Genomic DNA, 46,843 nt, shown 5'->3' with positions numbered 1-46,843 from the left:
ATCCACGATCGCCATGACGGCTCAAGGCCTCCGGCTTTTTCTGATTTGTTTGGCTTAGTGGGCGCCGCCGACCACGCGGGCGAGGGCGCGCGCGCCGAACTCGAGGCCTCGGCGGGGGAGATCGGCGGTGGGAGGCTCCGTCATGGTGAAGCGGACAGTGGCTTCCATGGTGTCATCGGGCAGGACGTCATACCAGAGGTCGAATGCGTCCCCTTCCGGAGTGCGGATCTGTACGTGGGCGCCGCGGTATTCCACCGCAAGGCCGCCGTTGATGCCGGCGTTGTAGGGCATGAGCCGTAGGAAGCGGCTCTGGGCCGTGGGGCCGAGATCGAAGCGGAGGGCGAAGGAGGCCTGGACGGGCTTCTTAAGGGATTGGAGGGTGGCGAAAAGATGGGCGGGAGTGAAGTCCGTCTTGTAAATCTCCACCTGGTCTTCCAGCTCACCTTCGGTCAGGTATTCGACGATGACTTCGCTCTCCTCCGATTCTTCCCGTGAGAGACGGACTTCCGCCCAGCTGTGGAGCTTCTGGTTGTTCTGGGTGTAGTCCTCATGGAAGATGACGCGGTCGTCTTCCTCACCTTCGCGGGAGCCGATGGCGGAGAGCTCGCGGCGCACCTTATCGTTCAGCTCGACGAAGAACTGCAGCTCCAGGCTGGAGCACTGGGTGGTAATAAGGTCGAGCTTAAGGGGGGAGGGCTGCATTGCGCTAGGCCCCGTGGCACTTCTTGAACTTCTTGCCGCTGCCGCAATAGCACGGGTCGTTCCGGCCGAGCTTGCTGGGCGCTGCGCCCAGCTTCTCACGGTTCCCGACGGCTTGGGCCATGGCCTTCTGTTCTTTGCTGGGCTGAAGGATGCGCGTTTGGCGCACTGGAGCCGAGGCGCCACCGGTGGTGCCGGTGCCCTGTGACGGTTCGGGCTGGCGCTGGACGTTGACGTTGAAGATGGTGCGGGCGATATCGTGCTGGATGCGCTGGCTCAGCTCATCGAACATTTCATGACCCTTACGCTTGTAGACCACCAGGGGGTCGCGCTGGCCGATGCCTTCAAGGCCGATGGACTGGCGGGTGTTTTCCATCACCGTGAGGTGTTCAATCCAGTGCTGGTCTATGACGCGGAGCATAACCAGCCGTTCAACGACGCGCATGGTCTCAGGGCCGAGCTCGGCTTCACGCTGGGCGTACAGCTTGTCCACGTAGTCTTCCAGGGCATCCTGGGCCTCTTCACGGCTGAGAGTGCGGAGGGTCTCCTTGTTTAGGCTGTCCGGGAGCGGGAACATCATCTTGAGGGTGGCTAAGAGCTGATCGAGGTTCCAAGACTCCACATCTTCCTTGAGCAGGTTCTCCTTGGCCAACCAATCAATCTCCTTATCCAAGAGGTCTTGGATGTTAGCCTTGAGGTCCGCGCCCTCCAGGATCTTGCGACGCTCGCTGTAGATCACCTCGCGATGCTTGTTCACCACGTCGTCATAGTCAATGAGGTGTTTGCGGATATCGAAGTTGTGGCCTTCCACCTTGGTCTGGGAGTTCTGGATGGCTTTGCTGATAATGCCCATCTGGATGGGCATGTCCTCCGGGACCTTGGCCCACTCCATGATGCGCTTGGCGGCATCCCCGCCGAAGCGGCGCATCAGATCGTCTTCCAAAGAGACGTAGAAGATGGAGGAGCCGGGGTCGCCTTGGCGTCCCGCGCGGCCGCGAAGCTGGTTGTCTATGCGGCGGGCTTCGTGGCGCTCAGTGCCGATGATGGCAAGGCCGCCGAGGGCGATGACCTTATCGTGCTCGTTCTTCCATTCCTGGGGGTCGCGCCCTTCCTTGGAGCCGCCGAGGACTATGTCTGTGCCGCGGCCTGCCATGTTGGTAGCGACGGTGACGGCTCCCTGGCGGCCCGCCTCGGCGACGATGCCGGCTTCGCGCTCATGCTGCTTGGCGTTGAGCACCTGGTGAGGGATGTTCTTCTTATTGAGGAGGGCGCTCAGCCGCTCCGATTTTTCGATGGAGACGGTGCCGATGAGAACAGGCCTACGCGCCTTGTGGTATTCCTCGATCTGCTTCGCGACTGCTTCGAACTTGCCGTTTTCGTTCTTATAAACCAGGTCGTTCTCGTCGGCGCGAATCATGGGCTTGTGGGTGGGGATCGTCGTCACTTCCAGCTTGTAGATCTTGAAGAACTCTTCCGCTTCCGTGGCGGCGGTGCCCGTCATGCCGGCGAGCTTTTTATAGAGGCGGAAGTAGTTCTGGATGGTGATGGTGGCCATGGTCATGGTCTCAGGATTCACCTTCACCCGCTCCTTGGCCTCCACGGCCTGGTGGAGGCCATCCGACCAGCGGCGGCCGGGCATCATGCGCCCGGTGAACTCGTCCACGATGATGACTTCGCCGTCCTTCACCACGTACTCACGGTCGCGCTCATAGAGGACGTGGGCCTTGAGGGCGTTGTCTATGTAGTGCGTGAGGTTGTAGTTGGCCGGGTCGTAAAGGTTCTGGATGCCGAGGCGCTTTTCGATCTTGCTGATGCCCGATTGGGTGAGGGTGACGTTCCGCTCTTTGATGTCTACGGTGTAGTCCTCTTCGACTTTGAGCGTCGGCACGATGTTGGCGAACTGGACATAATACTGCGCCGACTCTGAGGACTGCCCGCTGATGATGAGGGGCGTGCGCGCCTCGTCTATGAGGATGTTGTCCACCTCGTCCACGATGGCGTAGTTCAGGGGACGTTGGACGGCTTGAGTCAGCTCCAGCACCATGTTATCGCGTAGATAGTCGAAGCCGAACTCGCTGTTGGTACCGTAGGTGATATCGGCGGCGTAGGCCTCTTTGCGCGGGACGGGGCGGAGATGCTTCATGGGCTCATCGTCTGAGGGGATGGCGGGATCGTAGACGAAGGCGGTATCGTGCTGGAGGCAGGCGACGGTAAGACCCAGGGCGTGGTAAACGGGGCCCATCCACTGGCAATCGCGCCTGGCCAGGTAATCGTTCACCGTGACTACGTGGACGCCCTTGCCCTCCAGGGCGTTGAGGTAGGCGGGCAGGGTGGCGACGAGAGTTTTACCTTCGCCGGTGCGCATCTCGGCAATCTTGCCATCGTGGAGGACGATGCCGCCGATGAGCTGGACATCGTAGTGGCGCTGGCCCAGGGTGCGCTTGGCGGCTTCGCGAACGGCGGCGAAGGCGTCGATCAGGATATCGTCAAGGCTATCGCCTTCCTTCAGGAGTTCCTTGAACTCGGCGGTTTTGGCCTTGAGCTGGTCGTCGGTAAGGTCCTTGTAATCCTTCTCGGCCTCGTTGGTCTCATCAACCAGGGGTTGGAGTTTTTTTACTTCGCGGGCATTCGCGTCGCCGAAGATTTTGAGCACTGGTGGGTCCTAGCTAAAGGGAGAGTTTGGGATGAGGCGACCATCCACCATTATATAACGGAGGGGGCGGGATTACGGATGAGGGGAGAGGAGGAGCAAGTGTTCTGGAGGGGAAAACAATCCACTGAGAACACTGAACACATTGAACAGAGAGAGAAAGAAGATCTATCCACAGATTACACAGATCAAAAAGATTTGGGGGAGGAAGAGAGGAGAGATAGTCCACGGAGGGAACAAAGAGCACAGAGGTAAGAGAGAGCGAGGGTTAAGGAGAGAGGCGAAGGGCGCGGCGGAGGTTGGCGGTGGTGATGGAGGAGACGTCTGCTACAGAAAGGGATTTGAGTTCGGCGAGCTTTTGGGCGACGAGTTGGACGTGGGCGGGCTCGGTGCGCCGAGCGGGATTTTTCTTGAAGGGTTGGGGGTAGGAGTCGGTCTCGAGGACGATGCGCTCGATGGGGATGGCTTTGACGGCTTCTTGGAGCCCGGGCTCGCGAAGAAGGGGCTTGGCGAGGGAGATGTAGAAGCCAAGGGCGATGGCCTCTTCTGCCTTGTTCGCATCGTAGAGGAAGTAGTGCCAGATGGCGCCGACATCGCCGGCGTGCTCCTGGCGAAGGACGGGGAGGATATCGTGTTCGGCGCCGCGAGCGTGGAAGTCTACGGGCTTTCGAAGCTCCTTGGCGAGGCGGATGTGCTCTCGGAAAGACCGGGTCTGCCAGGAGCGGTCTGGAGAGCCGGGCATGAAATCGAGGCCGGTTTCGCCGATGCAGACGACTTTGGGATGTGAGAGGGCGAGGTCGCGGAGGGTCGCGTAGTCGGTGTCTGTGAAGGGGGATGTGATGTCCGATGGGTGGATGCCGACGCCTGCATAGACGATATCGTTGGCGGCGGCGAGGGCGATGGCCTTGCGGGAGGTCTGGATGGTGGTGCCGACGTTGATGATAATACCGACGCCTGCATCCCGGGCGCGCTGGACCATACCGGCAATTTCATTACCGGTATAGTGATCGAGGTGGGTATGGGAGTCTGAGAGCATGGGAATCATTGTATCGGATGAGGAGGTCGCACCACGCCGTCTGGTTGCGCCAGGAAGAGCACAAATCATAGGCATGGGGACGAGCCATCGGAATGGCAACGAAGAAGGGAAGACAGGGAAGACAGGGAATTCGGAGACCTCTCCCTGGCTCTCTCGTAGCTCGCAGACGAGCACAAGCTATCAGAATGGCTCTCCCGGACGCTTCCCGAGCTGCGGTGGGGAGATGGGAGAGGGTAAGAGCGCAGGGTGCGCCCGTTGGGGAGGGCTGGCCTCTTCGATCTCTTTTTCGGTCTGGGAGCGACGGGCTTCCACGGTGGCCCGGAAGGCTTGGCCGGGAGCATTGGCGTTGCCGCCATCGGGCTGTTGGACTGGGGTGTTGGCAGCACCGCCGCCAGGCTGCCGGCCGGGGGCGAGTGGACGAGCGCCCTGCTGGGGAGTGGCGGTGGGCGGAGCGGTTTGGGCGGCGGCGCGGCCCGCGAGGAGCATGGGAGAGGCGATGAGGGCCGCAGCGGAGAGGGTGAGGGCGGCCCTGTGAGCGGCGGAGCGGAAAGGCATCGGGACCTCCGTTGAGTGGCATAGCCCCCTAGGGAGCAGCCTCACCATCGCATGTCGAGGGAGGGTGTTTGAGAAGTAGCAGTGAGTGAGGGGTGCGATAGGCGTCGACTTGCCTGGAGACGACGCGCGCGATACGCTTGGGGACGCTTTCGCCGACCGCACCAGAATGAGGTGAGCCGTGGAACAGCACCCCATCATCGCTAAGGGACCGCGTGACTTGCGGGCAACGCCGAACATCGCGGATTACGACACGCTGAGGAAATCGTTCTCCTGGGAGCAGATCGAGAAGGAGCTGGACTGGCTGCCCGGAGGCGGATTGAACGTGGCGCACGAGTGCATTGACCGCCACTGCCGGACAGCGAAGAAGGACAAGACGGCGATGATCTGGGTGGGGAAGAACGGGGAGGAGGAGCGGTATACGTTCGCGCAGATGCGCGACCATTCGAACAGGGCGGCGAACGTGTTGATCAGCCTAGGCTTGAAGAAGGGCGACCGGGTCTTTGTCTTTCTGGACCGGCTACCGGAGACGTACTTTGTGCTGTTGGGTGTCCTGAAGGCCGGAGGGATCGTGGGGCCGCTATTCTCCGCATTCGGCCCCGACCCGGTTCGGGACAGGCTGCAGGACAGCGAAGCGACGATTTTGGTGACTTCGCCGGAGCTGCGGAACCGGATCGCGAAGATCCTGCCTGAGTGCACAGCGCTGAAGCACATCGTGATCGTGAACAAGCTGGGGCGCAGCAAGGAGCCGCTGAAGCCGGGCGAACATTCGTACGAGGCGCTGGCGGCGAAGGCGGCTTCGAAGTTCGAGATCGCGCATACGACGCGGGACGACTATTCGATCATGCATTACACCTCGGGAACGACTGGGAAGCCGAAAGGGGCGGCGCACCGGCATAATTCCGTCATCCAGCAATACGCCACCGGCAAATGGTGCCTGGACTTCCATGAGAATGATCTGTACTGGTGCACGGCCGATCCGGGCTGGGTGACGGGGACCTCGTACGGCGTCATCGCGCCGTGGAGCAACGGGGTGACGCAGCTGATCTACGAGGGGGGGTTCAAGGCGACGGCCTGGTACGACCTCATCGAAAAGCACAAGGTGACGGTGTGGTACAGCGCGCCTACGGCCATCCGAATGATGATGAAGATCGGCGAGGAGGCGGCGAAGAGGCGGGACCTTTCCAGCCTGCGGTTCATCTCCAGCGTGGGGGAGCCGCTGAACCCGGAGTGCATCTTCTGGGGGCAGAAGGCGTTCGACCTGCCGTTCCACGATAACTGGTGGCAGACGGAGACGGGAGCCATCATGTGCGCGAACTACGCGAAGTATCCCATCAAGCCAGGCTCCATGGGCCGACCGATCCCCGGGGTGGAGCTTGCGATCATTGACGATGCGGGTAACAGGGTTCCCGCCGGGAGGATCGGCAACCTGGCAGTGAAGCCGGGATGGCCTTCTATGTTTCAGACGTATTGGAAGAACGAGGCGATGTACAAGTCTAAGTTCAAGGACGGCTGGTATATCACGGGCGACCGGGCTAGCATGGACGCCGACGGGTATTACTGGTTCGTTGGGCGGGCGGACGATGTAATCAACACGGCGGGCCACCTGGTGGGGCCGTTCGAGGTGGAGAGCGCGCTGGTAGAGCATCCGGCGGTGGCGGAGGCTGGGGTGATCGGGAAGCCGGACCCGATCGCGATGGAGGTGGTGAAGGCGTTCGTGGCGCTACGAGAGGGATATCAGCCATCGGACAAGCTGCGGAATGAGATTATGAACTTCGCCCGGCAGAAGCTTTCGGCGGGGGTGGCGCCCCGGGAGATCGAGTTCGTGCCGGGTCTGCCAAAGACACGGAGCGGGAAGATCATGCGGCGGCTGCTGAAGGCGCGGGAGCTGGGCCTGCCTGAGGGGGATACGAGCACGCTGGAAGAGGATTAGAGGAGAAGAAGAAAGTTGATCCACAGATGACACAAAGGGCATAGAGGTGGGAGGGGAGGATGGTCCGCAGATATCGCAGAGAACGCAGATGTGAAGAGGAGAGCAGTGGGGAATATCTCCTGAGGATGGAGAGGGCACGGACATGAGGAGAAGGATTGCAGGAACTGAGGAAAGGGGAGTACCCATAAAGGGCGCTCTGGCGCAACATACGATCTGAGGGATTAAGACCCGCATGAACGAGAGGTGTTGGGATGGCAGAGGGTGTGAAGTGGGCAGGAAGAGCATTTATCCAAGGGAAGGGCCAGCAAGGCTCAATCGAACGTTAGTGTGAGAGTTAAGGGGAGAGGCAGACGGACATAGCGCGTTGACTTGATGGCGTCGCGATGCTAGGTTCACCGCAGCAAACCCAGGCACTAAAGAGGGGTATATGACGACGTACCAGCTTATTTCTTCAGACGATCACCTGACGGAGCCGCCCGACGCATGGCAGAGCCGCCTGCCGGCGAAGCTGAAGGAGCGGGGGCCGAGGGTGGTGCGCACGAAGGAGGGGGACGGCTGGGTGTGGGAGGGCAGGCCGTGGACGAGCCTGGGCCTGGGCGTGCAGGCGGGCCGGGAGTTCAAGGACTACCGGCTGAGCGGCGCGACATTTGAGGACATCCGCAAGGGGACGTGGGACCCGGGCGAGCGACTGAAGGATATGGACAAGGACAGCACCTGGGCGACGGTGTTGTACCCGAATACGGGGCTTTCCCTCCCGCTTATCCAGGACCAGGAGCTGCATGAGGCGTGCGTCCGCGCCTATAACGATTTCTGCTCGGACTTCTGCAAAAAGAATCCCTCCCGGCTGATCGGCCTTGGGGTGATGCCGCGAGGCGGGGTGGAGAAGGCGCTGGCGGAGCTGAGGCGCATCGGGAAGCTAGGGATGCGGGGTGCGGTGCTGCAATCGCTGCCGAGTAGCGGCACGTGGCCGACGAAGGAGGATGAACGGTTCTGGGCCGAGGCGCAGGAGATGGGCATTTTGCTGCATGTGCACCTGAAGCTGCAAGGGGTGACGCCGAACTTTTCACCCCAGGACAGCGCGAAGCTGATGAATCCGAACCTGCAGATCGTCCTGCGGGGTTATGCGCTGATCGCGCAGGGATGCCAAGACGCGTTCGCGGGGCTGATCTTCTCCGGGGTGATGGAGCGCTACCCGAAGCTGAAGTGGGTGGCCGTGGAGGGCGGGATCGGCTGGATCCCGTACTACCTGGAGCGGTGGGACGGGGTGTGGGAGCGGCAACGACACTGGGCGAAGCTGCAGCTGCCGATGAAGCCGAGCGCATACTGGCGGCGGCAGGTCTTTGCGACGTTCGAAGAGGACAAGATCGGGATAGAGCTTGCGGTGCGCCATCCCGAGTATGTAGGCGTGGATAACCTGATGTGGGCGTGCGATTACCCGCACGGGGACACGACGTGGCCGAATTCGGTGAAGTCGGTACGGAGTCAGTTCAAGGATGTGCCGAAGGCGGCGCTGCGGAAGATGACGTGGGAGAATGTGTCGAAAGTGTACGACATCGCTGCGCCGAAGGGCTAGCCTACGCCGTTGTACCAGCGATAGACGGGGTGCCCGAGGCCGGGCTGGGCGAGATCCGCGCCGATGGTTTCGCGGAAGTGGAGCTTGAGGTCGTTGAAGGACCAGCCCTGGGGCTGGAAGGCGAAGCGGTACTGGGGCTGCTGCATGAGGGCAAGGGTGTCCCCCGCGAGGAAGATGACCTGTCCTGTCACCCATCTGCTCTCGTCACTCAGGAGATAGGTGACGATGGGCACATTCGATTCGGCAGTCGGCATGTCGAAGACCGGGGGTGACGTGTCCTTGGCATCGAAAGTGTAGCGCCACCTGACGTGCATGGTGGGCTTGTTGTGTGACGGGCGGAGCTGGAAGACTGGGCTGACAGCGTTCACTCGCACGCCGAACTCGGCCAGCTCCAAGGCCCAGGAGCAGGTGGCCGAGACGACGGCCCCCTTCACCGCGGCGTAGGTGGAGCGCCCCGGAATGCCGTGGAGGGCTACGGACGTGACGGTGAGGATGCTGCCGCTTCGCTGCTTGATCATGTGCCGGGCGGCGTGATGGGCTGTGGCGAAGTGGCCGTTGACGTGGGCCTGAGAGGTGACGTCTATAGCGTCTTGGTCCATCTCCCAGAGGGCGCCATGCTTGTAGCGGTGGGCGCAGTTGAGGAGGCCGTCTATGCGGCCATAGGCGGCGACGCAGGCGTCTATGGCTCGGCCTGCGCCTTGCCAAGAGAAGACATCGTCGGTGTTGGCGACGGCGTGGCCGCCAGCGGCGCGGAGCTCGGCGAGGAGGCGATCCAGGGAAGGCTTATCCACATCGTTGATGAGGAGCTTGGCGCCTTCTTGGGCGAGGCCGAGGGCGGAGGCCCTGCCGAGCTTGCCGGCGCCGCCGGTTATGGCGACGACTTTGCCATCGAGAGCGCCCATGAGGAGCCTCCTGGAGTAGAATGGCGCTACCATAGGCCTACCGCTACATGGTGTAAAGAGGGGGTTGTGCAGGGAATCTGTGGGCGACGCGATTTTCCGGCCTTAACTCTCTGCTTCAGGGCGTTTTCCTTCGTGTTTGTTTGAGACTTGATAATACCTATTCCTGGGAGTACTCTCCCACGCACACCTATGGGTTTCAGGGTTTGTTTTGCAATTGTATAGGAGGAGGATTCGATGAAGCTTTCGTTGCATCTCTTCGCCTTAGTGGGTCTCATTGTTTCCGCGATGCTGGTGGTTACGGCATGCGGCGGCGAGGAAGCTGCTGTCGGACGCCGGGTTCCCGAACGGGCTGAATTTCACGTTTAACACGAGCGTGGGCGCCAGCGCGGCGGCGACGTACGAGCGCGAGACGACGGTGATCCTGGAGCAGCTGAAGAAGATCGGCATCAGCGGCACGATCCAAACGCCAGACTACCCGACGTACCTGCAGAACGAGGCGAAGGGACTCTTCCAGCTCCTGCCCCGGTACTTCTGCTCGACGGCGTCCGGCTCGGGCGATCCTGAGTACTCGCTGCTGTACTACGTGAAGGGCGGAACGTGCAACGTGATGGGCTGGTTCGATCAACGGGTAGAGGACCTCTACCAGAGGCAGTTGGGGACGGCGGACATCGCCGCCCGATTGCAGACGGTGCAGGCGATCAACCGGCTGGTGGTGAACGACCTGGCCTGGGTCTTCCCGATCTACACGGAGCTCTTCTTCGGCGGCTTCCGCCCTGAGGTGAAGGGCTACCCCGGCGAGCCTGCGACGATGGCGACGGATGCGCGAAACATCTTCCGCTACGAGCGGGTGTGGCTGGATACAAAGTAAGCTTACGGCAGATGGTTGACTTAGCGAGGCCTCCCGGCGCGCCGGGAGGCCTCGCTTTTTGTGCGGAAGGTGACGAGCTATACCCTTGTCATAACCTACTGGCGTCGTGCACAATGGGACGGTGAAGCACATCCAAATGCTGTCCTGGGCGGCTGTTGCCGTCCTGGTCTTTTCAGCGTGCGCCACCGAAGGGTCGCAACCCGCGGCTGGAGAGCGGTCACCGGAGCCGCCCACGGCCGCCGCGCCTCTGCCAGACGCAACGCTCGCGGCACCATCTCCAACAACAGTCCCTCCAATGGCGACAGTCCCCCCTACTGTTCCACCAACGCCGAGCCCGCAACCCTCGGCTACGCCAGCGCCAACGCCGATACCCGCAACGCCTACAGCGACACTGAGGCCAACGGCGACGCCCTTACCAACGCCGACGCGCTTCCAAGGGCCGCCAACGCCTACGGCCAATCCGTGCTCGGCGACTCCGCTCACGAACGCGCCGGTGCGGCTGGAGCACATCGCCTCTATGAGTCCGATCGCCGATCTTACGCCGCCGGACCATGTCTTCCCGGCGCCGCACATGTATTTCTACACAAAGAACGACGCCACGCCGAACGACATCGAAGCGCCGGTCTATGCACCCGGTAATATCGTCGTCACCTCCATTGCCCTTAGAAACTATGGGGTGCTCAACGACAAGACGAACTATACGGATTACACGCTGTCGTTCGGGGTGTGCGACGGCCTGGAGGGCTATTTCCACCACGTGCGGAGCCTGACGCACCCGGACCTGACACAGGCGCTCCGGGCGCAAGGCTGTACGCCCATGGGTCCAGGCAACGAGAAGTTCTGTAGTTTCCCTGTTCGGGTACCCATCGCCGCGGGGGTGCAGATGGCGACAACGGGAGATCGCGCGGCGGGAGTGAGCGGGTTGGATATGGGCATGCGAGACTACCGGCTGGCGACGGGGCGTTCGGCGTTCGCGAACGCCGAACGCTGGTGCAAGGGCACGGGCCCGCCGGGTATCTTTGAACATTGTTACACGGTCTGTCTGTTCGATTACGTCTCCGCAGTCGAACGGGATCGGTACTTGGGGCTGTTCACGGATTTTTCGCGCTCGATGGTCCGGACCGACCAGCCGCGCTGCGGCGATTTCTACACGGACCGCGCTGGGACGGCCCAGGGTCGCTGGTATTCAGCGGCCAACGCCGAGCAGTTCAGCGAAGCGCCCCACCTGTATATCGGGCCGAGCGCGTTGAGCGGCTCCGTGTATGCCTTCTCCATGGGAACGTCAGTGACGAACGTGCGGGCGCGTCAGTACCTCTTCATTCCACAGGCCTCCGGCCTGGTCAACCGGCGGTTCGATACGATCACCGACGGCCAAGTCTATTGCTATGAGCGCTTTTACGATTATGCGGGCGATGCCCTCGCGAATAGAACCCCCGCTTCGGGCATCACGATCCTGGCGCAGTTGACGAATAATGGGCAGAGGCTGGCGATCTCGGCAGGCCCCGGCGGCGCATGCGGCAGCGGCCCGTGGACGATGGCCAACGCGGCGACGTTCGAGCGGTGATGCCGGCCACGAGAGGCTAGGCAGCTCGGGCCGCTAATCGCTCCCTCTGCTGCGGCTCCCTATGTATAATTGGCCATCTCTTTTCTCACATGTTGGGGCCTGGAGGAACTTTTGGGATGAGCCAATCGCGCCAGGCGGGGAAGCGGATCGAGGCGGGCGACGCGTGGGAGGCCATCGAGCGGTTCTTTGACGAAGGGCTGACGGATGGGCTGCCCATCGTGCCGCCGACAGAGGCTTTGGTCGCGCGTTTCTTGGAGGCAGTCCACCTACCGCCTGACCAGATCGTTGGGCGCATCCCTGAGCGATCCATCGTCCTGACGGCCGAGAAGGTTGCGGCGAATGCGGTGATGGCGGGGTGCAGGCCCGAGTATATGCCGGTCGTCCTCGCCATCGTGGAGGCGATCTGCGAGCCGAAGTTTAACCTGCACGGCTCGTCCGCGAGCACGGGCGGATCGGCGCAGCTGGTTATCGTGAACGGGCCCATCGCTGGAAGGCTGGGCATCAATTCGGGGGTCAACCTCTTCGGCCCCGGCGCGCGGGCGAATGCGACCATCGGCCGGGCGGTGCGGCTGGTCGTGATGAACGTCGTCGGGTCTATTCCAGGCGTTCTGGATAAGAGCACGATGGGCCACCCCGGGAAGTACAGCTACTGCATCGCGGAGGCGGAGGATGTTTCGCCGTGGGCGCCGCTGCACGTGGAGCGAGGTTTGACCAGGGAGGAGAGCGCGGTAACGGTCGTCGCCGCCGAAGGGCCGCACCAGGTTTATGATCACAGCAACAACAGGCCCGAGGGCATCCTCGGCTCGGTGGCTGAGGCGATGGCGGTGTGCAATCGCGGGTATGGGACGTTTGTGGTGGTGCTGTGCCCGGAGCACGCGGGATATATCGCGAAGGCTGGATGGAGCAAGCAGCAGGTGAAGCAGTTCCTGTACGACCAGGCGCAGAGGCCGGTGGCTTTTTATAAGCGCACCGGCAAGACGCCGGGAACGGTGGCGCCGGAGGATGAGGCGAAGCTGACGCATGTGCTGACTTCGCCGGGGGCGGCGATGGTGGTGGTCGGGGGAGGGATGGCGGGCGGGTTCAGCGCGGTGATACCGACGTGGGGGCGCGGCGCAATGAGCGCGGCGCAGACGAAGGCGGTGAAGGGGTAGGGGGAGGAGAGGGGGAGGATTTGATCCACAGATTACACAGATTACACAGATTAAGAAGATTTGGGAGAGGGACAGAGAAGAGAGTTGATCCACTGGGGGCACAGAGAGCACGGATGGTGGAAGAGGTGCAGGGAGCAGGGTTTTTGGGGAGGGAGATTTGTCTGCTCCGGTGCGGCCCCGATGCAACATACGGCCCGAGCGGTCCGGACTCATAGGAATGAGGGTGAGGACACACGCGGTCCGAGAGGCTCGGACTCATAGAAACGAGAGTCATCGGAATGACAGATACTGCAGAGAGCGCAGATGGGGGAGAGGAATCGGGGAGAGGGCATCCACCGGGGGCACAGAGATCGAAGAGGTAGAAGGGGGAGAATAGTCCGCAGATTTTCTGATAGGCGTAGATGAGCGGGATGTGGAGGTTTGGAAGCGTGGAACTTTCTACTAGCGATAATGTTCTGCACATCCGCCTTTCTAGGTGGGAGAAGGTGTGGGCGGTCCACCGGGACCTGCAGGTGCCGGTGGCGAAGATGGAGCGGGCGCATACGGAGAGGCCGGAGACGATATGGCCGGAGATACGGGCGCCGGGGTCGTTCATGCCGGGCGTGATCAAGGCGGGGACGTATCACTTGTGGCAGGAGAGGAAGTGGTCGTTTACAAGGGCGGGGTTGAAGAATGGGCGATACCGGGAGTTCTGGTATGCGACGCGGGGGAACCGGGAACGGTTTTTGGTGGTCGAGCTGACGGAGCACCGGTACCGGAGGATCGTGTTGACGCACCCGGATAATGTGGAGTGGGCGAAGCGGATCAACAGGGCGATCGAAGGAGTGAAGGCGGCATGACGAGACTCATCTTGGTTGACCCGAGGGCTGAACCGTCCGCCCCGCCTGCGGCGCTGGCGAAGCGACCGCTGGCACTGGACGGGAAGCGCATCGGCCTACTGGATAACCATAAGCTGAACGCTGGGGCGCTGTTGGAGGAGATCGCCAGGCTGATGGCGGAGCGGTACGAGGTCACGGAGGTTGTGCGGGCGCAGAAGAGCGACGGCTCGACGCCTGCGCCGCCGCCGCTGTTGGACGATCTGGCGAGGCGGTGTGACCTGGTGATCGCCGCCGTGGGCGACTGAGGGTCGTGTTCGTCGGGCAGTTTGCACGACGGGATAGCGATGGAGCGGCGAGGGATACCGACGGCTGTGGTGTGCACGGAGCCGTTCGTGCCGACGGCGAAGATGATGGCGCGGCTGCAGGGGAAGGCGGACTACCCGTTCGCGGTGATCAAGCACCCCATCGGCAGTCTGACGCCGGGGGAGCTGCGGCAGCGGGCGGAAGAGGCGCTGCCACAGGTGGTGCGGCTCTTGACGCAGGGGCGCTGACAGGCCATCATCGCTGCCATCTCGAGTTATGGGCGGCAACCGCGAGCCAGGGTCGGCTGACCGCCACTCGCCTGACGGCAAAGGAGAGCTTCCATGGGACTTATCACCGGGTTCAATCACGTTGTGCTGGTGACGAACGATATGGACAAGACGGTGCGCTTCTACCGGGACGCCCTTGGGCTGAGGGTGGCGGCGACGGTGACCCGTGCGACGCGCCCGCCTGGGACGCTGACGCGATCGGGAGACGAGTGGAACCGGCTCTATTTCTTTGACGTAGGTAACGGCGATACGCTGGCCTTCGCAGAGTTTCCGGGGAAGGACACAACGGCGGAGAAGTCGTACTTCTTTGGGGCGTGGCCGGGTGAGGGGCGGGCGATCACGCGGCTGCAGAAGATGGAGCATATCGCGCTGAACGTGGAGGGGCTGCGGCAGTTGAAGGCTGTCCAGAAGCGGCTGCGGAGCAAGGGAATCCTCGTTTCTGAGGTCCAGGATCTGAAGGGTTCGCCGTTCGTGAAGTCCATCTATGTGTACGACCCCAACTGGATCCCGCTGGAAGTGGCGACGTTCGATAGGAAGACCCCGGCCTGGCGCAGGCGGAAGAAGAGCGATTGGTTCAATGACCCTTCGCCGGTGCCGGCACTCCGGCCCGCGAAGGCGTCGCGGCGGGTGAACGTAGCGGCGACGGCGGTGAAGGCGAAGACGGCACGGGCGTAAGCTTCCGAATTTTCCAGAGTCGCCGTCCGCCACGTGCTATCCTGGACGGCGATGGACGCGTCACCATCCTCCACGACTGAACTCGAACTGAAGCGCACCGTTGGGCTGTTGGCGGCGGTTGGCTCCGGGACGGGGCTGATCGTCGGCGCGGGCGTCTATGTGCTCATCGGCGAGGTGGCGGGCGTCGCGGGGAATGCGGTGTGGGCCTCGGTGCTTCTGGCCGGGGCGGTGGCGCTCTTCACCGGCCTTTCCTACGCCGAGCTTTCTTCCATGCACCCACGCGCGGCGGCGAGCTTCCTCTACGTACGGGATGCCTTCGGCGGTGGGCCGGCCTATCTCATTGGGACGCTGGCCGTCTTCTCGCAGATCGTTTCCGTCTCGGCGGTAGCCCTGGGCTTCGGCTCTTATATGGACGATGAGTTCGGCTTCTCCATAGTCGGCGGGGCGTTGCTGGTCATCGGCGGATCGGTGCTGATCTCGTATCGGGGCGTTCGAGAGTCCACAGTGCTAGGCAGTCTCCTATCGCTCGTGGAAATCGTGGGGCTCGCCATCGTCATCATCGCGGGGCTAAAGTATCTCGGCGATGAGAACCTGATGCAGCTTTCCGAAGGGACATCGGGGCTGTTCACGGGCGCTTCGCTGATGTTCTTCGCTTTCCTAGGCTTTGAGCAGATCGCAAACTTCGCGCAGGAGATTAAGAACCCAGGGAGGAACGTGCCGAGGGCGATCCTGCTGTCCGGCGGCATCGCGGCCGGGCTCTATGTGCTGGCGGCGATCGCCTCAGTGAGCGTGCTGGGCTGGGAGGCCCTGAGCGCGAGCAAGGGGCCGCTGGCGGAGGTGGCGGAGCGGGCGGCAGGGGGGTGGGCGTCCGATATGCTGGTGGTCATCGCGCTGGTGGCGACGTCCAGCACGGTGCTGATCGCGCTGGCGACGGTGACACGGGCGATCTACGGGATGGCGTCCAGCGGGGCGCTGCCGAAGGCGCTGGCGGCGGTTGGGACGAAGCGGCGCACGCCGTGGGCGGCGACGGCGGCGGTAGCGGCGGTGGCGATGCTGGTGGCCCTAGCGGGGGACATCGGTGTGGTGGCGGAGATGGCGAATTTCACGATCCTGCTGGTGTTTATCGCGGTGAACCTAAGCCTCATCATGCTGAGACGGAAGCAAAAGGCGGCCGAGCGGCCCTTCCGCATCCCGTTCGCGGTGGCGGGGGCGCCGGTCTCGGCGGTCCTGGGGGTCGGCGGCTGTATCTTTCTGATGGCGAACGTCTCGGGGTCGGCGGCACTATACAGTGTCATCGTCATCGCCTGCGGCGGCGCGCTCTATCTTGCGCGTCGGAGAGGGCAAGGGGCGCGGTAGGCTGTGGAGAAGAAAGGCGCGCAAATCGTGGTCTGTACGGGGCTGAACTGCACGTATAACGGCGCTCCCGACCTGCTGAAGGCACTCGAGAAGAAGCTAGGGCTGACGCCGGGCATCCCGCCGCCGGACGGGTGGGCCAGGGTGGAGACGACGCAGTGCACGACGCGCTGCGCCGACGGCCCGAACGTGGATATTGACGGGAGGCCGTACATCTACATGGAGCCGGAGAAGTTGGTGAGCCTGCTGCGCGAGCTGAAGAGGCGCGGGTAGAGCGGCTACGGGCCTGCGGCCCTTCCCTTTTGCGCGCAGTGCTACAATGCGCCCCAAGCGCCGCCTGCAGGGGCGAATCACAAGCGAGGTGCGCTATGACGATGACGAAGGTGAAGTACAACGTTATATCCGCAGACTCCCATATCTATGAGACGCCGGATCTGTGGGAGAAGTACATCGAGCCGGCGTTCAAGCACCGGGCGCCGAAGCTGGTGAAATCGCCTGATGGGACGGAGCGCATCGTGGGCGAGGGATTCGCCGGGTCGCCGGGGATGGCGGCCTCGGCGGGGAAGAAGGCGGAGGATGTGAGGCTGGAGGGGAGCTACGCCACGGCGCGGCAAGGGGCTTTCAACCCGGCGGAGCGGGTGAAGGATATGGCGATGGACGGGGTGGACGCCGAGATCCTCTACCCTACGATCTGCATGACGGCTTTCCGGGCGAAGGACCAGGACTACATGATGGCCTGCCTGCGGGCGTACAACTCGTGGATGGCCGATTTCATGAAGATCGCGCCGGAGAAGCTGATCGGCGTCGGTGTGACGGACCTGGGGAACGTGCAGGCGGCGGTGGAGGAGGTCTACCGCTGTAAGAGGCTGGGCCTGCGGGGGATCATGGTGCCCGCGGCATCGCTGATCAAGGACGGCTTTGGGAACCCGGTCTATGAGCCGTTCTGGAAGGCGGTGGAGGAGACGGACCTGCCGCTGAGCATGCACACCTTCGCGGCGCCGGTGAACTCGGTGGATGTGAACAACTGGATGGTGAGCTATAGCATCTGCACGGTGCAGATCCAGACCTCGATCGCGCAGATGATCTTCTCGGGCGTCTTTGAGCGGCACCCCAACCTGCGGCTGGTCTCCGTTGAGAACGACGTGACGTGGGCACCGAACCTGATGGAGCGGATGGACCACGTCTACAACCGCCACCGCTTCTGGGCGGGGGTGGGCATCAAATCGGGCAAGCTGCCGAGCGCGTTCTTTAAGGAGCATATCTTCATGACGTTCGTGCGGGACACGGCCGTGGCGGCGCTGCGCCACCACATCGGGGTCAAGAACATCTTGTGGTCGTCCGACTACCCGCATGCGGATACGAGCTGGCCGAACTCCAAGAAGTCCATCCAGGACCACTTTGGGGCGATCCCGGCGGACGAGCGCTACCGGATGGTGGCAGGGAACGCCGCGGAGATTTATCGGCTAAGCTAGTCGGATCGCGGTGACGAGAAATACCGCGAATCACATACAGAAGGGGAGTTTGACTGCCTATGGCTTGGGAATACTTGAAGTTTTTCCATATCGTCTTTGTGCTGACGTTCTTTTCCGGGACTATCGTGAGCATGATGACGGGGATAGCGGCGGCAAAGGCGAAGAGCATCGAATCGGTGGCGATCCTCACCGGGATCGCGGCACGAGCGGCGAAGTTCGTGACGATCCCTTCGTTCATCCTGGTGGGCATATTCGGTGTGCTGACGGCGTCAGAGCAGAATCTCGACCTGACGGGCACCGGATGGCTGAACGCGGCCTATGTGGCCAGCATCTTGGGGTTCATCCTGGGCCTAGCGGTGTTGACACGACATGGGGCGAAGGCCGCGAAGCTGGCGGCGAGAGACGCGCAGGCGGGCAAGAAGTCCGAAGGGCTTGAGAAGGAGCTGAACGCGCCGCTGCCGAAGATCGTGGGGCCGCTGCTGCACCTGCTGGTGGCCTACATCATCGTGCTCATGGTGTTCCAGCCGTACGATTAGCCAGAAGCAAGAGCACGTGCCTGATCAGGGCGTCCCGAGCGATCGCGGACGCCTTTTCTTTTAGCCCATGAAGAGCTTGAGCCACTTGGCCTGAAAGGATTTGGCGTTCTTTCCCAGGTAGCCATCAAGGCCCCAGACGCGGCCAGCGGCGAGGACGCCGAGCATGAGGAAGACGAGGATATAGACGATGTAATAATCGAGGAAGAGGTCGTATTCAGGGGGGAACTGGGCGATGTAGAAGAGGAACATCATGGCCGCGCCCATGAGGAGGGCGAAGTGGGTAAAGAGGCCGAGGAGGAGGGCGCCGCCGATGAGGACCTGGCCGTACATGACAAGGGGGTCTATGACGTCCAGCGCCGCCCGGGACTGGCCGAGGCTGACGAACCAGCTCTTCCAAGGTCCGCTGGTGGCGTTGATGAGGAAGCCCTCCGCAGTGAAGCCGTAGCGGAGCTTGTGGTAGCCGGCGTAGAGGAAGACCCAACCCATGGCGAGGCGCAGGGTGAAGGTGAAGAACTGGACGCCCCAAGGGACGCGGAGGGTGACGGCCTCTTTCTTGAGTGGTGGAGCATCTGAGGCCCCATCCTGGCGTTTCGGTGACATACCTGCACCTCAATGGATGAAACAGAGTACTGGGTTCAAGGATACCATCGGCCAAGAGGGGAAAACAAAAAATGGCCTCCCGGACATGTCCGGGAGGCCATTTTGGCGCTATCTGATTGGGACTAGATGGCCTTTTCGCCGCGCTCGCCGGTGCGGACGCGGACGACCTGATCTATGGAGCTGACGAAGATCTTGCCATCGCCGACGGAGCCGGTGCGGGCGTTCTCCAGGACGATGTCAATGATCTTCTCGACATCGGCATCCTTGCAAACGACGCTGAGCTTCACTTTAGGAATCATGTCCACAGTGACGCTGACGCCGCCGCGTCCCTGGTGCACGATGCCCTTCTGCATCCCGCGCCCGGTGACGTTCGTGACGTTCAGTCCAGGGAAACCGGCCTGGGCGAGGGCCTCAGAGACGATAGCCACGCGCTCCGGACGGATGATCGCTTCAATTCTTCTCATTACATTCCTCCAAGATGTTCGAGGCTAGGCGGCATGGTTAGCGGTACGCTTCCTCACCGTGCAGAGCGATGTCCAGACCCTTTTCCTCTTCGTCTTCCTTGACACGCAGGCCCATGGTCTTGTCAAGCACGAAGAGGATAGCAGTCGTGACGCCGAAGCTCCAGGCCCAGGTGACGATGATGCCGACGAGCTGCCAGCCGATCTGGGTTCCCCGATCCATGGTGAGGGTGAAGGCGCCCGCGGTGCCGATGCCGGCAAAGAGGCCCGTGGCGAGAGCGCCCCAGGTGCCGCCGATGGCGTGGACGGAGAAGACGTCCAGGGCGTCATCCACGTTGGTCTTAGAGCGGAACTGGACGGCGAAGTAGCAGAAGGCACCCGCGCCCATGCCGATGAGAATGGCCGGCATGACGCCGACGAAGCCGGCGGCAGGGGTGATGGCGACGAGGCCGGCAACGGCGCCGGAGGCCGCGCCGACGGCGCTGGCCTTTTTGGTGAACCACATGGAGAGGGCGACCCAAGTGACAGTGGCCATGGCGGCCGCAGTGTTGGTGGTGACGAAGGCGAGTGTGGCGCCGCCGCCAGCCGCGAGGGCGCTGCCGGAGTTGAAGCCGAACCAGCCGAACCAGAGGAGACCGGCGCCGAGAACGACGAAGGGGATGTTGTGAGGCTCCATGGGGTCAGCCTTGTGGCGCAGGCGCCGACCGACGAAGAGGGCCGCCGCGAGAGCCGCCAGGCCTGAGTTCATGTGGACGACGGATCCGCCCGCGTAGTCCTTGACGCCCTTATCAAACATCCAGCCGCCGCCCCAGACCCAGTGAGCCATGGGCGTATAGACGATGGTGAGCCAGAGCACCAGGAAGACGATGTAGGTGCTCCACTTGAAGCGCTCAGCGATGGCGCCGGTGATGATGGCGGGGGTGATGATGGCGAACATGGCCTGGAAGATCATGTAGGTCATGTGCGGCATGTTCTGCGGGAAGTAGCCGGCATCGGCGTTGCCGGGCGCGACGGCGGAGACGTCCTGGAGGCCGATGTAGCGGAGATCGCCGATGAAGTTGTTGCCGCCATCGCTGAAGGCGAGGCTGTAGCCCCAGAGGACCCAGACGACGCCGACGACGCCCATCGCGATGAAGCTATGCATCACGGTGCTGAGGACGTTTTTCTTTCGAACCAGACCGCCATAGAAAAAGGCAAGGCCGGGGGTCATCAGCAGCACCAGGGCCGATGAGGCCAGCAGCCAGGCAGTATCGCCAGTGTTGATTTCTGGCATGCACTCCTCCTGTAAAAAGATTCTGCAGACGAGGCTAGTTTCGGCGTGTTACGCGGATGTGTACGAAATGTTACAGGCGTGTTACACGGACTGGAGGCGGACTTTCTCCTGGCGCTCAGGGGTCAGGCAGCGGATGCCGCGACCTTCACGACCAGGGTTGCGTAGGCACCCGGGGGGAGGACGAATTTGGCCTGGATCGAGGTATCTGAAAGGGCCTGAGCGGACATTTCCCTGGGGAAGAGGAGCAGAGGGCGTTCGCCTTTCGCGAGGTAGGCGTTCTGGAGGATGCGGGCCTTCATATCGCCGAGGCAAAAACCTTCTTGGGCAAGGGTCTCTTGGACGATGCGCGCGAGGGTGGGATCGCGGAGACGGGCCTGGTGGTTAGGCAGGGGGGCCAAGAGGCGTCGCAGTGAATCGAGGGGCTCTTTGGGGAGGGTGCGATACAGCGCCAAAGGCTCGCCTGCGATCTCGAGTTTTGCGCCTTCTGGAGGCACGAGGCCCGCTATGCTCTGCAGGTAGCGGGAGGCGATGCGGTTCCAGAGGAAGCTCTGGTAGGCGCTCAAGAGGAGAGGCAGGAGACGCGGCGTGATGAGGTTCACGGCTTTGCGGAAATCGGAGGGGTGGTCTTTGAAGAAGGAGAGGATGCTGCGATGGTTGGAGCGAGGGGCCTGCTCGAACAGGTACTTCCAATCAGGCCAGCGATCCTTGGCGATGCGCTTGAAGGCGCGGAGATCGGGAGGATCGCCGGGGGCAGGCTGGGTGAAGTAGGCGCGAAGGGCGGCTTCGGCATCGCGCTGGAGGATGGCCTTGCCGATGAAGAGCCCGCCGGGGGAGTAGGAGCCGAAGCGCTGCTCATCGAAGTAGTTGGGCAGGCCGTGCTCCGCTATTTCGCGCAGGCGAGCCGCTAGGCGTTCGGCATCGCCCGCCGAGGGCACGCCGATGGTGAGGGTGAAGCGATTGCCGGAGATATCGCGGGGGTTGAGGTGCCGGGACATACGCCCTGCAGCGTGAGCCTCATAGCCCGCGCCGGAGAGGCGCTGCGGCCCGGAGCCGCGCACGGTGCAGAACTGGGTGGCAAGGGCCCCCTTGTCCTTGAGCGTCGGGAAGACGACATCCCGAGGGGAGACGTTGAGCTGTTGGGCGATGCGCTCCTGCACCTCTAAGGTGGTGAGGAGTCGCTTGGTGACGCGATAGACGGCGTATGCGCCTGTTTCTTCGAGCGGACTTGCCAGGAGCTCTTCCACGATGAAGTCTTTAGGCGTTGCCTTGACGGTGTAGCGCATGGTTAGGAATTGTAGCCGAGGCATGTGCGCCGTGATGGAGCGCAGGGAATGGCGATGCATGGCTATAATGCGCGCGCCGTCACCTTCCAGCCAAGGGGTATTTCGTGGAGCCGATGCTCGAAGGCATAAGGGTCGTAGAGCTTGCGCAGTGGGGCTTTGTGCCTTCGTGCGCGGCCATCCTGGCCGATTGGGGCGCGGACGTCATCAAGATCGAGCACCCGCGCACGGGCGACCCGATGCGGAAGATCGGCAGTTTGGGGGTCGGCCTGCCTGAACTTGATGGCTTCAACTACATGTTCGAGCAGTTGAACCGGGGGAAACGCAGCATCGGTCTTGACGTAAGCAGGCCGAGCGGGCGCGAGGTCTTTTTCGACCTGCTCAAGAAGTCGGACGTTCTGGTCACGAGCTTTCTTGAACCGGCTCGCGAGCGGCTAGGGGGCACCTACGACGATGTGGCGAAGGTGAACCCACGGCTTATCTATGCCAGAGGCCACGGCCAAGGCCAGCGCGGGCCGGATGCCGACCAGCCAGGCTTTGACGTGGTCTCCTACTGGTCGCGAGGGGGCATAGGCCACCTGGTTTCCACGAAGGATGGGCGCTTCATCAAGCCGTGGGGTGGCTCCGGCGATCTGCCCGGGGGCATGTTTCTGGCGGGAGGGATCGCCGCGGCGCTCTTCCGCCGAAGCGTAACGGGGAGGGGAGGGCTTGTGGATATGTCGCTCCTTGGGGCGGCCATTTGGTCGTCGGGGGTGGACATCGTGCCTGCGGCGCTGGCGGGGCAGGATATGCCGAAGCACGGCGATGAGCCCCGAGGGAATGCGCTCATTGGCCACTATATGACGAAGGACGGGCGGTATATCTACCTGAACATGATGGAGTCCGACCGCTACTGGCCGAGCTTCTGTAAGGCGATGCGGCGGGAGGAGCTTGCGCAGGATCGGCAGTACGCCACGGCCCAGGCGCGCGGTCGGCACTGCCTGGAGCTGTGGGAGATCATCAAGGCGGAGTTCAAGAAGGCGACGCTGGCCGAGTGGTCGGAGCGCCTACGAGCTAGCGGCTGTGTTTGGGGCCCGGTGCAGACGCCGCTGGAGGCCTCCCGCGATGTGCAGGTAATCAAGAACAGCTACATGGTGGAGCATCCCACCCAGGCGAAGGTGAAGCTGGCCTCCACCCCCGTGCAGTTCAACGATGGCAAGGTGACCTTTCGCAGGGGCGCGCCGTTGCTGGGGGAGCATACCGAGGCTATCCTTGGCGGGCTTGGCTATGACGGGGAGACGATACGGAAGCTGAAGTTCGAAGGCATCGTGGCCTAGGGCGAGGTGAAGGCATGACAATGGTCGGCATAATCGGTTGCGGGCAGATGGGCGGCGGCATGTGGCGCAACTTCAAAGGCAAGGGGCAAACGGCCATCGTCTACGACGTGAGGGAGGAGGCGACGAAGCCGCTGGCGGCCCTGGGCGCGCCGGTGGCGAAGAGCGCGAAGGAGCTGGCCTCCAAGGCGAACGTCATCGTAACCTCGCTGCCTACCTCCCACGATGTGGAGCGGGCGATGTTCGGGAGGGACGGCGTCGTGGAGGGGGCGAAGGCGGGAACGACGGTGATAGACACGACAAGCGGCCATCCGCTGGTGACAAGGAGCATCGCCGAGCGGCTGCGGGAGAAGGGTCTGCGAATGATTGACTGCGGCGTGAGCGGCGGCCCCCAAGGGGCGAACGCCGGGACGCTGCGCATCATGCTGGGGGGCGAGAGCGCGGCCATCGAAGAGCATATGGCCACGATCAAGCTCTTGGGGAGCGAGATCCACCACTGCGGCGCTGTGGGCGCGGGCCACGCGATGAAGACGCTCCTGAACCTGCGGAACCAGGTGGTGAACACGGTAACGGCTGAGGTGCTGCTCATCGGCGCGAAGTTCGGGCTGGACCCGAAGCTGGTGGGCCAGGTGGTGGGCGCGAGCGGCGTCTTCAACAGCTACATCATGAACCCGCAGGGTCGGAAGGCCATCGGCTTCGGCATCGGCCTGGCGAGCAAGGACTACGATGTGGCGATGAGCCTGGCGAACGACCTGGGGGTGACGGCGCTCCTTTCTTCGACGGGCCAGCAGATCTTTCGCGCGGTGAAGCACGACCAGGGGGCCGATGCGGATGTGTTCAGCTTTGTGAACACGCTGGAGGACTGGGCGCATTTCAACCTGCCGGGGCGCAACGAAACGGCGAAGTAATCACGATACAGGAGGCGAAGGATGTCTCAAGAGATGATGATGGAAGAGCGGTATCAAAAGGGCATCGGCGTTGTGCAGACGCTGTGGAAGGGGAGCAAGGGGATGCAGGCATCTCCCGGCGACCCGGCGAATGCCCATGACCTGACGCGCCTGGTGACAGAGCATTGCTTCTCCGATTCGTGGTCGCGGCCGGGGTTGCCGCTGAAGACGAAGAGCCTGCTGACCATCGCCATCCTGACGACGCTGGGGAACCCGGAGGAGCTGAAGGGGCACATCCGCGGCGCGCTGAATATCGGCATTACGAAGGAAGAGATCGTGGAGCTGTTGATCCACACGCTGGCCTACACGGGCGCGCCGAGGACGGTGACGGCCTTCCGCGTGGCGAAGGAAGTCTTTAACGACGTGAAGTAGCCGGGCCACCGGGAGCCGACGGCTGGGAGGAGCGCCATGAAGAGCGGGTTCAAAATCATAGATAGCGATATGCATATCTTTGAGCCGGCCGACCTGTGGCAGAGGTACATCGCGCCGGAGTTCAAGCATGCCGCGCCGGTGGGACTGGCCGAGTTCAGGCGAGATATGCGTGTGCGGGTGAAATCACGGGTGATGCTGCGATCGGGGCGGGTGCGCCCGCAGCCGAAGCCGGAGCGGCGCTACGGGTGGCGGAAGCACCAGGATGAGGCATATGCCTCATCAGAGGCGAGGCACTGGGACCCCACATCACAGAAAGAGGCGATGGACAAGGAGGGCCTGGACCTGGCGATCCTCTTCCCGACGAGGGGGCTCTTTGTGCTTGGCGTGGATACGCCGGAGCACGAGGGGATAGACGGCATCGAGCCGGACTTTGCGGCGGCGATCGCGAGGGCGTACAACGACTGGATGAGGGACTTTGTGCAGGAGTACCCGGAACGCTTCATCGGCGCGGGGCTTCTTGCGCCGCACAATGTGGAGGCCTCCGTGAAGGAGGCGCGGCGGTGCGTGAAGGAGCTGGGGTTCAAATCGCTCTTCCTTGCGCCGGGGACGGTGAACCGGCGGCCGTGGCACCACCCTGGCTACGACCCGCTGTGGGAGGAGATCCAACGGCTCAATGTGCCCATCAGTTTCCACGGCGGCGGGCAGACGTACCTGACGCCGGATTTCTCCCTGGGCATCTTCGATAAGCTGATGCTGTGGCACACCTTTTCCCAGCCGCTGGGCATCATGACGGTGGCGGTGAGCCTGTGCGGCGGGGGCGTGCTGGAACGCTTTCCGAAGCTGCGCGTGGGGTTGCTTGAGGGCAACTGCTCCTGGGCGACATGGCTGCTCTACCGCCTGGACGAGCACTATGAGTGGACGGGCGCCCATGAAGCGCCTGAGCTGAAGATGAAGCCCTCCGAATATTTCCTGCGGAACTGCTACATCTCCGTGGAGGCGGACGAGGCCCCGGCGAAGTATTACATCCAGCAGTTCGGCGACGATAATCTCGTCTTTTCCACGGACTACCCGCATGGCGATTCCAAGTACCCGAAGGCGGTGGAGAGCTTCCTGGGCCTGCCGTTTCCCGAAAAGTCCAAGCGCAAGATTTTGTGGGACAACTGCTGCAAGCTCTACGGCCTGCCGGTGCATGCGCCTGCCCCTGGAGCGAAGCGGGCGAAGGCGAAGAAGTAGCGTAAAGCCATGCGCGGAGAGGACAGGGTCATCTCCGCATGACGCTTGAAGTCTTCATCATCCTGCTGGTGCGCGTTGCCGGGGCGCTACCGGTGCTGCGGTGGCCTGTTGCCGGGGCGATCATCGCCATCGTTGTTGACCTCGGCGACCTGTACCTTCGCCAGGCGCTCGATCTTGGGGGCGTGCCGGACTACCAGGCCCTGGATAAGTACGCCGACCTGGCGTACTTGGGGACGTTCTTCATCATGGCCATGAGGTGGCCTTCCACGCCGAAGCGGGTCGCCGTTGGATTGCTGGCGATCCGGATGGTGGGGTTCATCGCCTATGAAGCGACGGGCGAGCGGGCGATCCTTCTCTTTTTCCCGAACGTCTTTGAGTTCTGGTTCCTCTTTGCGGCAATCATCCTAACGCGGAAGCCATCCTTCCGATTCACGGCCCGCAATGTTGCGCTTGCCCTTGCGCCGCTGGTCGCGCTGAAGGAGTTTCAGGAGTACGCGCTCCACTGGGGTAAGTGGCTGGACGAAGTGACGGCATTCGACGCGGCTCGCAACGTGTGGAAGTGGCTCACGGCGCCCTTCCGGTAGCTTTAGGACCGCTTTTTGGCCAGGCGTTTGCTTGGCACAGCGTATTTCGGCTTGCCGAGGAGGAGCAGGAAGGGTGCCGAGGCGATGATGAGCAGCCCGATGGCGACCATGGCGAAGGTGTAATCGCCCCGCCAGTCAAAGACGGCCCCGAGGATGAGGGGGCCGAAGATGGCGCCGATGATGAAGGGGACTTCGAAGATGCCCATGATGCTGGCGAAGGCCTTTGTGCCGAAATAGTCGGCGCCGATGATGCTGCGCAGGGGCGTGATGACGCCGTGGCCGATGCCCAAGAAGAGGATGGCCAGGGCGACGGCCCAGAGATGGCTCGGGAAGCCGAAGAGGAGGAAGCCGAGCCCTGCGGAGACGACGGCTGCGACGGCGAGGAGCTGCCCGGGCAGCCTATCGCCGAAGAGAGTGAAGGGGATGCGCCCGACGAGATATGAGGTGGCGAGGACGGAGACGACAGTGGCCGCTCCGCCTTCGCTCAAGCCTTCGTTCCGCAGATGCTGGACCTGGTGGACGATCGCGCCGTTGAGGGCCATGCCTTCTATGGAGAGGGCAATGGAGAGGATCCAAAAGGCGCGGCTGCGAAGGGCCTCCCGAACGGTCATGCCGACGGCCGCGGCCCCTGCACTCCCCTCCTCGTCCGAACCAGGGACGTCACCATCCGGGAGCAGGCCCTTTTGCTGGGGCGTGTTGTAGAGGAGGAGGCTGAGGGGGATGCCGATGGCGCCGGTAGAGATGCCGAAGGCGAGGATGGCATCGCGCCAGCCCCAGGCGGAGTAGACGGCGCCGACGATGGGGACAAAGAGGCCACCGATGGGCGGGCCGATCATCAGCAGGCCAAGAGCCCTGCTGCGGTTGCGCTTGAACCAGCGAACGACGAGGGTGGACATGGGGACGTTGAAGGCGAGGGACATGCCGAGGGCGACTACGAGGGCTGTGAGATAGAACTGCCAGAGGTTCTGAATGCGGCTCATGAGGATGAGGCCTGCGGATGTGACGGTGATGCCGGAGGTAATCATCTTCCGGGGACCGAGGCGGTCTACCAGCATCCCGGTGATGGGCGAGATGAAGGCGCCCTGGATGCGCTGGAAGGCGAAGGCGGCCGATGTGGCGGTGGCGGACCAGCCGAAGGTGTTGCGCATACCGACGAACGAAAAGGAATAGCCGTAGATGACGGCTGTGGAGAGGTACATGGTCAGGAAGGATGTGATGCCGACGATGTACCAGCCGTAGAAGGGCCTTTGCCAGAAGCGGACCTGCGATGTGGAGCGGTTCAGCAAGGTGGTTCAGCGCAGCGGGAGCTAGGCCTTAGCCCTGACCTCTATGCCTGCGAGGCGCTCCAGGGGTTGGACCAGGGCGGCCATGTCCTTTAGCCCCAAGCCTTGAAGCGAAGCCTCCGTGAAGGCCTGCCGCGCCTGGCCGCCCATGAGGATGCGGGTGCCGGATTCATCGGCCACCTCGGCGATGAGGCGCAGGTCCTTGAGGATGAGGTCAACCGGGGTGCCGGGCTCGAACTTGCGCTCCAGGGTCAGCGGGCCGTTGCGATTGAGCATGGCGCTGGCGGCGAAGGCGGTGCCCAGGACCTCTAGGGCGATCTTCGGATCGCCGCCGGCCTTGGTGACGAAGGCGAGGGCCTCAGCGGCGGCGGCGGTGTGGATGGCGACGAGGAGCTGGTTGGCCAGCTTGATGATCGCGCCGCTGGAGGGCGGACCGCAGAGCCGAATGGCCTTGCCCATGGCCTGGAATACGGGCATGGCGCGATCGAAATCGGCCTTCTCGCCGCCGACCATGATGGTGAGGGCAGCGTTGGTTGCGCCCAGAGGCCCGCCGCTGACGGGGGCATCCAGAAAGGCGACGCCCTTCTTTTTGGCGGCGGCGTGGATAGCGAGGCTGGTCTTTGGGCCGACGGTGCTGTGGTCTATAAGAAGCCGGCCTGGGCGCGCCGCTTCGATAAGGCCGTCCTTGCCGAAATAGACCTCTTCCACAGAGGCCACGTTTGGGAGGCAGGTCATGACGACCTCGGATCGAGCCGAAACCTCTTGCGGAGAGTGAGCGGCCTTGGCGCCGGACCTCTCGAGCTCGGCGACGGCAGCACGGCTGCGATTGTGGACGGTGAGGGGGAAGCCCGCTTTGAGGAGATTGTGGGACATGGGGCGGCCCATCTTCCCTAGGCCGATGAAGCCGAGTGCGAGCATGACGAGTCCTCCAGGGGGAAGTGCGCTCAGTATAGCGCAGCGCATTCGGCGAAGGGGGAGGGGCACTGGAATGCGCGGGAACAGGCTATAGTGGTAGGCGAAAGGATATGCCGTGCATAGACGTTGGTTCCTGTTAGGCGGCGGAATCTTCGTCGCGCTCATTGCGGCGGCGGTCATCGTGGGGCTGGCGATGGACCCGAAGGAGGCGAGCTACGACCCGGCTTCGCCGGAGGGGGCGGTACAGGGCTACCTGCGCGCCCTGCGGGATGAGGAGTTTGAGCGAGCGAAGCAGTATGTTGACCCTGCGGCGCTGGAGCGGTGTAGAGCAGGGGATGTCTGGAACCGCTATCAGGTGGAGGAGTTGGAGGAGTCCACCGTGACCCTTCGGAAGGCGACGATCTCCGGGGAGACGGCTCTGGTCACCGTTGAGATGAAGCGCGATAACGACGGTGTCTTTGATTCGGGCTATAGCTACAGGACGGACTTTCGCCTCACCCGGCGTGATGGGCGCTGGATCCTTGGCGGCTCATCGCCGAATACGCTGCCGTGGCCGTTCTTCCTCTGCCCCGAAACACCGCCGCGCCTTCCATCGCCATGAGCGCAGCGTTGTTCGATATTCGGCCTTCGCGGGGGACCTATGCCTGAATGGGCCTGGATCATCCTCTCAGTCGTCGCCTTTCTTGCCGTCGTCTCGGGGCTGATCATCCTCGGGATCGCGCTTATCGTCCGAGCGGCGCGGCGGTCCCGTGGCGAGGGCGATGGGCGCGGCCTACGCGGCTTCACGCCGTTCCGGCTCTATGCCTATGTGATTTCGTTCGGGGGGTTGATGGCTGGGGCGACGGGGCTTGTCTTTCTCCTCCAGCGATTCTTTGAGGCGATCGCGCCTTCCGACACTATCCTGGCCAAGACATCTGAGACGCGGGTGGCTGTTGGGCTGGCGATGCTGGCGATTGGCGGGCTTGTCTGGGCGGTCCATTGGGGCTTCATCCAACGCGCTCTGGCGACGCAGGGCGAGGCGGAGCGCGCATCGCCGGAGCGGCGCATCTATCTGCGTCTCACTGCCTTCGTTGCCACGGTGGTGCTGTTTATCGCCCTGGTCCGGCTCCTGCGCTGGGCCGCGACGGCAGACGAGTTCAGCGGCTATCCCTTCGCCGCGACGCTGGTGTGGGGCATCGTCTGGGGCGCGCATCAACGGCTCGCCGATAGGGAGATGGCGAAGGGCGCGCCGCAGGATGGCCTATGGCAGCTGGGGACGTATGTGACGGCGCTCTATGCCCTTGGCGTAGGCGTGGCCGGACTCTCCGGCATCCTGGCGGAGGTCTTCCATGAGGCTCGCGAATCACTGCTCTCGTCCTCATCGGTTATCGTGAACTCGCGGTTCGATAGCGAGTCGGTCCAATCAAGCATCGGGCTGTTGAGCGCGGGGGCGGCGGTGTGGGGCTACCACTGGCTGGTCCGCGCCAAGGAAGAGCGGGCGACGACGGGCCGAGCGGCGGCGAGCATCATCGCGGGCATCGGTTCCAGCATCACGCTCGTGGTCGCGGCGGGGATTCTCCTCTTCGGCTTTGCCTGGTGGTTCCTTGCGCCGCCGGGGGAGTTGATCGCCGGTTCGCACTATCGCTTCCTTTCGATGGTGCTTGCCGCCGGGATCCCAGCGGGCCTGGTGGCAGGCTACTTCCATCTGGACTTCTATGGCGGCCCTGGGAAGATCGGGAACCGGGCGGCGGATGCGCGCAACCTGATGCTGGCCGTGGTGAGCATCATGGGACTGGGGGCGCTGGCCACGGCTGTGGTCTTCTTTGTTGGGGCGATCTGCGGAGGGCTTTCGCAGCCGGCGCGCGGGCTGATTGTGAACGACGACTGGTGGCGGAGGAGCATCGCCATCGGCATTTCGACGGCGGTACTGGGCGCGCCTTTGTGGACCGGGGCCTGGACGAAGTGGCGGGGCCTGGGCGAACGCCTCAATCGGGATTTTCTGCGGGGCTATCTCTACATCGTCATCGGCATTTCCATGCTGGCGGTTATCGGCTCCGGGGCGCACGCGCTCTATAACCTGTTGCGGGATGCCACGGACGATACCTTCCGCGGAAGCTGGCTCCGGGAGGCTCGGTGGAGCCTTGGCGTGCTGATCATCGCCGGGGCGGGCGCGCTCTACCACTGGCGCGTGACCAAGGAGCCGGGGCTGGCCGTGAAGGCGGCGCCGGAGGCGAAGGAGGCCATCGCCGGGCCAGCGCAGGTGCGGCTGACGGCGCTGGGTGTGCCGGAGGAGACTGCGGCGATGGTGCAAGCCAGCCTTGGCGATGGGGCGCGGGTGGCGGAGCGAACGGCCACCGGGAGAGAGCTGGGGCGACTGCCGCTGACGGCCCTGAGCGCCCTGCCGGACGTTCTTAGGCTCTACGCGGGGAGGCGGCTGGTGCTTGTCATCGCCAAGGACGAAGTGCGGCTCTACGAAGCGTAGGCTTCACCCCCAGGCCTTCCGCGGCGGTTTCCCACGCCCCCTTGACATCCCTAGGGATGCTGTGAGAACATCCGTGCTATTCTTTGGCGAGGTGGAGCGCCAATGGGACGAGTCATCTTTCACATTGACCTGGATGCCTTTTTTGTCAGCGTGGAGCGGGTGCTGGACCCATCGTTGAAAGGGAAGCCGGTAGTCGTGGGCGGGGACCCGCGGGGCCGGGGGGTCGTCTCCTGCGCCTCATATGAGGCGCGGCCCTACGGCCTCCACGCCGGAATGCCGCTAGGCGAGGCGAAGCGCCTCTGCCCGCAGGCCATCTTTATCTCGGGGCGCTTCGAGCACTACGAGCGGGCTTCGGCCCATTTCATGCGCATCCTGGGCGAATACGCGCCGCACATGGAATCGGGCGGGCTGGATGAGGCCTACGCCGATATGACGGGGACGGAGCTGCTGAACGGCGAGCCGTTCGTCGTCGCAGAGCTGATACGGCGCCGGGTGCGGGAGGAGATCGGCATCACGGCATCGGTGGGCATCTCCAGCAACAAGGTCGTCTCCAAGGTCGCCTCAGATCACTGCAAGCCGGACGGCCTGCTGGAGATCGCGCCGGGGGATGAGCGGAAGTTCCTGGCGCCGCTGCCTGTGCGCAAGCTGTGGGGCGTGGGCGAAAAGGTCAGCGCGGCGCTGGAGGGCGAGCTGAACATCCGCACCATCGGCCAGCTGGCGGAGGCATCGCCGGCCGTGATCCATAGGCGCTTCGGCGCGTGGGGCGACCTGCTGCACCTGTGGGCAAATGGGATAGACGATAGCCCGGTGAGCCAGCGGGAGCGACAGAAATCGCATAGCCGGGAGACGACGTTCGCGAAGGACATCGAGGACGTGCAGCTGCTGCGGGCGACGATGCGCTACCTGGGCGAGCGCGTGGGGGCCACCATGCGGAGCGAGGGCCAGCGCGGCAGGCGCGTGGTCCTCAAGCTTCGCTACGCCAACTTCGATACCATCGTGCGGCACAGGACGCTGCGGAGCTGGACCAACGCGGACGCCGAGATCTTCGCCGCAGGGGAGGCGCTGCTCAAGAAGGCGCTGCAGGAGCGCGGCGGGCCGGTGCGGCTCATCGGTATCGGCGTGAGCGAATTGCAGGAGGCGACGGCGCAGATGCCGCTCTTTGAAGAGGCGATGCCGCGCAACGAGCGGCTGGCGAAGGCGCTGGACGCGGTGCGGGACAAGCACGGCTTCACTGTCATCGAGACGGGGCTGGCGCGGGAGCTGAAGGCCCTGTACAAGGAAGAGAAGGGCGACTATGCGCTGGCGCCGGGGCCCTTCTCTGTAAGCCACCGCGCTGGGCGGGCGAAGGCCGGGGAAGAGGCGAAGAAGAGTCGCGGGGGCTATGTGCTGGCGACGCCTGCGCTCTCAAGATAAAGAACCAGGAAGCGGGAAGAAAGAACGGAGGGTGAAGGGGTCGCGAGGTCGCGACATAATACGTCGGGGGACGCCTGGGGCGGGGGTGTGATGCGTGCGCTATAATGGATTTCCTGATTCGGAACAGGAGAGGCGCACCTTATGCCCCTTGCCACAATCGAAGAGGCGGTTCGGGACCTCCGCGCAGGCAAGTTCCTTATCCTGGTGGACGACGAAGACCGGGAGAACGAGGGCGACCTGGCTATCGCGGCCGAGATGGTGACACCGGAGGCCATCGCCTTCATGGCCAAGCACGCCCGGGGCCTGATCTGCATCCCCATGACGCGCCAGCGCCTGGATGATCTGCAGATCCCCATGATGGTGCACGACCAGGACAACTCGTCCCAGTTCGGCACGGCCTTCACCGTCTCCGTGGAGGCGCGCCGGGGGGTGACCACCGGCATCTCCGCCTACGACCGCTGCGCCACCATCAAGACGCTCGTTGACCCGGGCACCAAGCCCCATGACATCTCGCGTCCGGGCCATATGTTCCCCCTGCGCGCCCGGGACGGCGGCGTCCTTGTCCGCGCCGGGCAGACGGAAGGCATCGTTGACCTCTGCAAGCTCGCCGGGCTCATGCCCGCGGGCGTCATCTGCGAAATCATGGGCGACGACGGGCGCATGCACCGGATGCCGGAGCTGGAGAAGTTCTCCAGGGAACACGGCATCAAGGTCGTGAGCATCGCGCAGATCATCGAGTACCGGCGCAAGCACGAGAAGCTGATCGAGCGGGTGGCGGAGACGAACCTGCCCTCCAAGTACGGGAAGTTCAAGGCCTACGCCTACCGGAGTGTGGTGGACGGCGGCCAGCATGTGGCCCTGGCGCTGGGCGATGTGGCGGACGGCTCGCCCATCCTTGTGCGCGTCCACAGCGAATGCCTCACAGGAGACGTCTTCGGCAGCATGCGCTGCGATTGCGGCGATCAGCTGCAGATGGCCCTGCGGGCCATCCAGCAAGAGGGCAAGGGCATCCTGATCTATATCAAGCAAGAGGGCAGGGGCATCGGCCTGCACAATAAGCTGAAGGCCTACGCCCTGCAGGACGGCGGACTGGACACCGTGGACGCGAACCTGGCGCTGGGCTTTCCCGCCGACCTGCGGGATTACGGCATCGGCGCGCAGATCCTGGTGGACCTGGGCGTGAAGGATATGAAGCTGATGACGAACAACCCGCGCAAGATCGTGGGCCTTGAGGGCTACGGCCTGCGCGTGGTGGATCGCATGCCCATCGTGGCACCGCCGACGCCGGAGAACATCCGCTACCTTGAGGCGAAGCGCGATAAGCTGGGCCACATCATGCCGGGCGTCTCGCCGCTGGCTGAATGGAACGTCGAGAAGGAATGAGCCGCGAGGGACGCCCGCAAGGGGAGCGCGCCGCCGGGAAGGGCCCGGGCCGCGAGTTCACCGGGTCGCGGAGCGGCAAGGGCCGCCGCATCGGCATCATCGTCTCGCGCTTCAACGAAAACGTCACCTCGCGCCTGCTGGCCGGGGCCAAACAAGGGCTCCTTGACCACGGCGTGGCCGCCGACCATATAGACATCGCCTGGGTGCCGGGGGCCTTCGAGATTCCCTACGCCGCCATGCGCATGGCCGATACGGACAAGTACGACGGCCTTATCTGCCTAGGCGCGGTCATCAAAGGCGAGACGGACCACCACCACTACGTCTCCGATGGCGCCATCCGCGGGGTAGGGAGCGTCTCCGTGGACGACGACATTCCCATCGGGATGGGGATCCTGACGACGGAGAACCTGGACCAGGCGCTGGCGCGGTCAGGCCAAGGGAAAGAGAACAAGGGCTATGAGGCGGCGATGACGGTGCTGGAGATGGTGAGCCTGGCCGAGCAGTTCGACGAGGCAGGCGAGGACTAGCGCCTCTCCCCAGTCAACCAGAGTGTGGGGACGATGAAGAGCAGGCCGGGCGGGAAGAGGAACCAGCCGGTGGTCTTGGCGGTGAAGGCGCTCAGCATCAGCAGGAGAAAGGCTACCACGCCCGTCGCCCACTTTCCGGCCTGATTGCCGCGTGCGATCAGGAGGAGGCCCGCCAGGCCGATGAGGCCGAGGGCGCAGGTTGCGCCCAGGACGGCGATGGCCTCGCCGAACTTCCCTGCATCCATCGCGTTCGTGCTCTCCCTCGCGCCTGCGCCTTCGTAGATAGGCAGGAAGAGGAAGAGGGGGGCGAGGACCGCCCAGAGTGCAGCGAGGTATCCGGCGAGTTTGACGGGGCGCACCAAGGTTTAGTCGTCGTCGCCGTCGCGGTCGGGGGCTGCGGGAGCCTGGGTAGCCTGGGCCATGAGGCCCAGCGGGAGCGCGGCGCGCGCGTCCGACTTCTTCTGCTTTTTCGGCGGCAGGTCAATCACGGCCTGGCGCAGGGTCTCCAGCTTCTTGGCGTCCATGGGGGAGGCGAACTCGGCGATGAGGCCGCTGATGCCGGCATCGCGAAGGGCCGCGAGAGTGGCCGCCGGGAGGGCGAGGGTCACGGAGGCGAGGAGGGGTTTGCGCGTGGCGGAGGCGACGCGGTGGAAGGCGGAGAGGCCTTCTAGGGTGAGGGGCTTGAGCTGGTTGCGGGCGTCCATGGCGATGGCATCCACGGGGATGCCATCCAGGGCCTGAAGGAGATCAAGGTTGGGTGGCTGAGGGAGCCAGAGGACCTTGTCTACCTGGTCGCCGAGGTTGGCATCCTCGATAGTCGTGCCTTTGCCAAGGAGGGCGAAGTCCCAGGAAGAGGCGTCGGAGGCTTGGCCTTCGCTGATATCGCCACCGCAAGGGATGCCTTCGCCCGCGCCGAGGGATTGCGCCAGCGGCGTCTTGCTCTTGGCGGCCGCCTGCTTCATCACGACGATGGCATCGGCGCCGGCCTGGAGGGCGGCTTTGGCCGTCTCCTTATCGGCCCTATCCAGGGCCACGATGAGGGCGAGGGAGGGTTGCTTTTGGGTGGCGGCAGGGGCGAAGCCCATGCGGGGGGCCGAGGCCTTGCCGATGCGGCTGAGCTTGTCCAGGAGTTTGCCCATGGAGACTTCCTTTGTGAGGGGTCACTCCATGATGCTGTCCGGCCTGGAGAGGTGTCAAGGCAAAGAGGGAGATGATTCATCCACAGAACTTCACGGATGAGCACAGATTTGGATGGAGATGGTCAGTTGTCCGGAGCTGCAGACGGGACATGGGTAGAAGGTGAGGGGAAAAGGGACGCCCCAGGGAGCAGGCCCCAGGGCGTCGCGCAAAGCTATTCGATTTATCGCCGATCGGGCCTTGTTTATCCCGGACATACGGCCGGAGTGGGAATTGTCCCCTCGTGTGCAAGAGCCGCGACTCGGCTTCCGCTCCCGCCAGTCCCAGATCGCTTAGTCATTCTCGCTCGGGGCTGGCGGCGTGCTTAAGGGAAGTGCCAGAAACATAGAGTTGCTAACTTCACGCTCATCGCCGTTAGCCCTCCTTCCTCTAAGCTTGCCCCTATCAAATCACTGGGGTTGTCCCTGGTCAATAGTATTTCTGCATCATTTTGTTTTGGGAAATTTTTCGCAATGCGCCCTGACGGAATTCGCAGCGGTGCATAGGCACGTTGCTCGGCTCTATTCGACGCGATTCTTCTTGACTGCCAACCGGCGCGTCCTCAGACTGGATGCGACATACGAGGCATCTGACGGAGGGAGACGCATGGCAGAGAAACAAGAGCCCAGAACACAGGTCACGGTGGGCGGCATGTCGGTGGGCGAGCGCGAGCGGCTGTTGAAGCGTGTGGAGGGGCTGACGGAGTTCCCGCTGATGGTCCTCTCGATCGTGATGGTCCCATTGCTCATGGGGCCGTTCTTGTGGGATCTGACCAGGCAAGAAGAAGCGGTCTTTCTTGCGATGGACTACTTTATCTGGGCTGTCTTTGCCGTAGACCTGGTGGTCAAAGCGGCGATAGCTCCGGACAGGAAGCGGTTCTTCCGCACGCATTGGATAGATGTTGTTATCGTCGCGGTGCCCTTCTTCCGGCCATTGCGTCTCCTGCGCCTTCTCGTCTTCAGCTCCCGCGCCGTCACCGGCTATCGGCGCTTGGCGAACGTGGATTTTCTCCTCCTTTACGCCGTCATCATCATCGTGACGGCGGCCATGGTGGTGACGACGGTTGAAGTAGACTACCCCGGTTCCAATATCAAGGACTTCGATGATGCGCTCTGGTGGGCGATCACGACGGTGACGACGGTGGGCTACGGCGACCGCTTCCCGGTGACGGGCGCCGGCCGCGCCATGGGCTCATTCCTGATGATCGGCGGCATCGCCCTCTTCGGCGGCCTCACGGCGAACATCGCCTCCTTCTTTGTGCGGCACAGCTACAAGGAGGATGAGAAAGAGGCGGCCCAGCCGGACGCGGCGACGCTCCTGGCCGAGATCAAGAGCCTGCGGGAAGAGGTCACGAAGCTGCGCCGGGGCAGAGCGTGACGACTCGAATCGGTACAATAAGCCTATGAACCGCTCTGGCATGCTGAAACTCGTCGGCAATACTCCCCTCGTGGAACTGGCTGCCCTTGCGCCCAAGCGCGGCGTCCGCATCTTTGCGAAGCTGGAGGGGCAGAACCCCACAGGCAGCATCAAGGACCGCGTGGCCCTGGCGCTGGTGGAGGCGGCGGAGCGCCGAGGCGACCTGAAGCCCGGCGACACCATCGTGGAAGCGAGCAGCGGCAACACGGGGGTCGCGCTGGCCTTTGTGGCCAAGCAGCGGGGGTATAAGGCGCACATCGTGCTGCCCAGGGGCGTCGCGCCCAGCATCTATGACATCCTGCGGATGTATGACGTGGAGATGACGTGGTGCGAAGCGGACGGCGGGATGAAACGCGCGATAGATACGGCGCAGGAGCTTGCCTCCTCGCGGGGCTTCAAGCTGCTGGGGCAGTTCACGGAGCAGGCGAATGTGGATGTGCACTACTCCACCACAGGGCCGGAGATCGTGAAGGAGCTGCCGGAGGTGGATGTCTTCATCGCGGGCATCGGCACCAGCGGCACCATCATGGGCGTGGGCAAGCGCCTGCGGGAGACAAGGCCGAACGTCCGCATCATCGGCATCGAGCCGAAGCTGGGAGAGCGGCTCCAGGGACTGCGGAGCTTGGAGGAGGGCTTTCTCCCGCCGCTACTGGACCTGAAGGCGCTGGACGGGCGCTTCATCGTGGATAGCGCCTCCGCCTTCGAATGCGCCCGCCGCGTGGCGCGGGCGGAAGGCATCCTGGCGGGCGCCTCGGCAGGGGCGACGCTGCACGTGGCCTTTACGGTGGCTGAGCGGATAGAGAAAGGCAACATCGTGGTGATGTTTGCCGATGGCGGTTGGAAGTACCTGCCCTCAAGGCCGTGGGACGCCTCCGAGCGACGGGACGAGGAGCTGGACGAAGTCCACTGGTGGTAGGCGGCGCGCGGGCTACGCGATTGTGTGGCCGCCATCGGCGATGATGACCTGGCCCGTGATGAACGAGGCCTCATCCGATGCCAGAAAGAGCGCCGCGCTGGCGATCTCCTCCGGCCTGCCCAAGCGCCCAACAGGCAATCGCGCCTCCACGCCAGCGCGCATCGCCGGATCCTCCTGGTAGCGCTTGGTGCGCTGGGTGGCGGTGACGCCCAGGCAGAGGGCGTTGGAGCGCAGGCCCTGTTTGCCATAGACGTAAGCCTGCGAGCGCGTGAGCCCCGTGAGTCCCGCCTTTGCCGCGGCGTACCAGGCCGGGTTCGTGCCCATCTTGGTCCCGGCGATGGAGCAGATGTTCACGATGGCGCCGTTCTTGTTGGCGAGCAGGCGCTTCATGGCCGCCTGGCTCATGCGGAAGGCCGAGGAGAGCGTCTGGTCTATCCCAAGGTCCCATTGGTGGTGGACGGTGCCTTCGCTATAGGAAGAGGGCAGGCCTGCGTTGTTGACGAGGATATCGAGCCTGCCGAACCGCTTGACCGTCGCTTCCACCACCACCCGGCACGTTTCGACCCTGCCCACATCGGCCGCCACCGCCAGCGCCTGTCCGCCTTCGCGCTGGATCAGGGCCGCGGTCTCATCGGCCGCGGCGCCGATGATATCGGCGATGACAACCTTTGCCCCCTCCTTCGCGAAGCGGAGCGCCGTTGCCCGGCCCACGCCCGCCCCTCCGCCCGTGATGATGGCCACCTTCTCTCGCAAGCGCATAGCTTAGCGTTCCCTCCCGTTGGGCTGGCGCTGAGTATTGGGGCCGCGCCTGCGCGCGTCAAGGCGGCATCCCGGCCTTCTTCTGCTCTGCCATGCCCCCGGGTGGTAGGCTTGGTATAATGCGGCCGCTTTTCGCACCCTGCCATGAGAAAGCCTGGCGCGCCGCGCCTCAGGCCCGCCGCCATCGCGCAGGAGGCTGCTTGGGGAGAATCCACTGGGACTCTACGGCATCAGCGCTTCGCTATAATGGTGCCTCTTCCCCCGAGCCGCACTAGAGATAAGGAGTCTTCCATGTCGCCAGCCGCTGCCGCACGCAAGCCCATCGTTGTTGATGGAGACGGGCATCTGCTTGAGCCGAAGAACCTGTGGACGGAGAACGTCTCCCGGAAGTTCAAGGAGATCGCCCCGCGCGTCTATTGGGATGAGGGGAAGAAGGGCGAAGGCTACATCGCGGATGGCGGCGTCATCATCCCGGCGCCGCGAGCGGGCGATGTGGGCTGCGCGCGCTGGTCGCCGAATAGACGGCGGCTCATGGGCGTGGGCTCACGGTACGATGAGGGCCCCGCCGCAGGCTTCGACCCAGATGCTCGCGCCAGGGAGAACGACCGCGAGGGGATAGACATCGCCGTCATGTACCCCACGCTGGGGCTCTTCCTGGGATCCATTGAGAATGCGGAGCTGGCGGTGGAGTGCTGCCGCATCTATAACGATTGGCTGGCCGATTGGTGCGCCAAACAGCCCAAGCGCTTCGTCGGCATCGCGGCCCTGCCGATGCAGGACCCGAAGGCGGCGGCCAAGGAGGCGCGGCGCTGTGTGGAGAAGCTAGGCATGCGCGGCGGCTTTGTGCGGCCCAACCCGTATAAGGGGAACTGGCTGCACAACCCCGTCTTTGATGTGGTGTGGGCGGAGCTGCAGGATATGAACACGCCGCTCGGCATCCATCCATCGGCTGGAGGAGTCGGCATGGGCGCCATGACCTTCTACCGCACCGATTGGGGGCGCGTGCCCGGGTACAAGGTCTTCTCTTTCCTCTTTGATAACTACTTCGCCCTGACCTCGCTGGTGAACACGGGTGTGCTGGATCGCTTCCCCAAGCTCAAGGTGATCGTGCTGGAGTCCGGCGGCGGCTGGGTGCTGCACTGGCTGGACCAGATGGATCACTGGCTCTGCGAAGTGAACCCGCAGGACCGGGATAGGCTCTCAGCAGATCCGAGTAAGATCTTCAAGCGGCAAGTCTATATCTCCGTTGACCCGGACGAGAAGAGTGTCCCTGCCGTGATCAAAGTCCTTGGCGATAAAAAGCTGATCTGGGCGTCCGACTACCCCCACACTGACGTCACTGCGCCCTCCGTGGTGGCCGACGTGCGGGAACACATCAAGGGCATGCCCCGTGATACCCAAAGGCGGCTCCTCGGAAGGAACGCGCTTGACATATACAACATCCGGAATTGACAGGGTATAAATCACACGGTAAGGTGTTACCCCGTGGGTGTCCCTTGTGGCAGCGGGCGTCCACTGAAGCACCGGTGAGAGCCTTCGCTCTGCAAGGCGAAGGATGCATCCGAACTAGAATACATTGGAGGTATCGTCTATGGTCATGTCCCCAACGCCAAGCCTTCCCCGCATCATGGATAAGGCCCCTGATTTTGAGGCCGCCACCACGCATGGCCCCATCAGGTTCAGCGAATGGGCCAAGGACAGCTGGGTGGTCTTCTTCTCCCACCCCGCCGACTTCACCCCCGTCTGCACCACTGAGTTCATGTCCTTCAGCGATCTCTGGCCCGAGTTCCAGAAGCGCGGCGTGAAGCTCATCGGCCTGAGCGTGGACGGCATCCAGTCCCACATCGCCTGGACGCGCAACATCGCCGAAAAGCAGGGCAAGAAAGTTCCCTTCCCGGTGATCGCCGACTTGAACAAGGACGTCGCCTCAAAGTACGGCATGGTGCACCAGACCGCGAGCTCCACGGTAACCGTCCGCGCTGTCTTCGTCGTTGACCCCAAGATGACGATCCGCGCCCTCATCTACTACCCGCTGAGCCTTGGCCGCAACATGCAGGAGATCCTCCGCGTGGTGGACGCCCTGCAGACGGCCGATAAGCACAGCATCGCCACTCCCGCCAACTGGAAGCCCGGCGAAAAGGTCATCATCCCGGCGCCTGCCACGGACCAGCTGGCCGATGAGCGCGTGAAGGACAAGAGCCTGGAAGTCATTGACTGGTATCTCTCCAAGAAGCAGATCTAGTCGTCTCGCCTGCGAAGCCTCCATGAAAGGCCCCCCGAGGAATCGGAGGGCCTTTTTGTTTGATGCGGCTTGTCCGGTGCAACAAGCCCATCGTCTCCGTGGAGTACGAGCTGCGGGAGCGCGGGCCCCTGCTTGCGAAGGCGTTGGTGCAGTTCGAGCGGGAGCGAGTGCACACAGTACGCAGCTAGCAGCCGGTTCCTGCTATCCTGGTAGGGTTGTTTTCATCCCCTCACCAAAGGTCGTCTTCCCATGGAAATCGGCATCATCGGGCTGGCGAAGAGCGGTAAGACCACCGTCTTCAATGCCCTCACTCGCGGCAGCGCCCAGGTCTCGGCGGCGGCGCAAGGCACCAAGGCGAACATCGGCGTGGCAAAGGTGCCGGATGCGCGCCTGGACCGCCTGACGGAGATATACAAGCCCAAGAAGAAGGTCCCCGCCGAAGTGACCTATGTGGACATCCCTGGCGCACCCGAGGGCCTGGGCAAGGAGTCGGGCATCGGCGGCGAGTTCCTGAACCGCCTCCAGCGCGTGGACGCCCTGCTGCACGTGCTGCGCGCCTTTGAAGACCCAGCGGTGCCGCACGTCCAGGGCAGCGTTGACCCCTATCGCGATATCGCCACGCTGGACATGGAGCTCTCCTTCTCCGACCTGGCGATCCTTGAAAAGCGCATGAAGCGCCTTCAGGAGCAGGCGAAGAGCAACAAGCCCCAGGAGCGCGAGGCGGCGGCGAAGGAGAAGGTGGTCATTGAGCGGGTGAAGGCGGAGCTGGAAAAGGGCGTGCTGGTGCGGGCGCAGACCCTCACGGCGGACGAGGCGCGGGTGATGGAGAACTACCAGTTCCTGACCGCTAAGCCGCTGCTCATCGCGCTGAACATCGCGGAAGGACAGCTGGCCGATTCGGCGAAACTGGAGCAGGAGCTTGCCGCTAAGGTGACGACGCCGAAGACGAAGGGCGTGGTGATCTGCGGCAAGCTGGAGGCGGAGCTTGGACAGATGACGCCGGAGGAGGAGAAGAGCTTCCGCGAATCGCTGGGCGCAGGGGAGTCGGGCCTAGTGCGTATGATCCGCCTCTCCTATGAGGTCTTGGGCCTCATCTCCTTCTTCACCGTGGGTGAGGACGAATGCCGCGCCTGGACGGTCCAGCGCGGGGCGAACGCCCAAAAGGGGGCCGGGAAGATTCATTCGGACATCGAGCGGGGCTTCATCCGCGCCGAGGTGGTCTCCTACGACGATTTCATTAAGGCCGGGAGCATGGCCGAAGCAAAGAAGCGAGGCGTCTTTCGCCTTGAGGGGAAGACGTATGAGGTGAAGGACGGCGATATCACGAACTATCTCTTCAGCGTGTAGCGGCGCTAGGCGATACAGGAAACAAAAGGGCCTCCCCGAACCGGGGAGGCCCTTTTCGTTACCGGACAGGGTCGCCGTTAGGCGATATCGAAGACGACCTGGACGCGCACCGTGATGTCCAGCTCACCCGGGCTGATGGAGGTAGGCGTTGAGATGTCCGCCCCCGCGGCTCTGGGCGCCGCCGCGATGAACTTCTCCTGGATCACAGGCGAGCCGCCTGAGATTGTGACGTAGGTGGGGTCGCCGACCTTCACGCCTAGGGCTTGCGCGGCCTGCTGGGCCTTGGCCTTGGCGTCCTTGAAGGCAAGGTCGCGGGCCGCGGTCTCCTGAGGCTTGGGGTCCTCCAGGGAGAAGCCGATGCCGTTGAAGCGGATGTTGTTGCCGCCGGCCTTCACCGCATCGTCAATCGCCTTGCCGACGGTATCGAGCTTGCGCAGCTTGGCGGTGATGGAGTTGCTGACGATGTAGCCGGTGATACGAGGCTCCGTGGGCCGGTTGCGATCGCCGGGGAACGGCGTTACTTCCACGTAGACGATGATGGGCTGGATGTTGAAGCCGCGCGTCTGGATGTCCTTATCGGCCACGCCGTTGTCCTTGAGGGACTTCATGACGCCGTCCATGGCCTTTGCCGCCTGTTCGCGGGCATCGGCCACGGCCACGGCGCGCGCCTCCACGCCCAGGTTGAGTGTGGCGATATCAGGCGTCACCCGCACAGAGCCGGAGCCGTCCACCCAGATGCCCGTCTGCTGTTGGGACTGGATGTTGATGGAGCCGGTCTTAGCCAGATCCGTGACGCTGTTGCCGCCGTTGCCCGTAGGCGATTTGTCCGAGCCGCCATCCGAGCAGGCGGTGATGACCAGGGCGGTGACTATCGCCACTGCTGCCAAGGGCATCCATCGTTTGACTGTCTGTTCGTACATGATTTCCTCCTAAAGATGATTCCGTTTTGGTCTATTCAAGGATGCTGGTGATGCGCGCTGTCCTTAAAGGGCCTTCTTCCGCCGCGCGATGACGAAGGTCGCTACCGCGACGATGGTGAGGGCACCTGCGGCAAGCTGAATGGCGAGCCACGGGAAGTCGTCCCCGTCACTCTTATAGGCGTCCCTGGCGATAGCCTGCGCATCCTCTTGCGTTCCCTTCAGCGCTGCCGCGCTCGTTGCCGTAGGCGCCGGCGTGGCTGTGGGCGCTGGGGCGTCCAGTGATGCGATACCGGCTGGGCCTGCGGGCCCTGCGGCGCCTGCAGGTGCAATTGCCGTCCGCGTTGGAGCGGGCGTGCCAAACGGCGCAGGTGTGGGCGCTGGGGCGAAGCTCCCCGCCGGCGGAGGCGCGCTTGCCGTGGGGGCAAAGGCGATCCTGGGGGGTGCCGTCGCCGCCGGAGGGCTCGCCGATTCCGATGTTTGCGGCGCCCCAGCCGCGAACTGCTGGCCGTCCTCCGAGGTGGGCGTGCCGCCGCCTTCGAAGAGGCCGATGGAGCCGCCGACGAGGGAGAAGGTGAGGAAGAGGACGGCCGCTCCCGCCGCCACGGGCACCGCCCACTGGAGCCTGCCCATCGTGGAGGGAGTCTTGGGCCGCTCTTGGACCATGGAGGGCTGGATGGCGAAGGAGCGCCGCGGCTTCAGCACCGGCGTCTCTTTGAGCATCGCGGTGGTGGCGCGCAAAGTCTGCAGCTCTTTGCGAGCCTCCGGCGATTTCTCTAGGAGACGCTCGACCTCCGCTCGCTCGCTCTCGCTCACTCTGCCGTCCAGATAGGCCGAAAGCAGCTCTTGGCGTCGCTCATCTGCACGTTTGCGGAACAGGGGCATCATTGCATCCTTCTACACTTCAAGACGGAACTTGGCTGGCAAAAGTTCCGGTCGGCTGGAAAAGTAGTCGCGAACCTTGGCACGGGCGCGGCTCAGCCTCGATTTGACGGTGCCTAGGGAGGAAGAGGTGGCCTCCGCTACCTCCTCATAGGAGAAGCCCTGGATATTGGCCATGACAAGGACTAGGCGCTGGTCTTCAGGCAGGGAAGAGACGGCTTTGGAGATTTCCCTGGATAGCTCACTAGTCAACGCCGCCTCTTCAGGAGACTCCCCTGGAGAGGCCGGTTGCCAGGAGGGGTCGTCGTCCAAGCGCTCTTGGAGGGAGGTCTCGGCGGCGCGCTTCTTGGAGCGGAGCTGGTCGTAGCAGGCGTTGGTAACGATGCGGAAGAGCCAGCCTTTGAAGCTTCCCCCGCGATATGAGCGTATGTGCTTATAGGCGGAGATGAAGGCCTCCTGGGAGGCATCCTCCGCGGCGGCTTGGGAGCCGAGCATCCGGTAGGCGAGGTTATAGACCTGGGTCTGGTAGAGCTCCACGATGCGGTTGAAGGCGTCCAGATCGCCGCCTCGGCTGCGCTCGATGAGCTGCTGTTCATCCATAAGTAGGCAAAGGGGGAATGATCAGGGCCACATTCTAGCATGGGCCTCCGGAAGATCTGGAGGAAAATCCCAGTCCGGCGTCTTCTCTTGGCAATACGTCCGCCCCCTCACCTATAATTGAAGCATTCATGAACGAATCTCCCCAACAGCCTGGCGCCGCGCCTGAGCCTTCGCCCATGAGCGGCGCTCCGGCAGTCCAAGAGCCGCCTCCAGCGCAGGCCGCGCCCCCGCCCGAGATGGTGGTGGCGCCGGATGCCTGGAGATCCGCCTTCGGCTACCTGCAAACGCTCGCGCTGGCCGCGCTGGTATTTCTTCTTGTCAGCACCTCCTTTCAGAACTTCGAGGTGGAGGGGACAAGCATGACGCCGAACATCCACAACGGCGACATGATTATCGTGAATAAGGCTGCTTATCGCGCTGTGCATCTGCCGGGATGGGTCTCCAATATCCCCTTCCTAGACCGCAACGGCGATGGCTATTTTGAGCCCTTCGGCGAGCCTAAGCGCGGCGACGTGGTGGTCTTTCACCTGCCATCCCAGACCCAGCGCAACCTGATCAAGCGGGTGATCGGCCTGCCGGGAGACACCATCGAGATCCGACGGGGCATCGTCTACCGCAACGGCGAGCGCCTGAACGAGGACTACTTAGACCCGGGCCTGGTGGGTGAACGCTCCATGCCGCTCACGGTGGTGCCGGAGAACGAATTCTTCGTGATGGGTGATGAGCGCTCCCGCAGCTTCGATTCGCGCGATTGGGGAACGCTTCCGCGGAAGCACATCATCGGCAAGGCCTGGTTCTCCTACTGGCCCTCCGATCAGTTCGGGCGCGTCAAGCAGTATCGCGCCGAGTCTTTGGATAACTAGCTCCCCTCTTTCTTATCGGGCGCCGATGCTTTGCCATCCCACTTTTCTATACCGCGCTTTGCGATGGGCGCCCAGATGAGCGATACGATAACCAAGGCGATCGAAAGCGCCGCCACCATCAGAAAGGTTGCCGTCGGCCAATTCATCCCATCCCTCCTCGTCAAAACGTTCAGGCTTGAGGATAGGAAGCATCTATCAAACCGATATGAAGTGAGGCGACCTAGGCGTGAAAGAGGCATGAAACAGCGAATCGAGTAGCGGAGTGACTGGAAAGGCTTTAGACTACTGGTAGCTCCATGGGCCCGTAGCTCAGCGGCAGAGCACTTGACTTTTAATCAAGGTGTCGGGGGTTCGACTCCCCCCGGGCTCACTCCCTCTCAACAGTATAAAAGGGCCCTTCTTAACAAACGAGAGGGCCTGTTGTTTTGGCGGCTTGCTATTCTTTTGCTATTCTGGCGCGTTCGCTCAGGCGGTTTGCATAGGCGTTTGCCGCGTCCTCTTGCATGTCCGCTTCGATGTGTCCGTAGACCTGCATCGTAAAAGCCGCCGACGCGTGACCAAGGCGCGACTGGATTACCTTCATATGCGCGCCTGAGCGGATGAGACCGGCGGCATGGCCGTGCCGCAGATCGTGAAGCCTCATATGGGGAACGCCGGCGACGGCGGCCATTTTCTTGAAGGCCCTTGTGAGATACGGTGGGTCCATCAGTCGTCCTCGCGGGCCTGGAAAGACCAGGCCGTTGTCCTCGAAGGCTCCATCTAACTCGACCGCTCGCAATAGCTGACGACCTCGGTGGTCGCGCAGCATTTGGACGGTATCGGGGTCGATGGCGACAGCGCGACGTCCGGCTTGGGATTTGGGCGACTCGACGACAATGCCTTGGCCGCGAAAACGCTGGGCTGTGCCCGTAACTGCTAAAACGCCACGGTCGAGGTCAACATTTTCCCACCGAAGAGCAATCGCCTCACCGCGACGTAGGCCCGTCATTGTGATAAACCGAACCATAGGGCCAAATGGTGTCAAAGCGGCGGCCTTGAGGACTTTAAGGACGTCGTCATCACTGGGGCACTGGACAGTGTATTGGCCTGGCGAGGGTGACTGAACCATGTCTGTGAACCGCCCCTGATTTCTTGGACAGTGATGTGATTGTATTCATGCGGCAACCACAGGGCAAGCGAGCAACTGACGGCGTGCTTGCTCTGGCGTCGCGTAGCGATGGCGCTCGATGAGCCACTCCCGGTTGTACCGCTCCTTGAAGGCAAGGAGCGCGAGGCGCAGCTCCTCCACGGTCTCAAAGGTTCGCACCC

General features: G+C 63.3%; 47 protein-coding genes and 1 tRNA gene. 30 read left to right on the top strand and 18 right to left on the bottom strand.

Annotation, left to right across the window (positions count from 1 at the left end; genetic code table 11):
• Nucleotides 1-54: 54 nt before the first annotated feature.
• From FJ039_06395 to FJ039_06380, 4 genes are all read right to left on the bottom strand, one after another.
• Entirely contained in the window at nucleotides 55-702 is a 648-nt protein-coding gene (locus tag FJ039_06395; protein MBM4405796.1) for a hypothetical protein, read from the bottom strand.
• Nucleotides 703-706: 4 nt separating this feature from the next.
• Nucleotides 707-3,352 carry a preprotein translocase subunit SecA gene (secA, locus tag FJ039_06390; GenBank protein ID MBM4405795.1) on the bottom strand — a complete coding sequence of 882 codons (2,646 nt, stop codon included), beginning with the start codon at nucleotides 3,350-3,352 and terminating at the stop codon, nucleotides 707-709.
• A 265-nt stretch (nucleotides 3,353-3,617) separates the two neighbouring features.
• Nucleotides 3,618-4,394: a TatD family deoxyribonuclease gene (locus tag FJ039_06385; GenBank protein MBM4405794.1), complete on the bottom strand. Its 777-nt coding sequence runs from the start codon at nucleotides 4,392-4,394 to the stop codon at nucleotides 3,618-3,620.
• 171 nt (nucleotides 4,395-4,565) lie between these two features.
• Entirely contained in the window at nucleotides 4,566-4,940 is a 375-nt protein-coding gene (locus FJ039_06380) for a hypothetical protein (GenBank protein MBM4405793.1), read from the bottom strand.
• 178 nt (nucleotides 4,941-5,118) lie between these two features.
• Between FJ039_06380 and acsA the strand changes: the two genes are divergently transcribed.
• Both acsA and FJ039_06370 read left to right on the top strand, forming a co-directional pair.
• On the top strand, nucleotides 5,119-6,870 hold the full coding sequence (acsA, locus tag FJ039_06375; protein MBM4405792.1) for an acetate--CoA ligase: 1,752 nt from the start codon (nucleotides 5,119-5,121) through the stop codon (nucleotides 6,868-6,870).
• A 427-nt stretch (nucleotides 6,871-7,297) separates the two neighbouring features.
• Nucleotides 7,298-8,443, top strand: coding sequence for a hypothetical protein (locus FJ039_06370; GenBank protein MBM4405791.1), 1,146 nt, complete (start codon nucleotides 7,298-7,300; stop codon nucleotides 8,441-8,443).
• Here FJ039_06370 and FJ039_06365 read toward each other — a convergent pair.
• A complete protein-coding gene (locus FJ039_06365; GenBank protein MBM4405790.1) occupies nucleotides 8,440-9,378 on the bottom strand; it encodes an SDR family oxidoreductase in 939 nt (312 codons plus the stop codon). The genes FJ039_06370 and FJ039_06365 overlap by 4 nt on opposite strands.
• A 241-nt stretch (nucleotides 9,379-9,619) precedes the next feature.
• Between FJ039_06365 and FJ039_06360 the strand changes: the two genes are divergently transcribed.
• The 11 genes from FJ039_06360 to FJ039_06310 all read left to right on the top strand — a co-directional run bounded on the left by FJ039_06360 (nucleotide 9,620) and on the right by FJ039_06310 (nucleotide 18,372).
• Nucleotides 9,620-10,213 carry a hypothetical protein gene (locus FJ039_06360; GenBank protein ID MBM4405789.1) on the top strand — a complete coding sequence of 198 codons (594 nt, stop codon included), beginning with the start codon at nucleotides 9,620-9,622 and terminating at the stop codon, nucleotides 10,211-10,213.
• Between the two features lie 517 nt (nucleotides 10,214-10,730).
• Nucleotides 10,731-11,777, top strand: a complete 1,047-nt coding sequence (locus FJ039_06355; protein MBM4405788.1) for a hypothetical protein — start codon at nucleotides 10,731-10,733, stop codon at nucleotides 11,775-11,777.
• 116 nt (nucleotides 11,778-11,893) lie between these two features.
• The gene (locus FJ039_06350; GenBank protein MBM4405787.1) at nucleotides 11,894-12,928 is read left to right on the top strand and encodes a hypothetical protein; all 1,035 of its coding nucleotides are present in this window, start codon (nucleotides 11,894-11,896) and stop codon (nucleotides 12,926-12,928) included.
• Nucleotides 12,929-13,356: 428 nt separating this feature from the next.
• Complete coding sequence (locus tag FJ039_06345; GenBank protein MBM4405786.1) at nucleotides 13,357-13,767, top strand: hypothetical protein; 411 nt, start codon at nucleotides 13,357-13,359, stop codon at nucleotides 13,765-13,767.
• Nucleotides 13,764-14,051 (top strand): hypothetical protein, encoded by a 288-nt coding sequence (locus tag FJ039_06340; protein MBM4405785.1) that lies wholly within the window; start codon nucleotides 13,764-13,766, stop codon nucleotides 14,049-14,051. The genes FJ039_06345 and FJ039_06340 overlap by 4 nt, the downstream gene beginning before the upstream one ends.
• A 21-nt stretch (nucleotides 14,052-14,072) precedes the next feature.
• Nucleotides 14,073-14,297: a hypothetical protein gene (locus FJ039_06335; protein MBM4405784.1), complete on the top strand. Its 225-nt coding sequence runs from the start codon at nucleotides 14,073-14,075 to the stop codon at nucleotides 14,295-14,297.
• Between the two features lie 93 nt (nucleotides 14,298-14,390).
• Complete coding sequence (locus tag FJ039_06330) at nucleotides 14,391-15,011, top strand: VOC family protein (protein MBM4405783.1); 621 nt, start codon at nucleotides 14,391-14,393, stop codon at nucleotides 15,009-15,011.
• Nucleotides 15,012-15,062: 51 nt separating this feature from the next.
• Complete coding sequence (locus FJ039_06325) at nucleotides 15,063-16,367, top strand: amino acid permease (GenBank protein MBM4405782.1); 1,305 nt, start codon at nucleotides 15,063-15,065, stop codon at nucleotides 16,365-16,367.
• 3 nt (nucleotides 16,368-16,370) lie between these two features.
• Nucleotides 16,371-16,637 carry an NAD(P)H-dependent oxidoreductase subunit E gene (locus tag FJ039_06320; protein ID MBM4405781.1) on the top strand — a complete coding sequence of 89 codons (267 nt, stop codon included), beginning with the start codon at nucleotides 16,371-16,373 and terminating at the stop codon, nucleotides 16,635-16,637.
• A gap of 95 nt (nucleotides 16,638-16,732) precedes the next feature.
• Nucleotides 16,733-17,836 (top strand): amidohydrolase, encoded by a 1,104-nt coding sequence (locus FJ039_06315; protein ID MBM4405780.1) that lies wholly within the window; start codon nucleotides 16,733-16,735, stop codon nucleotides 17,834-17,836.
• A gap of 59 nt (nucleotides 17,837-17,895) precedes the next feature.
• Complete coding sequence (locus FJ039_06310; protein MBM4405779.1) at nucleotides 17,896-18,372, top strand: DUF2269 family protein; 477 nt, start codon at nucleotides 17,896-17,898, stop codon at nucleotides 18,370-18,372.
• Between the two features lie 60 nt (nucleotides 18,373-18,432).
• Here the strand turns inward: FJ039_06310 and FJ039_06305 are convergent, their stop codons facing one another.
• From FJ039_06305 to truD, 4 genes are all read right to left on the bottom strand, one after another.
• Nucleotides 18,433-18,972, bottom strand: a complete 540-nt coding sequence (locus FJ039_06305) for a DoxX family membrane protein (protein MBM4405778.1) — start codon at nucleotides 18,970-18,972, stop codon at nucleotides 18,433-18,435.
• 122 nt (nucleotides 18,973-19,094) lie between these two features.
• Entirely contained in the window at nucleotides 19,095-19,436 is a 342-nt protein-coding gene (locus FJ039_06300; GenBank protein MBM4405777.1) for a P-II family nitrogen regulator, read from the bottom strand.
• A gap of 37 nt (nucleotides 19,437-19,473) precedes the next feature.
• A complete protein-coding gene (locus FJ039_06295; protein MBM4405776.1) occupies nucleotides 19,474-20,697 on the bottom strand; it encodes an ammonium transporter in 1,224 nt (407 codons plus the stop codon).
• Between the two features lie 131 nt (nucleotides 20,698-20,828).
• Nucleotides 20,829-22,049 (bottom strand): tRNA pseudouridine(13) synthase TruD, encoded by a 1,221-nt coding sequence (gene truD, locus FJ039_06290; protein ID MBM4405775.1) that lies wholly within the window; start codon nucleotides 22,047-22,049, stop codon nucleotides 20,829-20,831.
• A gap of 53 nt (nucleotides 22,050-22,102) precedes the next feature.
• On the opposite strand from truD, the gene FJ039_06285 reads away from it, so the two are divergent.
• Genes FJ039_06285 through FJ039_06265 form a run of 5 tightly spaced genes read left to right on the top strand, consistent with a single transcriptional unit; the run spans nucleotide 22,103 to nucleotide 26,435 of the window.
• Nucleotides 22,103-23,302, top strand: coding sequence for a CoA transferase (locus FJ039_06285; protein MBM4405774.1), 1,200 nt, complete (start codon nucleotides 22,103-22,105; stop codon nucleotides 23,300-23,302).
• A gap of 14 nt (nucleotides 23,303-23,316) precedes the next feature.
• Nucleotides 23,317-24,207, top strand: a complete 891-nt coding sequence (locus tag FJ039_06280) for an NAD(P)-dependent oxidoreductase (protein MBM4405773.1) — start codon at nucleotides 23,317-23,319, stop codon at nucleotides 24,205-24,207.
• A 39-nt stretch (nucleotides 24,208-24,246) separates the two neighbouring features.
• A complete protein-coding gene (locus tag FJ039_06275; GenBank protein ID MBM4405772.1) occupies nucleotides 24,247-24,618 on the top strand; it encodes a 4-carboxymuconolactone decarboxylase in 372 nt (123 codons plus the stop codon).
• Nucleotides 24,619-24,654: 36 nt separating this feature from the next.
• Nucleotides 24,655-25,851 (top strand): amidohydrolase, encoded by a 1,197-nt coding sequence (locus FJ039_06270; protein ID MBM4405771.1) that lies wholly within the window; start codon nucleotides 24,655-24,657, stop codon nucleotides 25,849-25,851.
• 38 nt (nucleotides 25,852-25,889) lie between these two features.
• Nucleotides 25,890-26,435: a hypothetical protein gene (locus FJ039_06265; GenBank protein ID MBM4405770.1), complete on the top strand. Its 546-nt coding sequence runs from the start codon at nucleotides 25,890-25,892 to the stop codon at nucleotides 26,433-26,435.
• A gap of 2 nt (nucleotides 26,436-26,437) precedes the next feature.
• Here FJ039_06265 and FJ039_06260 read toward each other — a convergent pair whose 3' ends face one another.
• Both FJ039_06260 and FJ039_06255 read right to left on the bottom strand, forming a co-directional pair.
• On the bottom strand, nucleotides 26,438-27,721 hold the full coding sequence (locus FJ039_06260; GenBank protein MBM4405769.1) for an MFS transporter: 1,284 nt from the start codon (nucleotides 27,719-27,721) through the stop codon (nucleotides 26,438-26,440).
• Between the two features lie 21 nt (nucleotides 27,722-27,742).
• Complete coding sequence (locus FJ039_06255) at nucleotides 27,743-28,813, bottom strand: NAD(P)-dependent oxidoreductase (protein ID MBM4405768.1); 1,071 nt, start codon at nucleotides 28,811-28,813, stop codon at nucleotides 27,743-27,745.
• Here FJ039_06255 and FJ039_06250 point away from each other — a divergent pair.
• The 5 genes from FJ039_06250 to FJ039_06230 all read left to right on the top strand — a co-directional run bounded on the left by FJ039_06250 (nucleotide 28,749) and on the right by FJ039_06230 (nucleotide 34,417).
• Entirely contained in the window at nucleotides 28,749-29,234 is a 486-nt protein-coding gene (locus FJ039_06250; GenBank protein MBM4405767.1) for a hypothetical protein, read from the top strand. The genes FJ039_06255 and FJ039_06250 overlap by 65 nt on opposite strands.
• Nucleotides 29,235-29,273: 39 nt before the next feature.
• Entirely contained in the window at nucleotides 29,274-31,094 is a 1,821-nt protein-coding gene (locus FJ039_06245) for a hypothetical protein (protein ID MBM4405766.1), read from the top strand.
• Between the two features lie 102 nt (nucleotides 31,095-31,196).
• Entirely contained in the window at nucleotides 31,197-32,507 is a 1,311-nt protein-coding gene (dinB, locus tag FJ039_06240) for a DNA polymerase IV (protein ID MBM4405765.1), read from the top strand.
• A 141-nt stretch (nucleotides 32,508-32,648) separates the two neighbouring features.
• Complete coding sequence (locus FJ039_06235; GenBank protein MBM4405764.1) at nucleotides 32,649-33,890, top strand: bifunctional 3,4-dihydroxy-2-butanone-4-phosphate synthase/GTP cyclohydrolase II; 1,242 nt, start codon at nucleotides 32,649-32,651, stop codon at nucleotides 33,888-33,890.
• The gene (locus FJ039_06230) at nucleotides 33,887-34,417 is read left to right on the top strand and encodes a 6,7-dimethyl-8-ribityllumazine synthase (protein MBM4405763.1); all 531 of its coding nucleotides are present in this window, start codon (nucleotides 33,887-33,889) and stop codon (nucleotides 34,415-34,417) included. The genes FJ039_06235 and FJ039_06230 overlap by 4 nt, the downstream gene beginning before the upstream one ends.
• Here FJ039_06230 and FJ039_06225 read toward each other — a convergent pair.
• Nucleotides 34,414-34,776 carry a hypothetical protein gene (locus FJ039_06225; GenBank protein MBM4405762.1) on the bottom strand — a complete coding sequence of 121 codons (363 nt, stop codon included), beginning with the start codon at nucleotides 34,774-34,776 and terminating at the stop codon, nucleotides 34,414-34,416. The two genes, FJ039_06230 and FJ039_06225, sit on opposite strands and share 4 nt — an antisense overlap.
• Nucleotides 34,777-34,782: 6 nt before the next feature.
• Complete coding sequence (locus FJ039_06220) at nucleotides 34,783-35,556, bottom strand: hypothetical protein (GenBank protein ID MBM4405761.1); 774 nt, start codon at nucleotides 35,554-35,556, stop codon at nucleotides 34,783-34,785.
• Nucleotides 35,557-36,199: 643 nt separating this feature from the next.
• Between FJ039_06220 and FJ039_06215 the strand changes: the two genes are divergently transcribed.
• Together FJ039_06215 and FJ039_06210 are read left to right on the top strand one after the other, a co-directional pair.
• On the top strand, nucleotides 36,200-36,970 hold the full coding sequence (locus tag FJ039_06215; GenBank protein ID MBM4405760.1) for a potassium channel family protein: 771 nt from the start codon (nucleotides 36,200-36,202) through the stop codon (nucleotides 36,968-36,970).
• Nucleotides 36,873-37,925 (top strand): cysteine synthase family protein, encoded by a 1,053-nt coding sequence (locus tag FJ039_06210; GenBank protein MBM4405759.1) that lies wholly within the window; start codon nucleotides 36,873-36,875, stop codon nucleotides 37,923-37,925. Before FJ039_06215 ends, FJ039_06210 begins: the two co-directional genes overlap by 98 nt.
• Nucleotides 37,926-37,937: 12 nt before the next feature.
• Here FJ039_06210 and FJ039_06205 read toward each other — a convergent pair whose 3' ends face one another.
• Nucleotides 37,938-38,684: a glucose 1-dehydrogenase gene (locus FJ039_06205; protein MBM4405758.1), complete on the bottom strand. Its 747-nt coding sequence runs from the start codon at nucleotides 38,682-38,684 to the stop codon at nucleotides 37,938-37,940.
• Between the two features lie 144 nt (nucleotides 38,685-38,828).
• Here FJ039_06205 and FJ039_06200 point away from each other — a divergent pair, with 144 nt between their 5' ends.
• From FJ039_06200 to ychF, 3 genes are all read left to right on the top strand, one after another.
• Nucleotides 38,829-40,136 (top strand): amidohydrolase, encoded by a 1,308-nt coding sequence (locus FJ039_06200; GenBank protein MBM4405757.1) that lies wholly within the window; start codon nucleotides 38,829-38,831, stop codon nucleotides 40,134-40,136.
• A gap of 145 nt (nucleotides 40,137-40,281) precedes the next feature.
• Nucleotides 40,282-40,926, top strand: a complete 645-nt coding sequence (locus FJ039_06195; GenBank protein MBM4405756.1) for a peroxiredoxin — start codon at nucleotides 40,282-40,284, stop codon at nucleotides 40,924-40,926.
• A 249-nt stretch (nucleotides 40,927-41,175) separates the two neighbouring features.
• The gene (ychF, locus tag FJ039_06190) at nucleotides 41,176-42,273 is read left to right on the top strand and encodes a redox-regulated ATPase YchF (GenBank protein MBM4405755.1); all 1,098 of its coding nucleotides are present in this window, start codon (nucleotides 41,176-41,178) and stop codon (nucleotides 42,271-42,273) included.
• Between the two features lie 77 nt (nucleotides 42,274-42,350).
• On the opposite strand, the gene FJ039_06185 is transcribed toward ychF, so the two are convergent.
• The 3 genes from FJ039_06185 to FJ039_06175 all read right to left on the bottom strand — a co-directional run bounded on the left by FJ039_06185 (nucleotide 42,351) and on the right by FJ039_06175 (nucleotide 44,672).
• Nucleotides 42,351-43,193, bottom strand: coding sequence for a DUF541 domain-containing protein (locus tag FJ039_06185; protein MBM4405754.1), 843 nt, complete (start codon nucleotides 43,191-43,193; stop codon nucleotides 42,351-42,353).
• 63 nt (nucleotides 43,194-43,256) lie between these two features.
• Nucleotides 43,257-44,078 carry a zf-HC2 domain-containing protein gene (locus tag FJ039_06180; GenBank protein ID MBM4405753.1) on the bottom strand — a complete coding sequence of 274 codons (822 nt, stop codon included), beginning with the start codon at nucleotides 44,076-44,078 and terminating at the stop codon, nucleotides 43,257-43,259.
• A 9-nt stretch (nucleotides 44,079-44,087) separates the two neighbouring features.
• Nucleotides 44,088-44,672 (bottom strand): sigma-70 family RNA polymerase sigma factor, encoded by a 585-nt coding sequence (locus FJ039_06175; protein ID MBM4405752.1) that lies wholly within the window; start codon nucleotides 44,670-44,672, stop codon nucleotides 44,088-44,090.
• 128 nt (nucleotides 44,673-44,800) lie between these two features.
• Here FJ039_06175 and lepB point away from each other — a divergent pair, with 128 nt between their 5' ends.
• A complete protein-coding gene (gene lepB / locus FJ039_06170; GenBank protein MBM4405751.1) occupies nucleotides 44,801-45,535 on the top strand; it encodes a signal peptidase I in 735 nt (244 codons plus the stop codon).
• A gap of 298 nt (nucleotides 45,536-45,833) precedes the next feature.
• Nucleotides 45,834-45,905, top strand: a tRNA-Lys gene (locus FJ039_06165).
• Nucleotides 45,906-45,971: 66 nt separating this feature from the next.
• On the opposite strand, the gene FJ039_06160 is transcribed toward FJ039_06165, so the two are convergent.
• Nucleotides 45,972-46,643, bottom strand: a complete 672-nt coding sequence (locus tag FJ039_06160) for a site-specific integrase (GenBank protein ID MBM4405750.1) — start codon at nucleotides 46,641-46,643, stop codon at nucleotides 45,972-45,974.
• Nucleotides 46,644-46,843 lie beyond the last annotated feature (200 nt).

It is taken from the genome of Chloroflexota bacterium, from assembly GCA_016875535.1.
Taxonomy (GTDB): Bacteria; Chloroflexota; Dehalococcoidia; order SHYB01; family SHYB01; genus VGPF01.
Note: the sequence above shows the minus strand (reverse complement) of the source record. Positions and strands in the feature narration are given on the sequence as shown.

What these genes read in the sequence shown, in the direction of transcription:
- FJ039_06395 (MBM4405796.1), bottom strand. Translation starts at nt 702, where the DNA reads ATGCAGCCCTCCCCCCTTAAGCTCGACCTTATTACCACCCAGTGCTCC.
- FJ039_06385 (MBM4405794.1), bottom strand. Translation starts at nt 4,394, where the DNA reads ATGATTCCCATGCTCTCAGACTCCCATACCCACCTCGATCACTATACC.
- FJ039_06380 (MBM4405793.1), bottom strand. Translation starts at nt 4,940, where the DNA reads ATGCCTTTCCGCTCCGCCGCTCACAGGGCCGCCCTCACCCTCTCCGCT.
- FJ039_06370 (MBM4405791.1), top strand. Translation starts at nt 7,298, where the DNA reads ATGACGACGTACCAGCTTATTTCTTCAGACGATCACCTGACGGAGCCG.
- FJ039_06365 (MBM4405790.1), bottom strand. Translation starts at nt 9,378, where the DNA reads ATGGTAGCGCCATTCTACTCCAGGAGGCTCCTCATGGGCGCTCTCGAT.
- FJ039_06355 (MBM4405788.1), top strand. Translation starts at nt 10,731, where the DNA reads ATGAGTCCGATCGCCGATCTTACGCCGCCGGACCATGTCTTCCCGGCG.
- FJ039_06350 (MBM4405787.1), top strand. Translation starts at nt 11,894, where the DNA reads ATGAGCCAATCGCGCCAGGCGGGGAAGCGGATCGAGGCGGGCGACGCG.
- FJ039_06340 (MBM4405785.1), top strand. Translation starts at nt 13,764, where the DNA reads ATGACGAGACTCATCTTGGTTGACCCGAGGGCTGAACCGTCCGCCCCG.
- FJ039_06330 (MBM4405783.1), top strand. Translation starts at nt 14,391, where the DNA reads ATGGGACTTATCACCGGGTTCAATCACGTTGTGCTGGTGACGAACGAT.
- FJ039_06325 (MBM4405782.1), top strand. Translation starts at nt 15,063, where the DNA reads ATGGACGCGTCACCATCCTCCACGACTGAACTCGAACTGAAGCGCACC.
- FJ039_06315 (MBM4405780.1), top strand. Translation starts at nt 16,733, where the DNA reads ATGACGATGACGAAGGTGAAGTACAACGTTATATCCGCAGACTCCCAT.
- FJ039_06310 (MBM4405779.1), top strand. Translation starts at nt 17,896, where the DNA reads ATGGCTTGGGAATACTTGAAGTTTTTCCATATCGTCTTTGTGCTGACG.
- FJ039_06305 (MBM4405778.1), bottom strand. Translation starts at nt 18,972, where the DNA reads ATGTCACCGAAACGCCAGGATGGGGCCTCAGATGCTCCACCACTCAAG.
- FJ039_06300 (MBM4405777.1), bottom strand. Translation starts at nt 19,436, where the DNA reads ATGAGAAGAATTGAAGCGATCATCCGTCCGGAGCGCGTGGCTATCGTC.
- truD (MBM4405775.1), bottom strand. Translation starts at nt 22,049, where the DNA reads ATGCATCGCCATTCCCTGCGCTCCATCACGGCGCACATGCCTCGGCTA.
- FJ039_06285 (MBM4405774.1), top strand. Translation starts at nt 22,103, where the DNA reads ATGCTCGAAGGCATAAGGGTCGTAGAGCTTGCGCAGTGGGGCTTTGTG.
- FJ039_06280 (MBM4405773.1), top strand. Translation starts at nt 23,317, where the DNA reads ATGACAATGGTCGGCATAATCGGTTGCGGGCAGATGGGCGGCGGCATG.
- FJ039_06275 (MBM4405772.1), top strand. Translation starts at nt 24,247, where the DNA reads ATGGAAGAGCGGTATCAAAAGGGCATCGGCGTTGTGCAGACGCTGTGG.
- FJ039_06270 (MBM4405771.1), top strand. Translation starts at nt 24,655, where the DNA reads ATGAAGAGCGGGTTCAAAATCATAGATAGCGATATGCATATCTTTGAG.
- FJ039_06265 (MBM4405770.1), top strand. Translation starts at nt 25,890, where the DNA reads ATGACGCTTGAAGTCTTCATCATCCTGCTGGTGCGCGTTGCCGGGGCG.
- FJ039_06255 (MBM4405768.1), bottom strand. Translation starts at nt 28,813, where the DNA reads ATGACCGCCGCCGCAATGAGCGCGACGAAGATTCCGCCGCCTAACAGG.
- FJ039_06245 (MBM4405766.1), top strand. Translation starts at nt 29,274, where the DNA reads ATGCCTGAATGGGCCTGGATCATCCTCTCAGTCGTCGCCTTTCTTGCC.
- dinB (MBM4405765.1), top strand. Translation starts at nt 31,197, where the DNA reads ATGGGACGAGTCATCTTTCACATTGACCTGGATGCCTTTTTTGTCAGC.
- FJ039_06235 (MBM4405764.1), top strand. Translation starts at nt 32,649, where the DNA reads ATGCCCCTTGCCACAATCGAAGAGGCGGTTCGGGACCTCCGCGCAGGC.
- FJ039_06230 (MBM4405763.1), top strand. Translation starts at nt 33,887, where the DNA reads ATGAGCCGCGAGGGACGCCCGCAAGGGGAGCGCGCCGCCGGGAAGGGC.
- FJ039_06220 (MBM4405761.1), bottom strand. Translation starts at nt 35,556, where the DNA reads ATGGGCAAACTCCTGGACAAGCTCAGCCGCATCGGCAAGGCCTCGGCC.
- FJ039_06215 (MBM4405760.1), top strand. Translation starts at nt 36,200, where the DNA reads ATGGCAGAGAAACAAGAGCCCAGAACACAGGTCACGGTGGGCGGCATG.
- FJ039_06210 (MBM4405759.1), top strand. Translation starts at nt 36,873, where the DNA reads ATGAGAAAGAGGCGGCCCAGCCGGACGCGGCGACGCTCCTGGCCGAGA.
- FJ039_06205 (MBM4405758.1), bottom strand. Translation starts at nt 38,684, where the DNA reads ATGCGCTTGCGAGAGAAGGTGGCCATCATCACGGGCGGAGGGGCGGGC.
- FJ039_06200 (MBM4405757.1), top strand. Translation starts at nt 38,829, where the DNA reads ATGAGAAAGCCTGGCGCGCCGCGCCTCAGGCCCGCCGCCATCGCGCAG.
- FJ039_06195 (MBM4405756.1), top strand. Translation starts at nt 40,282, where the DNA reads ATGTCCCCAACGCCAAGCCTTCCCCGCATCATGGATAAGGCCCCTGAT.
- ychF (MBM4405755.1), top strand. Translation starts at nt 41,176, where the DNA reads ATGGAAATCGGCATCATCGGGCTGGCGAAGAGCGGTAAGACCACCGTC.
- FJ039_06185 (MBM4405754.1), bottom strand. Translation starts at nt 43,193, where the DNA reads ATGTACGAACAGACAGTCAAACGATGGATGCCCTTGGCAGCAGTGGCG.
- FJ039_06180 (MBM4405753.1), bottom strand. Translation starts at nt 44,078, where the DNA reads ATGATGCCCCTGTTCCGCAAACGTGCAGATGAGCGACGCCAAGAGCTG.
- FJ039_06175 (MBM4405752.1), bottom strand. Translation starts at nt 44,672, where the DNA reads ATGGATGAACAGCAGCTCATCGAGCGCAGCCGAGGCGGCGATCTGGAC.
- lepB (MBM4405751.1), top strand. Translation starts at nt 44,801, where the DNA reads ATGAACGAATCTCCCCAACAGCCTGGCGCCGCGCCTGAGCCTTCGCCC.
- FJ039_06160 (MBM4405750.1), bottom strand. Translation starts at nt 46,643, where the DNA reads ATGGTTCAGTCACCCTCGCCAGGCCAATACACTGTCCAGTGCCCCAGT.